At 50.3% G+C, this 57,671-nt stretch carries 41 protein-coding genes (1 of these 41 running past the window's edge); 27 read left to right on the top strand and 14 right to left on the bottom strand.

All coding sequences use genetic code 11. The annotated features are described in order from the left end of the window. The 19 genes from CHL74_RS06915 to CHL74_RS06825 all read left to right on the top strand — a co-directional run. Positions 1–1,017, top strand: the 3' portion of a protein-coding gene (locus CHL74_RS06915) for a DUF3868 domain-containing protein (protein ID WP_176452190.1). Its footprint begins 429 nt before the window's first position; 1,017 of the gene's 1,446 nt are visible here — the last part of the coding sequence; its start codon lies off the left edge, out of view; the stop codon is at positions 1,015–1,017. 125 nt (positions 1,018–1,142) lie between these two features. Beyond that, on the top strand, positions 1,143–2,849 hold the full coding sequence (locus CHL74_RS06910) for an Mfa1 family fimbria major subunit (protein WP_094880435.1): 1,707 nt from the start codon (positions 1,143–1,145) through the stop codon (positions 2,847–2,849). Between the two features lie 95 nt (positions 2,850–2,944). Then, entirely contained in the window at positions 2,945–4,012 is a 1,068-nt protein-coding gene (locus CHL74_RS06905) for a FimB/Mfa2 family fimbrial subunit (protein WP_094880434.1), read from the top strand. Between the two features lie 70 nt (positions 4,013–4,082). Then, a complete protein-coding gene (locus tag CHL74_RS06900; RefSeq protein ID WP_094880433.1) occupies positions 4,083–6,971 on the top strand; it encodes a hypothetical protein in 2,889 nt (962 codons plus the stop codon). 18 nt (positions 6,972–6,989) lie between these two features. Then, positions 6,990–9,389 (top strand): BACON domain-containing protein, encoded by a 2,400-nt coding sequence (locus CHL74_RS06895; RefSeq protein ID WP_094880432.1) that lies wholly within the window; start codon positions 6,990–6,992, stop codon positions 9,387–9,389. Positions 9,390–9,612: 223 nt separating this feature from the next. Then, positions 9,613–10,362 (top strand): tRNA threonylcarbamoyladenosine dehydratase, encoded by a 750-nt coding sequence (locus CHL74_RS06890; protein ID WP_094880431.1) that lies wholly within the window; start codon positions 9,613–9,615, stop codon positions 10,360–10,362. A gap of 112 nt (positions 10,363–10,474) precedes the next feature. Beyond that, entirely contained in the window at positions 10,475–13,090 is a 2,616-nt protein-coding gene (locus CHL74_RS06885) for an SLBB domain-containing protein (protein WP_094880430.1), read from the top strand. Positions 13,091–13,125: 35 nt separating this feature from the next. Further along, positions 13,126–14,184, top strand: coding sequence for a hypothetical protein (locus CHL74_RS06880; protein WP_094880429.1), 1,059 nt, complete (start codon positions 13,126–13,128; stop codon positions 14,182–14,184). A gap of 59 nt (positions 14,185–14,243) precedes the next feature. Beyond that, positions 14,244–15,479 carry an O-antigen ligase family protein gene (locus tag CHL74_RS06875; protein WP_094880428.1) on the top strand — a complete coding sequence of 412 codons (1,236 nt, stop codon included), beginning with the start codon at positions 14,244–14,246 and terminating at the stop codon, positions 15,477–15,479. A 21-nt stretch (positions 15,480–15,500) separates the two neighbouring features. Continuing rightward, the gene (locus tag CHL74_RS06870) at positions 15,501–17,009 is read left to right on the top strand and encodes a hypothetical protein (protein WP_094880427.1); all 1,509 of its coding nucleotides are present in this window, start codon (positions 15,501–15,503) and stop codon (positions 17,007–17,009) included. Between the two features lie 105 nt (positions 17,010–17,114). After that, positions 17,115–18,167, top strand: a complete 1,053-nt coding sequence (locus tag CHL74_RS06865; protein WP_094880426.1) for a glycosyltransferase family A protein — start codon at positions 17,115–17,117, stop codon at positions 18,165–18,167. Positions 18,168–18,176: 9 nt separating this feature from the next. After that, positions 18,177–19,025 carry a glycosyltransferase family 2 protein gene (locus tag CHL74_RS06860; protein ID WP_094880425.1) on the top strand — a complete coding sequence of 283 codons (849 nt, stop codon included), beginning with the start codon at positions 18,177–18,179 and terminating at the stop codon, positions 19,023–19,025. A gap of 17 nt (positions 19,026–19,042) precedes the next feature. Beyond that, positions 19,043–20,083 (top strand): glycosyltransferase family 4 protein, encoded by a 1,041-nt coding sequence (locus CHL74_RS06855; RefSeq protein WP_094880424.1) that lies wholly within the window; start codon positions 19,043–19,045, stop codon positions 20,081–20,083. A 91-nt stretch (positions 20,084–20,174) separates the two neighbouring features. Further along, positions 20,175–21,440: a nucleotide sugar dehydrogenase gene (locus CHL74_RS06850; protein WP_094880423.1), complete on the top strand. Its 1,266-nt coding sequence runs from the start codon at positions 20,175–20,177 to the stop codon at positions 21,438–21,440. 5 nt (positions 21,441–21,445) lie between these two features. After that, positions 21,446–22,480, top strand: a complete 1,035-nt coding sequence (locus CHL74_RS06845; RefSeq protein ID WP_254923238.1) for a glycosyltransferase family 2 protein — start codon at positions 21,446–21,448, stop codon at positions 22,478–22,480. Between the two features lie 5 nt (positions 22,481–22,485). Then, positions 22,486–23,700, top strand: coding sequence for a DegT/DnrJ/EryC1/StrS family aminotransferase (locus CHL74_RS06840; protein ID WP_094880422.1), 1,215 nt, complete (start codon positions 22,486–22,488; stop codon positions 23,698–23,700). An 11-nt stretch (positions 23,701–23,711) separates the two neighbouring features. Further along, the gene (locus tag CHL74_RS06835; protein WP_094880444.1) at positions 23,712–24,299 is read left to right on the top strand and encodes a sugar transferase; all 588 of its coding nucleotides are present in this window, start codon (positions 23,712–23,714) and stop codon (positions 24,297–24,299) included. A 120-nt stretch (positions 24,300–24,419) separates the two neighbouring features. Then, positions 24,420–26,330 carry a polysaccharide biosynthesis protein gene (locus tag CHL74_RS06830; RefSeq protein ID WP_094880421.1) on the top strand — a complete coding sequence of 637 codons (1,911 nt, stop codon included), beginning with the start codon at positions 24,420–24,422 and terminating at the stop codon, positions 26,328–26,330. A gap of 626 nt (positions 26,331–26,956) precedes the next feature. Next, positions 26,957–28,108: a PDDEXK nuclease domain-containing protein gene (locus CHL74_RS06825; RefSeq protein WP_094880420.1), complete on the top strand. Its 1,152-nt coding sequence runs from the start codon at positions 26,957–26,959 to the stop codon at positions 28,106–28,108. 175 nt (positions 28,109–28,283) lie between these two features. On the opposite strand, the gene CHL74_RS06820 is transcribed toward CHL74_RS06825, so the two are convergent. Continuing rightward, positions 28,284–29,186, bottom strand: coding sequence for a hypothetical protein (locus CHL74_RS06820; protein WP_094880419.1), 903 nt, complete (start codon positions 29,184–29,186; stop codon positions 28,284–28,286). Between the two features lie 5 nt (positions 29,187–29,191). Continuing rightward, positions 29,192–30,292 (bottom strand): MBOAT family O-acyltransferase, encoded by a 1,101-nt coding sequence (locus CHL74_RS06815; protein ID WP_254923237.1) that lies wholly within the window; start codon positions 30,290–30,292, stop codon positions 29,192–29,194. A gap of 1,042 nt (positions 30,293–31,334) precedes the next feature. On the opposite strand from CHL74_RS06815, the gene CHL74_RS06810 reads away from it, so the two are divergent. Continuing rightward, complete coding sequence (locus CHL74_RS06810; RefSeq protein ID WP_094880417.1) at positions 31,335–32,201, top strand: Rpn family recombination-promoting nuclease/putative transposase; 867 nt, start codon at positions 31,335–31,337, stop codon at positions 32,199–32,201. Positions 32,202–32,293: 92 nt separating this feature from the next. On the opposite strand, the gene CHL74_RS06805 is transcribed toward CHL74_RS06810, so the two are convergent. Continuing rightward, positions 32,294–32,767 carry a lipocalin-like domain-containing protein gene (locus CHL74_RS06805; protein WP_094880416.1) on the bottom strand — a complete coding sequence of 158 codons (474 nt, stop codon included), beginning with the start codon at positions 32,765–32,767 and terminating at the stop codon, positions 32,294–32,296. Between the two features lie 9 nt (positions 32,768–32,776). Then, positions 32,777–34,375, bottom strand: a complete 1,599-nt coding sequence (locus CHL74_RS06800) for a capsule assembly Wzi family protein (RefSeq protein WP_176452189.1) — start codon at positions 34,373–34,375, stop codon at positions 32,777–32,779. Positions 34,376–34,594: 219 nt separating this feature from the next. Between CHL74_RS06800 and hflX the strand changes: the two genes are divergently transcribed. The 3 genes from hflX to CHL74_RS06785 are packed head-to-tail and all read left to right on the top strand — an operon-like array spanning position 34,595 to position 40,672. Beyond that, entirely contained in the window at positions 34,595–35,848 is a 1,254-nt protein-coding gene (gene hflX, locus CHL74_RS06795) for a GTPase HflX (RefSeq protein WP_094880414.1), read from the top strand. A 22-nt stretch (positions 35,849–35,870) separates the two neighbouring features. Continuing rightward, positions 35,871–37,724, top strand: coding sequence for a DUF4954 family protein (locus CHL74_RS06790; protein WP_094880413.1), 1,854 nt, complete (start codon positions 35,871–35,873; stop codon positions 37,722–37,724). 44 nt (positions 37,725–37,768) lie between these two features. Beyond that, positions 37,769–40,672 carry a M16 family metallopeptidase gene (locus CHL74_RS06785; protein WP_094880412.1) on the top strand — a complete coding sequence of 968 codons (2,904 nt, stop codon included), beginning with the start codon at positions 37,769–37,771 and terminating at the stop codon, positions 40,670–40,672. Positions 40,673–41,080: 408 nt separating this feature from the next. Here the strand turns inward: CHL74_RS06785 and porE are convergent, their stop codons facing one another. From porE to purT, 7 genes are all read right to left on the bottom strand, one after another. Continuing rightward, positions 41,081–43,222, bottom strand: coding sequence for a PorE family type IX secretion system protein (porE, locus tag CHL74_RS06780; protein WP_094880411.1), 2,142 nt, complete (start codon positions 43,220–43,222; stop codon positions 41,081–41,083). Between the two features lie 91 nt (positions 43,223–43,313). After that, positions 43,314–45,347 (bottom strand): DNA topoisomerase 3, encoded by a 2,034-nt coding sequence (locus CHL74_RS06775; protein WP_094880410.1) that lies wholly within the window; start codon positions 45,345–45,347, stop codon positions 43,314–43,316. A gap of 30 nt (positions 45,348–45,377) precedes the next feature. Beyond that, positions 45,378–46,334 (bottom strand): hypothetical protein, encoded by a 957-nt coding sequence (locus CHL74_RS06770; RefSeq protein WP_094880409.1) that lies wholly within the window; start codon positions 46,332–46,334, stop codon positions 45,378–45,380. A 40-nt stretch (positions 46,335–46,374) separates the two neighbouring features. Further along, the gene (locus CHL74_RS06765) at positions 46,375–47,478 is read right to left on the bottom strand and encodes a DegT/DnrJ/EryC1/StrS family aminotransferase (protein WP_094880408.1); all 1,104 of its coding nucleotides are present in this window, start codon (positions 47,476–47,478) and stop codon (positions 46,375–46,377) included. Next, positions 47,478–47,903, bottom strand: coding sequence for a sugar 3,4-ketoisomerase (locus tag CHL74_RS06760; protein ID WP_094880407.1), 426 nt, complete (start codon positions 47,901–47,903; stop codon positions 47,478–47,480). Before CHL74_RS06760 ends, CHL74_RS06765 begins: the two co-directional genes overlap by 1 nt. Before the next feature lie 34 nt (positions 47,904–47,937). Then, the gene (locus CHL74_RS06755) at positions 47,938–49,005 is read right to left on the bottom strand and encodes an acyltransferase family protein (protein WP_094880406.1); all 1,068 of its coding nucleotides are present in this window, start codon (positions 49,003–49,005) and stop codon (positions 47,938–47,940) included. 5 nt (positions 49,006–49,010) lie between these two features. Then, positions 49,011–50,192, bottom strand: a complete 1,182-nt coding sequence (gene purT / locus CHL74_RS06750) for a formate-dependent phosphoribosylglycinamide formyltransferase (protein WP_094880405.1) — start codon at positions 50,190–50,192, stop codon at positions 49,011–49,013. Between the two features lie 192 nt (positions 50,193–50,384). Here purT and ettA point away from each other — a divergent pair, with 192 nt between their 5' ends. Next, positions 50,385–52,082, top strand: a complete 1,698-nt coding sequence (gene ettA / locus CHL74_RS06745; protein ID WP_094880404.1) for an energy-dependent translational throttle protein EttA — start codon at positions 50,385–50,387, stop codon at positions 52,080–52,082. Positions 52,083–52,104: 22 nt separating this feature from the next. Here ettA and CHL74_RS06740 read toward each other — a convergent pair whose 3' ends face one another. The 3 genes from CHL74_RS06740 to CHL74_RS06730 form a co-directional block, all read right to left on the bottom strand. Further along, positions 52,105–52,536, bottom strand: a complete 432-nt coding sequence (locus CHL74_RS06740; protein ID WP_094880403.1) for a DUF5056 domain-containing protein — start codon at positions 52,534–52,536, stop codon at positions 52,105–52,107. Positions 52,537–52,538: 2 nt separating this feature from the next. Beyond that, entirely contained in the window at positions 52,539–53,075 is a 537-nt protein-coding gene (locus tag CHL74_RS06735; RefSeq protein ID WP_094880402.1) for an RNA polymerase sigma factor, read from the bottom strand. Between the two features lie 67 nt (positions 53,076–53,142). Then, entirely contained in the window at positions 53,143–53,943 is an 801-nt protein-coding gene (locus tag CHL74_RS06730) for a DUF6249 domain-containing protein (protein ID WP_141241260.1), read from the bottom strand. Between the two features lie 178 nt (positions 53,944–54,121). On the opposite strand from CHL74_RS06730, the gene CHL74_RS06725 reads away from it, so the two are divergent. From CHL74_RS06725 to CHL74_RS06715, 3 genes are read left to right on the top strand one after another with little or no spacing between them, the layout of a single operon-like run. Then, on the top strand, positions 54,122–55,549 hold the full coding sequence (locus CHL74_RS06725) for a methyltransferase RsmF C-terminal domain-like protein (RefSeq protein ID WP_094880400.1): 1,428 nt from the start codon (positions 54,122–54,124) through the stop codon (positions 55,547–55,549). A 32-nt stretch (positions 55,550–55,581) separates the two neighbouring features. Further along, entirely contained in the window at positions 55,582–56,376 is a 795-nt protein-coding gene (locus CHL74_RS06720; RefSeq protein ID WP_094880399.1) for a thymidylate synthase, read from the top strand. Positions 56,377–56,407: 31 nt separating this feature from the next. After that, a complete protein-coding gene (locus CHL74_RS06715) occupies positions 56,408–56,890 on the top strand; it encodes a dihydrofolate reductase (RefSeq protein ID WP_094880398.1) in 483 nt (160 codons plus the stop codon). Positions 56,891–57,671 lie beyond the last annotated feature (781 nt).

The raw sequence follows: 57,671 nt of genomic DNA, 5'->3' as shown, positions 1-57,671 counted from the left end.
CTTACCACTCAGGACGTCTGCGGATGTGGCGACAGGGAGAATCTCGACAATCTCCACCTTGCCACCATTGACAATATCGGCGCATGGATGCCGGCTCTTACGTTTGTCAAGCCTTTCGCTGAGGCTCGCAAGCAACGTGCCGAGAAGGGCGAGGCTTATCTCAGCTTCCGTGTAAACAAGACGAACATCGTGGTAGACCTCTTCGAGAACGCACGCGAACTGGCTAAGATAACTAACACCATCGACCTTGTGCGCAATGACAAGAACGTGGAAATCAACGGCATCAACATTCACGGTTATGCTTCGCCTGAAGGTCCTTATGCCAACAACGAGCGTCTGGCACGTGAGCGTGCGGCGGCTCTGAAGAATTATGTGGCGCAGCTTTATCCGATTGACGCCAAGCTGTTCAGCTCAGACTATACGCCTGAGGATTGGGACGGTTTCCGCAGTAAGGTGCAGCAGTCGCAACTGGCCAATAAGGACGAAATCCTTAAGATTTCAGTCTCGAGCCTTGCTCCCGACGACAAGGACAAGCGCATCCGCCAGCTCTATCCGCAGGACTATGCCGTGATAATGAAGGACATCTATCCTCGCTTGCGCCATAGCGACTATACCGTTAGCTATACCGTGCGTCCCTTCTCCGTTGAGGAAGCCAAGCAGATACTCAGAACCCGTCCGCAGCAGCTTTCGTTGCTGGAGATGTATCTTGTGGCACAGACGATGGAGGCTGGTTCGCCGGAGTTCAACGAGGTGTTCGACATAGCCGTGCGTATGTTCCCTGCCGACCCGACAGCCAACCTCAATGCTGCATGTGCCGACTTGCAGAAAGGCGACATGGCATCGGCTGAGAAACATCTGGAGAAAGCCGGCAATTCTGCCGAGGCATTGAACGCTCGTGGCACTCTGGCTGTGCTGAAAAAGGACTATCAGTCAGCACGCCGGTTGTTCTTGGAGGCGGCTGCCGCAGGTTCGGAGGATGCCAAGGCAAATGCCGACCGCATCGCTAACACGAAATAAAGAAAAACTTAATAATAATTTTTCTCTCTTAATAGGGCAGGGTGCTGCGAAACACCCTTCCCAGCCTCCTTACGCTTTAAACTTAAACAAAAATAATTAATATTTATCAACTAAAATTTTTAACTATGAGAAACGTTAAGAATCTCTTCGGTATGGCTGTCATGGCTACAGCCTTGGTCGCTTGCTCAAGCAATGACGACCTCACTTCTAACGGCCATGAAGGCAACCAGACAGGTGAAGCCTATGCTTCGTTCAGAATCAATCTGCCGACAACAAGCGGTACTCGTGTGGCAGGTGATCCTACATTCGACGGAGGTGATAAGAACGAGTACGCAGTAAAGGACGCTGCTCTTCTTCTCTTCCAGAAAAACGCTTCTGGTGATTTCGTATTCAAGGAGTCTGTAGACCTTGGTAATATGGAGCCTTGGACATCAAGCGAGACAAATGGTATTACCACAACAGCCAAGTTGACAGCCAAAATTACAAAGGCTGAAGTTGGTGAAAATAAGGGTTATTATGCTCTTATTGTTCTCAACAACAATTCTGAAACGGCTGCGAAAATCACTTATCCTACTGAAGGCCAGACATATGCTGACTGGAGCCAGAATGAGGCTAACGCAACTGCCAACTACTTGAAGTATGACAACGGCTTCTTTATGGCAAATGCACCTAAGTATGTTGCTGGCGCTCCTGAAACTCTTGTTGAAATCAAGAACATTTACGCTTCTAAGCAGCAGGCTGAGAACTCTACAGCCACTACAGTATACGTAGAGCGTGGTCTTGCTAAGGTTTCTCTCGCTTCTTCTTCTGCTGAGCATGTTGATATTGCAGATGGCAACTTTGCTGGTGACAAGGTTGACATTACTGGTTGGACTCTTGATGTTACCAATACCAAGACATACCCTGTACATGTAACAGAAGGATTGTGGGCTGATACATGGAAAACAACAACTACTCCTGCTGCTACCAATGGTGCATCAATGGATCGTTTCCATGACACAAAGCTTACTTCAGAGTTCCCACGCGTATATTGGGGCTTGGATCCTAACTACAGCACAGATTTCGCTTCTGTAGCTGATTGCGAGCGTGAGTTTACAATGGCAACAAAGGGTAACTTTAAGACTGGTGCTGAAGCAAAGAAGGCTCAGTACTGTCTTGAGAATACCTTCGACATTGATCACATGGTGCAGGGTCAGACAACACGAGTTTTGTTCTCTGCCAAGTACACACCTGATAATTTTGCAGATGGAGAGACTTTCTATAAGTTTGGTAACAGTCCTAAGTTGTGGCATGCTGCTGATGTCGTAGCACAGATTAAGGCTAAGGCACAGGAGGTTCTTGGTGAGGCTAATGCTTCAAAGGTAACTGTAACACTTGATGCTGAAGGCAATGACATGACAAAGTCTGGTGTACGTCTTGTTGCTGCTGCTAATATTACTTATGGTACAACCGCTCTTAATGATGAACAGGTTGATCAGATTAATGCAAAGCTCGGCTTCAAGAAAGCTACATCAACAGACGCAGCAGTTGGTTTGTCTACGTATGAGAGTGGCGTTTCTTACTATGTCGCACGTGTAATGCACTTCAACGGGCTTACTCCTTGGAATCCCGGTGATAAGACATACGAAGGAAACAATGCTAACTGGCTTGGTCGCTACGGTGTTCTACGTAACAACTGGTACGAGCTTTCTGTAAGTAGCGTTAGTGGTCCTGGTTATCCTGACGTTCCTAAGGTTAATCCTACAGATCCTGACGACGTTAACGATCAGTACATCAATGTGGAGGTTAAGATTCTTGACTGGGCTAAGCGCAGCCAGAGCATCGACCTCTAAACTGTAAAGCATAAAAGTGGCGGAGGTCTCCGGCCTCCGCTACTATCCAAACATCAACATCTAAATCAATCTTAATTAATTTAACGGCAAACATTATGTTTCACGGACTGGTTAAATCTTTATGCTCATTACTCGCCTTTGCACCCTTGCTGGCTTCTTGCTCGCTGATGCACGACGACCTTGAGCCATGCGACAATGGCGTTTACCTGCACTTCCGCTACGACTATAACACGCAGCGCGCCGACCTTTTCAACGACCATGTTGGAGGCGTTGTTGTCATGGTGTACGATAAGGACGGCAAGTATCTGTTCCGTCAGGACGCTTTCAATACCGACACCGACGCTCCCATCCGCCGCCATGACTTTGCCGTACATCTCAATTTGCAGCCTGGCGAATATCAGTTTCTCGCCATTGCCAAGCAGAAGCGTTATGAGGACGCGCTTGCCACCAAGGGCGCCAAGTTTCGCATTCATGCTCCCGCCGACGGCGAGGACATGACAAAGTTCTGTGCCGTGCTCGACCGCAATGGTGCGGGCGAAACGGCTGACGTCGACTGTTCGGCTCCACTCGACACGCTGTGGATAGGCCGCTCGCAGCACCTTACAGCCGTGCGCGACATGGAAGCCACCCACGACACCATCTCTTTGGTGCGCGACACCAAGCAGCTCACCATCTCGCTGCATCAGATTGACGCACCTGACAAAATCTCTGCCGACGACTTCGGCTACGAGGTGATAGCCGACAACGGCCACATCAATTACGACAACTCTTTAGCTCGCGACACCAAGCTTCGCTATACGCCTTTCCGTACATGGACTACTGAGTTCCGCGATGCTTCGGGCTACGTGAAGGAACGTACGGCTCATGCCGGACTGATGCTCTCGCGACTGGTGTATTATTCTCCTGGGGAGAACGATCGCAACGCCATGCTACATATATATAATAAGGTGTCGGGCAAGACCGTCGCTCTTATCAACCTGCCCGACATCCTCCAGCAGGGACGCGATGCCTATGCCGCCCAGAACTACGGCATCCAGGAATATCTCGACCGCGAGTATGACTATCGCCTCGACTTCTTCCTCATCGGAACCGAGTGGCAGTACCTGAACCTTTCTGTTGGTGTGCTCGATTGGGCAAAGCGCATACAACACATAAGCTTGTAGTTTTCTCCCCCTTCAACTATCAGCGACTTCTTAACTAAAATACATAGAAACCTAATAACAACATAAATAAATGAAACGACTTGCAGACATACTCCTTTCTGTTGCTGCCCTGTTGTTGCTGGCAGCATGCACAGATGATGCCGACGTATACAACACACCAGCACCGTCTGAGGGCAATCTGTGTGTCTATGTACCGGTAACCCGTGAAGGCGATGAGGTTACGAGCAGTCTCGACCCAAGCAACCCTACATACAATGCCTCTGTAGAGGAGTGCAACATCAACGACCTGCATCTTTATGCCTTCCCCGTTGACGGCAACGGAACATTCCTTTCGCAGGAACTTCCATCGCCTGAGGCAAGCAACATGCTCAATGAGAAAGTTGCTTCTTATAAGTTGCAGATCAAGCCCGGCACCTATCGTGTGTACGTAGTGGCAAACATGAAGGATGTGCTCGATGTCAATAGCATAACAACTGAAGGCGATTTGAAGAAAGTGGTGTTGGGTTACACTCCGGTGTCAAAGCCAGGCATGCCCGTAGCCAATAACATCCCTATGATATACGAGCCTGACACAAAGGCAGCCGACGGCACAACTACTGACGGAACAATTACCATAAAGAATACGGACACGACTCCTAAGACCGTGATGGCTAATCTGCGATTCACCTGTGTAAAGGTGTGTCTTAACCTTATATACAATCCCGAAGACGCAGACATGGATGCAGCGTTGAAGTCTAACGGATTGCAGATAACCGACATTATGGGCAAGCGACTCTCGCCACAGACCAGTCTGTTGTGGGACGGCAAGTTCACTAACCCCAATGTAAGCGACGACTATGCCAAGGGCATCGAGCCGAAATTGTACGACGCTACGGCATCTACGAGTAATGGCTCTTACTATACTTCGTGGACAGAAACCCCAGCCAATGCCAATGTCAACAACGAGGACATCATAACAGTTGAAGGAGAGGGTGTAGCTAAACCAGCAGACAGCAAACAGAAGTGGCTCTTCCGTGCCACATATTATCTGCCCGAGCGCTATGTGGCACAGGCTTCGCAGCAGTCGGCATTGAAGGTAGATGGTGCTGTAGGTGGTTCTGCCATCGCTAACAGCTACAACATCAACCTTGGACATCGTAAGGACGAGACCTCAACAACTGAAGTTCCAACTTTCCCACGCGGCACTTACTACGAGATTGTAGGACGCATAAAGAGTCTGGGCAACATCGATCTCGACTGTGTTGTGGGTGTAGAGAAGTGGCAGATGGCAACTATAGATGCAGACTTCAACCATACTACGCTTTGGGTATCAAGCACAAAGGCAGAGGTAGAATCGCAAAAAGTTGCATTTATCGACTATCTGACAAATGTAACGAATGGCGACATTAAGTTCGGATGTGATACGGAGATTGAAAAGATTTCAGCAGGAAAGTTGCCCGTTATTGTCGCAACTAATGATATTGCAACTCATCGTATAAGATTCAGTATAAATCCAGAACTCTCGGTAAAAGACTTTACAGAAGCTAATGCTCTTACAGGTACTGCCAAGGTATGGATAAAGGCTGGCAACATAAAGAAATATCTTGATGTATCGTACGATGTTACACCATACTTCAAGGTGGATCCTGTGGATATTGTAATACAGTATGATGCTGAAAATTCACCCGAATTGACAAAGGTGGTGAAGTTCACTACCAACCTTGGTGGCATTCAGTTCCCTGATGGCTGGACGGTTTCTGGTGGCGGACATGATGTTTCGTATGCTCAGTCGACAATAAACATCAAGTGCGAAAATACTCAATTGGCAGAAGGCACATTTACTATTACGGCAATAACCGACCCTCAGACAACAACCACACATACGTTTACTGTAAAGTCGATAGGTGAAGACGGTACAAAGAAACAGATTGAGCAGCAGATACGTGTAACGGTGCGTCCGCCAGTAGGTCCTTATCGTATCTATATGCGAGCCATAAACGACTTGGCGAAGACTAAAGACGCAAGTAACCTTGAGGAATTCGATCATTCTAATATGCTTGATGAAGAAGCCTACAATAATTCTGAAGAAAACAACAACTGGCGAGATGGATGGTGTGCTGACTGGAAGATAGACCGTAAGTCGTACAAGGACTCTCACAAGGTCTACATCTACACACAGATAGGTGAGACAAAGGCTGATGGTACAAAGGACGAGAATGTCGCAGAATGGTATTTCACCGGAGGGTGGCCTGGTGGCTCGATGGAGGCTGACAATAACAACCCTGGTTGGTACTATTATAGTATAGCGCATAATGCTGAGTCTTTAGGAAACAACAATAAGGGACAGGCACAGACTACTGCTAAAAAGATGATAAAGCCAGGACAGACCCTGCTGATTTTCAGCAATGGTACATACACCGGTACGGGCTACCAGCCGCATCGTTTCACCCATCACAACGACCCCGGCATCACACTCTTCAACTATGAGGATCGTGAAGGCTGGTATCTGTACGACCCATTGTCAGATCCTTACTACAGAGTATATGATGAGAAACCTACCGTTGTAGACGTAGAGTATACCATATATACTAAGGGCAGAAAAATAAATGGTTGGTATTGTCAATATGGAGTAAACAGTAGTGATGGTAAAGGTAAATTTACAATGTGGTGCAATACCTGCAAATTTTCTAACGAATTTGAGTGCACGGAATACGGAAAGGACAGCAATAACAAAACCTGGTACAAGACCATACTCCACCTCAAAGCCCCATTAGGAGAGTACGACAAGAATCTGAGAGTTAAGTTAGAAGGTTTAGATGGTGAAAGTAATTTTCCTATACTGTTCGACGGCGATAACTATCCAGTATCAGGAACGGTTATAAGAACGATTAACGGTCGCAACTGTGTACGCTATGTGATAGAAGGCAGTTACGATCCGGACACACAGACGTGGAAGAAGGGAGCCCCTTTTAAAAAGTAACAATTAAAAGACAACGATATGTATATCAAGAAATTGACAATTTGGCTCTTCATGCTCTTGTCTGTGGTGTTGGCTGCTTGCAGCGACATCAGAGACATTGTAGGTGGCGACACACCCGATGTGCCGTCGGAGGGAGTTGTGCTGACTCTTAAGTTGCCTAATTTCACCAAGAATACTGTGGCGACACGAGCAACCGAGCAGCAGCAAATCAACAGCCTCTGCGTATTGTGCTACGATGCTGACGACAAGTATCTCGGCATGAGCAAAATCACGAGTTCGGACATCAAGCCTAAGGGCGGCGACACTTATGATGTTAAGGTGAAGGCTGAGCCCGGAACAGTCACGCTACATATTGTAGCCAACACCGACATAACAGAGAGCGACGCCAAGGATGCTGATGGCAAGAACAACCTGTACAACGCAACACGCGAGGGCAACCCCAAACTCACCGCTCCCGTTTGTTGGGGAAGCGTAAAGGTGGAAGACCTGCTTAGTGGCAGTACCAAAGTGTGGTTGTTCCGACAGTTTGCCAAGGCGTCTGTTACAAAGGATAGTAAGCTGACCAACTTCGAGATTACTGGTTTCAGGCTCTTCAACACGGCAACAAAGGGCACAATAGCCACCACTGAGTTGGATAACGATGTGTCTCTGCCTTCGTCGGTAGCTTACGCGGATGAGGAAGACTATAGTATGGGCGAGCATCCTTTCTACGAGACACCAGCCGACAAGGCATACATGATAATCAAGGCAAAGTATAATAAAGGACCAGAGACTTATTATAAGGTGGCGTTCCAAATGGCTCTTCTTCGCAACCATCATTATCAGGTGAAGGTCACGGCTGTAAATCATGCGGGCTATTCGTCAGAAGCAGAAGCTAAAGCCAATCTGCCAGAGAACGGACTGTCTGTAGAAGTGGTGGACGACAATCCGCCTATTATGAAAATGATAGCATGTAAGGACTACGAACTTGGCGTGTGTGGCAAGCAGACTGTAAAGGGTAATGCCGTGGAGGCTACAATTACGTTTGTAACAACCAAGCCAAAAGATAGTGAGTATAATGATTTTAGCGTTGTCTCGAACGATTCTTGGATTACAGTTCCCACTGATTATAAATCAGAAGCATCGTATATTGATTTGCCATCATCTGCTGTCGATGGACACCACTCGTCAACAGGCAGATTGTACACCATTAAGCTTACTCTATCCAAGAACTATGAATCGGATGCGCATACAGGTATTGTGACAATAACATCAGGCGACTTGTCGCTCAATGTAGCGATTACACAGTTGGGCTACGACTTCCGTACTGATCCAAATAGAATTGTGCAGATACGAGGACTTGACGGACTTTCGTCCAAAGAGCAAGGCAACTACTTCAAATGGATGGACGATTCGCTTAAGGGCATAACACCGGCGGAAAACCAAGGCGGAGTGCGCAACGACGGACTCCACTTCTTTGTGGGCAACAATACGGTTTACTATCTCATTCCGAAGCTTCAGGGCGACGAACTTACGTGTAATGACACACGAGTTAAGGTGGACAAGGAAAGCGTCAGTGGATTCTACAAGGTGACGCTGGCCGACAATTCGCCTAATAATTATAATAGGTGGATTAGCGATGAGGCATTTACCATTATAACCATCACCAACGCGAGAACCAAGATTAAGGTAACCTACCCGGTTTATCATGTCGGACTGTTCGCACATCTGACCGGAAAGGCAGCAACCGACTATCAGCTTGGCAAGAGCAAGGCTTCGGGATGGTACTATTATGAGATGGTTGACGTAGTGGCTCATGTTACTAAAAAAGACGGAACTACCGAGTACAAGGTCTACTACATGCTCGACCGCAACCTTGGTGCCACAAACAACGGCTACTATTCTCCTTCCACAACCGCCCTTAAAGACAACATAGGAGCAATAGGCGGCTACTTTAAGATTTCGGAGGCTACCAACTCTACAGATGCAAAGAATAAGAATGATGTGGTAGATGCTCTGGCAATAGGCAACTTCAAGGTGTGCGACAACATGTGTCTGCAAGGTCTTATAGACAATAACAATAACTTGGCGATAGAAGAGGAGACGACTCATTATGGCGAGAAGTACAACTGTCTGAGAATTACTACGCGAAACAGGGATATTCCCGAGATATTTATCCCTATGAGCGGATATTATGAGGGCAAGAACGACGAGGACGCGGTTTACAAGGACAGCTATCATGCCAACCTATGGACAAGCTCACGCCTGTCTGACTATCAGGGATTCTCGTCATCCAGTCCTGAATACGGCTTCTGGTACTTGTACCTTGACGCTTTCGGTAAGAGCCTTAACTTGTCAAACTACCGATTTGTGTCGGGTTCGTCTGGAATGAATAAGGGACGATACCGTGCCATGCCCGTAAGACTTGTGGCAGAGTAATGTCCTGATATATGTGTCGTTAGGCTATTGGAAAAACAACAAGCTGACTTCGAATAAATCAATAATGGCTGTTTGCCGGTCTGTTGACGGCAAACAGCCATTATGCTATCTACTAAAATGATTCTGTCTTCCTTGTCCGATGAAAATAAAAGTGGAATAGTAAGTGATTGGGATTTTTTTGTGTAACTTTGCAGCTTGTAACAATGTGAATATTATTAGGAATATGGGAATAGAGAATGGCATTTTCAAGCGTGCCGAACTGCTTCTTGGTGAGGATGTAATGGGGGAGATAGCTTCCAAGCGCGTCATCGTATTCGGTGTCGGCGGCGTTGGAAGCTGGTGCGTGGAGTGTCTTGTGCGCTCGGGCATCCGCCGTATCACCATCGTGGACAGCGACTGCGTGTGTCTGTCTAACGTCAACCGTCAGCTTATGGCTACGACAAAGACTGTGGGCCGTCCGAAGGTGGAGGCGCTGAAGGAGCGTCTGCTGGAGATCAATCCTGAGTGTGAGGTTACTGCCATTCAGAAGATCTTTACGGAGGAGAACGCTTCGGAGTTCTGCCTGGACGAGTATGACTATATTGTGGACGCCATCGACTCGTTGAAGGACAAGGCGGCGCTCATACTGCTGGCATGCCAGACGCGGGCTGTGCTGTTCTCGTCAATGGGAGCTGCGCTCAAGATGGACCCGACGCGCATTCGTGTGGCTGAATTCTGGAAGGTGCGCGGCTGTCCGCTCGGCGCTGCCTTGAGGAAGCGCATGAAGCGTGCCAAAACCATTCCTGCTCATAAGTTCCAGTGCGTCTACAGCGAAGAACTGCTCGAAAACCGCGGCACGGACACGGGCGACGATCCCTGCTCGTTCCAGAAAGCTCAGATAAACGGATCGATGTCGCACATCACGGCTATTTTCGGCTTTACCATTGCCGGACTGGTGCTTGACGATATATATGAGAAAGCGCTTAATAAGTAAAAGCTTTTAATTAATATGGCTTTCGGTACAACAAAATGTATTATTTTGAGTTAATATATAATAGTAATAAGAAAAAAGTAACCATACTAATACACACACATATCTACAAGTTATGAAGAAATACTTGATTTATTTAATCTTCATGTTGATCATGCCTATGGCTGTCTCGGCACAGTCGTCCATGACCGACACGCAGGTTATGCAGTACGTCATGAAGGCGAAGGAGCAGGGTAAGTCGCAGTCGCAGATTGTCACTGACCTCATGCAGCGTGGCGTTGACATTTCGCAGATTCGCCGTGTGCGCAATAAATATGAGCGCCAGTTGAAGCAGGGCGGTCTTGGCAATGTTAGCGACGACACTTCAGCGAAGACGGATACACGTCTGCGCACCAACAACGGCAAGACGCGCGACCAGTACACCCGCAGCGACTACGGACGTGAGGCTGACAGCTATGCGCAGAACTACTCGAATATGCGTGTGAAGTCGGAGCGCGACCGTAACTATAAGCATACGTACGACGAAACCGACGAGGAGTTTATGGACTATCAGAAGGAGATGTTCGAGATGGTGCCCGATACGGCGCAGATGCTGGAGCAGCTTCTTGCCGAGCGTGAAGCCAGAAAGAAGAAGGTGTTCGGACGCGATATCTTTAACAATGAGGAGCTTACCTTCGAGCCGAACATGAACATCGCCACTCCGCAGAACTATCGTCTCGGTCCTGGTGATGCCGTATTCGTGGACGTGTATGGAGCGTCGCAGAAGTCGGAACAGTGTACGGTGTCGCCTGACGGTACCATTACCATCGAGGGCTTCGGTCCAGTGCAGGTAAGCGGTCTGACCGTCGGGCAGGCCAACGCTCGTCTGCGCTCCACACTCGGCAGTCGCTACAGCAGCAGCAAGATTCGTCTGACCGTGGGACAGACCCGCACCATCATGGTGAACGTGATGGGCGAGGTGAAGACTCCGGGTACGTATACGCTCTCTGCCTTCGCCACTGTCTTCCATGCCCTTTACATGGCTGGCGGCACGAACGAGATAGGTACGTTGCGTAACATCAAGGTTTATCGCAACAACCGCCTTGTTACGGTAGTAGATATCTATGACTATATCCTCAACGGCAAGCTTACTGGCAATGTCCGCCTTGCCGACAACGACGTCATCGTAGTGGGACCGTACGACTGCCTCGTGAACATCACGGGTAAGGTGAAGCGTCCTATGTATTATGAGATGAAAGCCAATGAGTCGATAGCTTCGCTCCTTAAGTATTCAGGCGGATTCACGGGCGACGCTTACCGCAAGGCTGTCAGCGTCAACCGCAAGAGCGGCATCGACCATTCTGCATATAACGTGGAGGAGTTCGACTTCTCTAACTTCCGCATTGCCGACGGCGACTCTGTAAGCGTAGACTCCGTTATGGCTCGTTACTCCAACACCGTGGAGATAAAGGGAGCCGTGTTCCGTCCCGGCAAGTATAATCTGAACGGACAGGTGAACAGCGTGCGCTCGCTCATCGAGCATGCTGACGGCGTGACAGAAGAGGCCATCACATCGCGTGCCGTGATGCACCGCATGAAGCCGGACCGCACACTGGAGGTTATCAGCGTGGACGTGGAAGGCATCATGAGCGGCAAGGTGGCTGACATTCCGCTGATGGAGAACGACGTGCTCTTCGTAGCCACGAAGACGGAGCGCATGACGGAGCGCACCATCACCATACGCGGCGAGGTGCAGTTCCCCGGTGTGTATAAGTATGCCGACAACGAGACCGTCGAAGACTTTATCATACAGGCTGGCGGACTGACCGACAAGGCTTCGCTTTCCAACGTAAGCATCAGCCGCCGTGTGAGCGATGCGAAGGCAGTACGTCCTGACAGCGTCATCGCACGTACGTTCAATATGGCGCTTAAGGAGAACTTCGCTGTGGACGGCGACCGCAGCTTCACGCTTATGCCCTTCGATGAGGTCTACGTGATGCGTTCGCCGGGCTACACCGAGCAGCAGAACGTCACTGTGGAAGGCGAGGTGCTTTACGCCGGAACATACGCTCTTGAGCGCAACAACACACGCCTCAGTGACCTCTTCCGCATGTCAGGCGGATCAAACGGACTCGCCTACATCAAGGGTGCGCGTCTGATGCGTAAGGCCAACGAGGCAGAGAAGGCTCGTATGGAGGCTGTGCTGAAGATGCAGCAGGAGGAGCAGCAGAAGAACCTTCTGACGCTTGCCGCTTCGTCCAATAACGCCAGCGCCGTGCAGTCAACTGCTCAGGGAGCTGCCAACGCCAACATCAAGAAGTTCCAGGTGCCTGACGAATATCCCGTTGGTGTGGACCTTGAGGAGGCTATGAAGAGGCCGGGATCGGATGCCGACGTGGTGCTTCGTGACGGCGACCGCCTTATCGTGCCGCAGTATAACGGTACGGTGAAGATCAACGGTGCGGTGATGTACTCCAACACCGTGGCTTACGAGAAGGGCAAGCGTGCCGGTTATTACATCGACCAGGCTGGTGGTTACGCCGCCGATGCCGTCAAGCGCCGTGCATACATTATATATATGAACGGCAAGGTGGCTAAGGTCGGTCATGGCGCCAAGGTGCAGCCGGGTTGCGAGATTGTCGTTCCTGCCAAGCTGAGACGTAAGATGTCGACGGCAGAGATGATGAGCATGGGATCAAGCATGTCGTCAATCGCAGCGATGATTGCCACCATCTCTAATATAATGAAGTAATCCAGAAACTTAATCACGGATATATTCTTACAACAATGAACGAACAAAAGAAAGACGTTATAGACCTCACGGAAGTGTGGAAATTGCTGAAGACGAAGAAGAAGGTGTTCTTCATCGTGCTGCCGATAGTGTTTGTGCTGTCGTGCCTGTATATCTTCCCGCAGCCACGCTACTATCGCTGCAGCGTAAAGCTCGCTCCGGAGGCAACGAGCGAGAACATGGCAGGCGGACTCTCGTCCTTGGCATCGCAGTTCGGCGTTAACCTTGGCGGTGCCACGCAGGACGCCATCTATCCGCTTCTCTATCCGGATGTGGTCAGCTCCAACGAGTTTGCCATCGGGCTGCTCGGCATCAATGTGAAGTCAGTGGACGGTCTTGTCAATACCGACTACTATAACTACATGTCGAAGCTTCAGAAGAAGAACCCCATTACGGCGCCGGTAAAGAAGATGATGCGTTCGGTGACAAAGCTTTTCGCCTCGAAAGACCAGCCCGGTCCTCCCAGCAAGGGAACAGGCATGAGCGCTTTCCGCATGTCGAAGAAGGACAGCGAGCTGCTCGACCAGATTAAGTCGAACATTAGTTGCGACGTCGATAAGAAGACGGAGGTGATAACCATAAAGGTGGAAGATCAGGATCCGCTTATCTGTGCCACAATGGCTGACTCGGTGCGCAATCATCTGCAGACCTTCATCACCAAGTATCGCACCAATAAGGCACGCGTGGACGTGGAGCATTACGAGAAGCTCGCCAAGCAGTCGAAGCGTGAGTATGAGTATTGCGTGCGTGAATACAGCGCTTACTGCGATGCCAACCAGGATGTAATGCTCCAGTCGTTCATATCGAAGCGTGACGAGCTGGAGAACGAGATGCAGCTGAAGTTTAACGCTTACAGCGCCATGCGCACCCAGCTGGAGGCGATGCGTGCCAAGCTTCAGGAGAAGACTCCGGCGTTCACCACCATCGAGAGTGCCACGGTGCCCGTGAAGCCCGCCGGTCCGAAGCGCATCATCTTTATCTTCGGTATGTGCTTTCTTGCCACTTTCGTCACTGCCTTGTGGCTTGCGCGCAAGCAGCTCTTTACAAAAGCATAATCAAAAATAGGGGAGGCGTCACTGCCTTCCCATTTATTTATTAAAAAGGAGACCCATAAATGTCGCTGTTCACTTTCAAGCGAATACCACTGTATTTTGACAAAATATCCACTCGCGTCAGTCTGCATGACATGACGCTGCTGCCGTTTGTGATGATATTCTTCGTTGTGTTGAATGTCACCATATCGCTGTCTGAGCTCAAGATGCCCGTGCTTTCGTATGGTGTGTTGGCTGTCAATATTGTCAGCTTTCTGTTTATGCTGGCTTTGGTGGCGCGTGAGAAGGAGATGTCGCGATACGGCTTTCTTAATTTCCTCTACTTCTTTATCCTCATAGGCTTGACGGTCGTAAATGTCAACGACATCCGCAATGCCATTTACAACAGCATCTTCATCTGGTTTATGTTGCTCACCATGCGTTATTATCGTCATCGCATGGAGATGGTGCTGAAGTGCTTCACCATAGCTTTCACCGTCTGTGTGTGGATCAACTTCGTACACCTCGTGACGCATCCGTTGCTTTGGCTTGTGGACGACTATAAGGGTGCGACCGGCTATCTGTTCGGCAATAACTACAATCAGATGGGATGTCGAATGATGGCTGCGTTGGCAAGCAATCTGCTGTGTCTGCGTTATTCACGCATCTGGCTCGTCAACATGATAGTGCTTGCCATTGTCATTGTGGCGTCGTTGGCGATGGTAGGTTCGATGACATCACTCTCGATGATTCTCGTTTTCCTTGTCTGCTGTCTGCTGCCGACGTCCAAGTTGCGACTGACTGCCATTTGCGGACTGTTCGCAGTCTTTCTGCTCTTTCAGATATTCGTGGTGTTCAACGGACGTGGTCTTGAGAACAACGAGCTGGCAGTATACATCGTGGAAGACGTACTGAAGAAGGACCTCACCTTCACTTACCGTACACACATGTGGGAAAGCGCTCTGAAGATAATAGAGGAGTCGCCAATCTGGGGCTGGGGATTCGCCGATGCCGACTGGTTCAAAGCCAATATGACAGCCTTCGCCATCGGTCCTCACAACTTCATTCTCTCCATCCTTATACATGGCGGCGTGATATTGCTGAGCATATATATAATGGTATGCAGCAAGGTGTTCAAGACCATTCACCCGTATCTGAAGATAAAGAACATGCAGCTGCTGCTCCTTGCTGTGGCATGTCTTTGGGTTATGTCTCTCTTCGAGATGTATCCGTACACTATTATGTTTTACGTCCTCGCCTTGCTCTATTATTCGCATTACGTATACGATGCAGACAAGCGTAATCTGACGACAGAATAAAAAAATAAGAACTACTTGAAGATGCAGGAAAATACAAACAAATCAATAGCGGTAAACTCGCTCATCCTTTACATCCGACTCGCCATCATATCCATAAGCGGACTGCTCTATACACGCTTCAGTCTGCAAGCTTTGGGTATCAGCGACTACGGACTCTATTCGGTTATAGCCTGCATCATCACCTTCATAAGCATCATCAACACCATCATGGTTACCACGTCCAACCGTTTCATTGCCATAGCCATTGGCAAGAACGACGAGGAGGAGGTGTGCCGTCAGTTTAATGTCAATCTTGTCATACATGTGCTAATTGCCTTGCTGACCGTGGCGATAGCCTTGCCCGCCGGACATTGGTATATCATGCACCATGTCAGCTATGACGGCGACATGCAGACTGTGCTGCGTGTCTTTGATGTCTCCATCGTGGCAGCAGCCATGTCGTTCGTCGGCGTGCCCTATAACGGACTGCTCATAGCCCGTGAGCGCTTCTTCGTGTTCTGCTCCACGGACGTGGCGATGAGCCTTTTCAAGCTGTTCTTCACTTATCTGCTCATCGACCATTTCGAGCACAAGCTGATTATCTATACCTACGTGATGGCATTCATGACCGCCTTCCCCACGTTGGTGTTCTTCGCCTATTGCCGTAGGCAGTTTGCTGCCATCACCCGCTTTGTGTTTGTGCGTGAGTGGCGCAAGTATTATGACGTGCTCAATTTCTCCATCGGTATAGGCATCGGTGCCATTGCCACGATAGGCAAGGCGCAGGGCGGTGCGCTCATCATCAACATGTTCTTCAGCACCACGATGAACGCAGGACTTGCCGTCGCCAATTCCGTCGGTTCCATCCTTCAGACATTTGCCAACAATGCGCAGAAACCCATCTCGCCTCAGATAGTGAAGAACTATGCTGCGGGCAATCTGGACCGCTGCACGTCCTTGGTGTGCCTGGCTTCCAAAGCCACTTACCTCTCGATGTTCTTCGTCTCCATTCCCTTCATCCTTGCGCCGGAAGTGATATTCGGTCTGTGGCTGAAGGAAGTGCCGCCGTATGCCATCACGTTCACCCATCTGCTCATCGTGGACATCCTGATATTCTCCATCAACGCCGGCGTCAACGACTTCGTGTTCGCCACGGGAAAGATAAAGCTCTATCAGATGATTGTCAACACCTTGCTTGTAAGTTCGATTGTCGTGGGATACTTGGCTATGCGACGTGGCATGCCGCCGGAATATCTGTTCTATGTCTACATAGCCTTCTCGTTCCTGGTTTTCCTTGTGCGTCCGTTCATCATCATCCGCATCACGAAGTTCGATGTATGGGCTCTTGTGCGCGGGTCGTACGTGCCGGTGCTGTTGATAACGCTTCTCTTCGCCCCGACGCTCTATCTGAAACAGGTGGCGGGACCGATACAGAGCGTGGTGGTGGCTTATGCTTACTTTGTTCTGCTGCTTTACTTCATAGGACTGCGTAAGAACGAACGCCAATACGTAAACTCCCTTATACGAAACAAATTGCTTCGTAAACACTGATTCAAACCGAATAAAATGTTATTATTACAGCGCCCGATACAATATTGTACTGTGTCGGGCGTTTATATATTATAATATATAATTTGCAATAATTAAAAGTCTATAATGGAACCGCTCAGAATACCTCTCACCATAATAATGCCCGTATTCAATCATCGTGACGAAGTAAGAACGATGATTGACAGCATCCGTGCCAATGATTTCTGTGGCTGGGAGCTGCTTGCCATTGACGATGGCTCGGAGGAAGAGACGCTGCAGCTGCTTTATCATTATGCTGAGGAGGACTGTCGCATACGAGTGGTAAGGCGTGACCGCCAGCCGAAGGGTGCGCAGACTTGCCGCAACATCGGACTGGAGATGGCGAGTGGCGAGTTTGTCATCGTGTTCGATTCGGACGACTACATAGCCCCATACTGTCTGCGTCAGCGAGTGGAGATGCTCAGCAAGCGCCCCGACCTCGACTTCATGGTCTTCCCGTCAGGCGTTTATGTGGACAATCGGTTCGTCACCGCGCCGCATCCTTACGACTTCGGATACCGTGTGGCAGAGGATGACGTCAAGATGTTCGCAAGTCGTAGGCTTCCGTTCATAGTCTGGAACAACATCTATCGCACCGATTCGCTGCGCCGCAACCGTCTCACGTGGGACGACAGACTCCTTTCTTTGCAGGACGCCGACTTCAACATCTCAGCCATAGCAGCCGGACTGCGCTATGATTATGCTGACGGAGCCTTGCAGGACTACGGTTATCGCATCATCACTACATCGTCAATATCGAAGAAGATAAACTCACAGGCACACGTCGACAGTCATGTCCTTGCCAACAGCAAGATGTATGATGCGGTCCGACGTATAGCCGGACACAAGTGGGACAGCGCCCTTTATGACGGCATGCTCCGCATTTACAATCAGGGCATGACAGGTAAGGGCATCAACCGCTCGCTGGCAGACGCCCTTGCTGAGAGCGTACGTGAGCGAAACTCTCGCCACTCGCGTCTGCTCAGGATGCAGATACGCCTCACGACGCTGCTCCAGAAGATTCTTCCGGCACGCCTGGCGCGACAGCTGCCCGTAGCTTTCTATCTCATCAGAGAGTCGCGTTGGCGTAAGAAGAAGACGGCGATGATCAGCACCATCCAGGAGAAACACAAACAATAACGAAACAAAATGGAATTAGCAATATTACTCTCTACATACAACGGCATGAACTATCTGGAGGAGCAGGTCAGTTCTCTGCTTGCCCAGACTTACACCGACTGGAGGCTATACATCCGTGATGATGCCTCTACTGACAACACCTTAGCCCTTATACATGAGCTGGCTGAGCGCGATAGTCGCATCATCGTCATGCCAAGCAGCAGAAATCTCGGAGCTAAAGAGGGATTTATGTGGATGCTGCGCAATGTGGAAGCCGACTATTACATGTTTTGCGACCATGACGACGTGTGGCTTCCGCGCAAGGTGGAGCTGACGTTGAAGCGCATGCAGGAAGGCGAGGCAGAGCATGAGGGCTGTCCTGTCATAGCCTGCACCAATCTGAAGCTGGTGGATGCGAAGCTCAACGTCTTCGCCGAATCGTACTGGAAGTTCCGCCATTATCCGATGTCCGTGTTCAATGACAAGTATTATCATCTTTTCTATAACAATATGCCGGGCTGTACGATGATGCTCAATCAGAAGGCAAAGGACGTCTGCTTCCCTTATTCAGAAAAGATAGTGATGCACGATGCGTGGTTTGCCATCGCCGTGTTGTGGAACAAGGGCGTGGTCGTAGCCGAACCTGAGCCGCTTATGCTCTATCGTCAGCATGCCCACAATGCTGTCGGAGCAAAGAAAACTCGCAGTCTGCTGAAGCAGATGGGCATGATAAGCGAGCTGATGAGCAAGACCCGGGAGCAGCATCTCTCTACAGTCTCATTGACACACATGTCATTTCCGCGCTTCGTAGCGATGAAGGTATACTATCTTTTGCGCGAACATCTGTCGAATTTCCTTGGAAAAAAAAATACCAACTAACCTAAAAACAATCTGATATGAGAAAGATAAGCATCATTGGCAATTTTGATATGAATAACAACAGCTACAACGGACAGACCATCAAGACACGCATCGTGGCCGACGAACTTGAGTCGTTGTACGGGGCGTCTGAAATAAAGCGGGTGGACACAGCCGGCGGCAAGAGTGTTGTTCTGCGTCTTCTTTTTCAGTTGTTCGGTTGCGTGGCACGCAGCCGTAACGTCATCATCCTTCCCGCCCAGAACGGCATAAAGGTGATTCTGCCCCTTGTAGTGATTTACAATCTTCTTTTCTCACGCCGTATCCATTATGTAGTGATAGGAGGATGGCTTGCCGAACTCCTCGGACGTAACCGCTGGCTTCTGTGTTTCGCCAAGCGTCTGCACATGATTTATCCCGAAACGAAGAACATGAAAGACTCGCTTGCCGGGTTGGGGCTGCATCGTGTCGTGGTGATGCCCAACTGCAAGCCCCTGCGTATTCTCACCTCTGACGAGCTTTCCGGATATAATCTCCGTCCGATGCGCTTCTGCATCTTCTCACGTATCACCCCCACGAAAGGCATAGAAGATGCCATAAAGGCTGTGAGCCTTGCCAACGAAAAGGCAGGCAAGACCATTGCCACACTCGACATGTACGGCAATGTGGAGGCTTGTGACCGTTCTTGGTTTGATGCCGTAAAGGCTTCGATGCCCGAAACTGTGGCTTATTGGGGCAGGGTGGAGTTCGATAAGAGCGTCTTCAAGCTGAAAGAATACACTGCCTTGCTCTTCCCTACATACTATCCGGGTGAGGGTTTGGCTGGCACGGTTATAGACGCATTCGCTGCTGGTCTGCCTATTATTGCGAGCGACTGGCACGACAATGCCAACATCATAACTGACAACAAGAACGGTTTCATCTTCCCCACGCGCGACGTCAACCGCCTTGCAGAGATAATCCTCGACATCTATAAATGTCAGGACCGCCTTGTCCCGATGAAACTCAACTGCATACAGTCGGCACAGGCCTATCTTCCGCCGGTGGTAATCCGTACAATAGCCGAGGAAATTGCTTAGTGGCGTCTGCCGTAATTGTTATTCAAGCAAATGGCGTCACGTTTCAAATAAATATATTAACTTTGTATGTATTTTTAAATATATAATGTAAATGGAAATAAAAATTGCTGTTATCGGACTTGGATATGTGGGATTGCCATTGGCGCGTCTTTTCTCAACAAAGTATCCGACTGTTGGTTTCGATATGAACCAGCATCGTGTAGACGAACTTATGCAAGGTCATGATTCCACACTGGAAGTGTCTGATGAATTGCTTGGCGACGCTATACATAACCATAACTTTGTCTGTAGCACCAACCTCGACGATATACGCGACTGCAACTTCTACGTTGTAGCCGTACCTACACCCGTTGACAATAACAACCATCCTGACCTCAAGCCGCTTTGGGGTGCCAGCGAGACAGTGGGTAAGGTGATAAAGAAGGGCGATATCGTCGTGTATGAGTCGACCGTCTATCCCGGTGTTACTGAGGAAGAGTGTCTGCCCGTAGTGGAGCGTGTGAGCGGACTGAAGTATAACGAGGACTTCTTCGCAGGCTACAGCCCCGAGCGCATCAATCCGGGCGACAAGCTTCACACCGTGGAGAAGATAAAGAAGGTTACCTCTGGTTCTACACCCGAGGTGGCTGACATCGTGGACGGTGTCTACAACTCCGTTCTTGTCAATGGCACACACAAGGCACCGAGCATCCGTGTGGCTGAGGCTTCGAAGATAATAGAGAATTCGCAGCGTGACGTCAACATCGCTTTCATGAACGAGCTGGCAAAGATATTCAACGCTATGGGCATCGACACCAACGACGTCATTGAGGCAGCGGCTTCCAAATGGAACTTCATCAAGCTAAAGCCGGGTCTGGTAGGCGGACATTGCATCAGCGTCGACCCTTACTATCTCATCCAGAAAGCACAGGTGTATGGCGTTCTTCCGCGTGTGATGTTTGCAGCACGTCGACTGAATGACGGCATGGGCGACTATGTTGCCAATCAGGTGGTGAAGTGTATGAACAAGAAAGGCATCCTCGTCAAGGACGCCAAGATTCTCATTCTCGGCATCACGTTCAAAGAGAACTGTCCCGATATCCGCAACACTAAGGTGGTGGACATCTATCACACCCTTAGCGAATACACCCATAACATCGACGTATACGATCCGTGGGCTAACGCCGAAAGAGTTGAGCATGAGTATGGCATCAGCATCAAGACGCAGCTTCCGGACGAGAAGTATGACGCCGTAATCCTCGCCGTAGCCCACAACGAGTTCCGCGACATTGACTTCTCTGCCGTTCGTGCCGCGAACAGCGTGGTTTATGACGTTAAGGGCGTATTGTCGCGCGATATCATAGACGCACGTCTTTAATCATAATGACAGACAGAATGAACAATCCTAAGATAACAGTAGTTTGTCCCATCTATCAGGAACGTCGCTTCATAGAAGGACTCCTTGAGAGTATCACTCTACAAGACTATCCCAAGGACCGTATGGAGGTGTTTCTGATTGACGGTATGAGCAAGGACGGCACACGTGAGTTTATCACAGAGTATGCCAAGACACATCCCTTCTTCAAGCTCATTGATAATCCTCAGCGAACCGTTCCTTACGCTCTCAACAACGGCATTGCCCAGGCTACGGGCGACGTGGTCATACGCATAGACGCGCATTGCAAGTACCCGGCGGACTATTTCTCACGCCTTGTCCGTTATCTTTACGAGCTAAAGGCTGACAATGTGGGCGGCGTGTGCAACACGCTTCCTGCCAACGACAGTACCAAGGCGCTTGCCATAGCCCTGTGTCTGTGTCATTCTTTCGGTGTCGGAGGTTCTGATTTTCGTATCGGCGCCAGCAAGATAAAGCAGGTCGACACCGTGCCTTTCGGCTGTTTCCATCGCGACTTGTTCGACAGGATTGGCATGTTCGATCCCGAATTGACGCGAAATCAGGACGACGAATTCAACGGACGCATAATCAAGAACGGCGGAAAGATATTCCTTATCCCCGACATCGTCATTGAGTATGCTGCGCGAGACACCATCGCAAAGACGCGTCGTATGTACTGGCAGTACGGACTGTTCAAGCCGTTGGTGAACCGCAAGCTCGGAACGCCAGCCACCGTGCGCCAGTTCTTCCCCCTGCTTTTCTGCATAGGCATAGTGCTGGGAGCGTTGCTTAGCTTTGTTTCGCCCATCATAGCCTACATTTATCTGGCTGTAATGGCGCTGTATTTCGCCCTTGGCTTCATGTTCGGCATCAAGACAGCGTTGCGCAAGAAGCGCTTTGCCTTGGCTTTTTACATGCCATACATCTTCCTCAACCTCCACTTGAGTTATGGCTTCGGCTATATAAAAGGCTTGTATAAGGTGTTGACAAACAAGAAAATGACAGTAAACGTAAATAGATAATAATTATGAAAATACCGTTCTCACCCCCATATATTGATGATGATGTAATAAACGAAGTGACCGACTCGCTGCGTTCGGGCTGGATAACCACCGGTCCGAAGGTGAAGGCTCTCGAAGAAGAAGTATGCAAGCTTTCGGGCGCACGCCGTGCTCTTGGTGTCAACTCGTGGACGTCGGGCGCCATTCTGGTGCTCCGTTGGCTCGGACTGCAGCCCGGTGACGAGGTCATCGTGCCGGCTTACACCTATTCTGCCACAGCGCTTGCCGTGCTTTGGGCTGGCGGAAAGCCGGTAATGGTAGACTCCGGTGAGGACTTCAACATCTCTGTGGAAGCCATCCGCCGTGCCATCACGCCGCGCACTAAGGCCATTCTTCCCGTTGATATAGCCGGTTTCCCCTGTGACTATGATGCCATCATGTCGCTCGTGTCAGAACCGGAGGTGAAGGCGATGTTCTCTCCTACGTCCGACGTACAGCGTCAGTTGGGCAGAATAATTGTGGTAAGCGACTCTGCCCATTCCATCGGCGCACACTACAACGGCAAGCGTTCAGGCTCAGAGACCGACATTGCCATCTTCTCTCTCCACGCCGTCAAGAACGTCACGACGGCTGAGGGCGGCATCATCTGCCTTAACATGCCCGAACCCTTCGACAATGACAAGCTCTATGCCGACATGCGCCTCTTCTCTCTCAACTGCCAGACGAAGGACGCCTTCACGAAGTCGAAGGCAGGAGGATGGCGTTACGACATCATCGGTCAGGGTATGAAGTGTAATCTTGCCGACGTAAATGCCGCCATCGGACTGGCACAGATACGCAAGTATGAGGATCTTCTCAAGGAGCGCAAGCGTGTCTTCACACGTTATAACGACACACTGAAGCAGTATGACTGGGCGCTCACTCCTCCTGCGATCACTCCCGGCAAGGAAAGCTCTTACCACGTCTACGCCCTTCGCATAAAGGACGTGACGGAGCAGCAGCGCGACGAAATCATTCAGGAGATAGCAAAGTCAGAAGTGGCAGTAAACGTACACTTCGTGCCGATGCCTATGCTTACGCTTTTCCGTGAGATGGGCTATGACATCAAGGACTACCCGCAGGCTTACCGCAACTACGCACACGAAATTTCGCTGCCTATCTATCCGCAGCTCACAGACGAGCAGGCTGACTTCGTCATCCGTACCGTAGTGGAAGCACACAATAAGGTAATGGGCAAGTAAAGATCATGGGTATGACCAGATTCTTCGATATCCTGTTTTCGTTTCTGGGCTTGATAGCGCTTTCGCCACTGTTCATAGTGCTTTATGTTCTGATACGCCTCGAGAGCAAGGGCGGCGGCTTTTATTCGCAGGAGCGTGTGGGTCGCAATGGCGTGCCCTTCCGTCTGTATAAGTTCCGCTCCATGCGAGTGGGGTCGGACCGCAAGGGACTCATCACCGTCGGCGAACGCGACAACCGCATCACCCGCACAGGACTGTTCATACGCAAGTATAAGCTCGACGAACTCCCGCAGCTCTGGAACGTGCTGAAGGGTGATATGAGTCTTGTGGGTCCGCGTCCTGAGGTGGAGAAGTATACACGCCTCTACACCCCGGAGCAGCGTCGTGTGCTCAGCGTCCGTCCCGGAGTGACAGACTGGGCGTCCATCGAGTATGTTGACGAAAACCGCATTCTCGGTGCCGCAGCAGACCCTGACCGTGCCTACGTGGAGGAGATTATGCCCGCCAAGATAGCCCTCAATATGAGGTATATCTCACATCCCACCGTCGGCGAATACTTCCGCATTATCTTTGCCACGTTCAGCGGAATAGCAAGGTAATGACATTATAGATAAAAGAAAGAAACGCCGCTATTTGGACATAAACCCCAAATAGTGGCGTTTCTTATGCAATATATATGTTAAAACTACGTTTAAGATATATAAGAAAAATGAAACAAAATGCACTTTACGAATAGACTCATAAATTGGTATTTCAGTAAGAACTCATTGCCTTATTGGTGTATCTTCACGATGGACTGCCTGATAGTGTTCCTCTCTTACATGTTTGTCTATACGAAGATGAACAGTGGAGTGGAGGCTCTGAACGTCTTATGGCAGCTGGTTACCTTCAACAGCATCTTCGTGTTGTTCCACGCCATCGGCTTCAAGATCTTTCATACCTATGACGGCATCCTCCGCTATTCCTCTTTCGTCGATCTGCAGCGGGTAGGATATGCTGTCCTTACCGGTGCTGTGTTGTCATACGTGGCTCATTTCGGAATGATGCAGATACCGTATTTCCGCTCCGTATACGTCGGAGGAGCCGACATAATGCTCGCCTCCCTGCTGTCCACGCTTCTGCTGTGGGCTGTGCGTGTGCTGGTGAAGACGGTGTATGACGTGTCCATTGACAAGCTCAATGCCCGTGCCACGCTGATTTACGGCGTGACGAAGGGCGGCATGGGACTTGCCAAGCAGGTGCGTAACGACAAGACGCTAAAGATGTCGCTAGCCGGATTTGTGAGCGATGAGGAGCATGTGAAGCATCGTGTGCTGATGGGACTGAGCGTCTATCCGCTCGACTCCAATCTGAAGAACGTCATACGTAAGCATCACGTGGAGTGTCTGCTCGTGGCGCAGGGAGCGCTCGACTCGTTCCGAAACAACAAGGAACTGCAGGACGACCTGCTGTCGGCTGGCGTACATATATACATCCCGAAGGCAAACGAATGGAATCCGGCGCAGCCGCAGACACAGCAGCTTAAGGAGGTGAGCATCGAAGACCTTCTTCCGCGCGACGAGATAAAGATCGACTTGGAGAGCGTGGCAGACACGCTCCGTGGCAAGTGCGTCCTTGTGACAGGCTCGGCTGGCAGCATCGGCAGCGAGATAGTGAAGCAGATATGCAAGTTCGGTCCGCGCGAGATGGTGCTCATCGACAGCGCCGAGACGCCGCAGCACGACATCCGCCTCATGATGGCGAAGAACTTCCCCGAGATAAAGGCTGAGACAATAGTCACCTCCGTAAGCGGAATAATACGCATGGAGGACATCTTCAGCCGTTATCGTCCTGACTACGTGTTCCATGCCGCCGCATACAAGCACGTGCCGATGATGGAGAACAATCCGAGCGAGAGCATTGAGAACAACGTCTACGGCACGAAGATTCTTGCCGACATGGCGGTGAAGTATGGCGTAAAGAAGTTTGTGATGATATCCACGGACAAGGCTGTCAATCCCACTAACGTGATGGGATGCTCAAAGCGCATCTGCGAGATTTACGTACAGAGCCTCGACCATGCCATCAAGACGGGCAAGATAAAAGGCGTCACGCAGTTTGTCACCACCCGCTTCGGCAATGTGCTCGGTTCCAACGGTTCGGTCATCCCTCTCTTCAAGCGTCAGATAAAGGCTGGCGGCCCCGTTACGGTCACCGACCCCAACATCATTCGCTTCTTCATGCTCATCCCCGAGGCTTGCAAGCTGGTGCTTGAGGCTGGCACGAAGGGCAACGGCGGCGAGATATTTGTCTTCGACATGGGCAACCCTGTCAAGATTGCCGACCTTGCGAAGCGCATGATAAAGCTGAGTGGAGCTACGGGTGTGGAGATTAAGTACACTGGTCTGCGTGCCGGAGAGAAACTCTATGAAGAGGTGCTCAACAAGGAGGAGACCACCATGCCGTCCTTCCACGACAAAATCCGCATCGCCAAGGTGCGCCAGTACGACTACGACACCGTGGAGCGCGACATCGAAGACCTCGTCGAGATAAGCAAGCATTACGACGACATGGCGACCGTAAAGAAGATGAAGGAAATCGTGCCGGAATTCAAGAGCAACAACTCCGTGTACGAAGTGCTTGACAAGTAAGCCGACACAATATTTGCATTCCTAACGCTCAATACTCCTCGCTCAGCGCACAACAAAATCTTTGGTGCGAAATTCTTGAGTTTTGAGCGTGCAAGGATAAACGGTTTATACACAGTGAATTAGAAAGTTTGTGAGGAGAGTGTGCAAAAAAAAGAAGCAGCAAGAAGCCTGTTTTTGCTGCAATAGCGCCACTTTTACACTACAATAGTGCCACTTTTATCATGCAATAGCGCCACTTTTACACTCTAATAGTGGCACTATTGTAGTGTAAAAGTGCGCTATTGTTAAGTTCGGGTGCTGTTTGCACAGCAAAACACCGTAAAAACAGCAAACCGGAACTCTAGAATCAATTTTTTCTTTTGTAACAGCTTTTTACCGTTTGTACGATATTTGCATAGCGGACAAGAAGACATGTTTTATTGACAAGAAGCCATGTTTTTTTGACAAGAGAGGATGGATGTTGTCGGATATAAGCTGCAGCCATTGTGAGTTATTTAAAACGGCAGAACAGATGATCATCGCAATAATACTACTGATTTTACGTTTTTTTCAAAGAAAGGGTTTGTGCAATAGTGACTTAAAAGCTAAAAGCACTACCTTTGTAAATAACATCAAAATGAGCTATAATGAAAGAAAACAATATAACAGTAGATAAAGCTGTCCAAACCATAAAAGGGGCTATTTTGCGAGCTCAAGCACAAGCGAGTCAGTCAAGTAATGCCATACAATTGTCTTTATATTATGGTATAGGACGTTTTGTGTCTATCAATTTACAGCAAGCGCATTGGGGCACAAAAGCTCTTGATAATATTAGTGACAGGCTGCAACGTGAATTGCCAGGATTAAGAGGTTTTTCTTCTGGTAACTTGAAGAAAATGCGTATCTTCTATGAGGAATGGCAATGCCTTTCAATTGGTTCGCCATTGGCGAACCAATTACAACAGCTTGAAAATAAGATAGAAGAAGGTGTTGAAATAGGAGAAAGGACACTCCTTTGTATTAACAGGCCTATAGAGTCAGCAGACTTACGTATAGAAGATTTCGTGGGCATCAGTTTTACTCATCATATGGAAATTTTGCATAAAACTACCACTTTAGATGAGCGCATCTACTATATACATCAAGTGAACCTGCATCATTGGAACAAGTACGTATTACGGAAATACTTATCAGATGACCTATATCACCATCAAGGCAATATGCCTAACAATTTTCCGAAAGCGATACCGGACATCAAGCAATCAATGAAAACAATATCAATGTTTAAGGATGAATATTTGCTTGATTTCATCAATACTGAAAATTTGGGACAGGAGGTTGAGGACATTGACGAACGTGTAGTTGAGCAAGAAATTGTAAGAAACATGCGCGATTTCATTCTTCAATTCGGAAAGGATTTCATATTTATGGGTAACCAGTATCGTGTTGTACTTGAAGGAGAAGAAATGTTCATAGACCTTTTGTTCTTTAGTCGAGAACTTGCAGCAATGGTAGCCGTGGAACTAAAATACGGTAAGTTCAAACCTTCATATTTGGGACAATTATGTACATATCTACAGGCATTAGACCTTACTGTTAAAAAGCCACATGAAAATCCTTCTATTGGTATTGTGTTATGCAAAGAAATGAACAAGGCTTTTGTTGACATTGTTGTAAGGAACTACGACAGCCCAATGGGAGTAGCAACATATAAAACCAAACAGGATATGCCTGAAGAATTACAGAAGGCTTTGCCTGATCTGGATAAGATGAAAGATTTGTTTTGCAAATCATTGTAAATGTATATTCACATTATATAAAATGCCCCGCACCCACGTTCAGACAAAGAGTGCAACATATTGTCTTGACAAGAAGCCATGAGGTAAAGGGAAGAAGACAAACTTAGGAGGTAACGAGATTCTCGTCATTGCCTCCTACTCTAAGTTTGTCTTCTTGTTTCTACCAACTGATATGTTACTTGGTATTTCGAATTGTCCTCAATTCTCCTACAAGCAACTTTGTGTATTTTGTAGCTCCCGTCCTGTTCATATGCACAGAATCGTAGAAATAATCCGAGTTGTCCACAAAGTCCTTGTCGCAATAGTGATTGAGAAGCGGAACTTGGTATCTGCTGCAAATCTCCTTCAAAGGCTTATACACATCGTCGTTATGTGAGGCGTATTGAGGTGAAATAGCAAATACCAGCTGTGTGCCTTTGGCCTTACATTCCTTAACCAACCGCTCCAAGTAATACAACTTTAGAGAATCGTATTTGTACTCCTCCTTTAGCAACGTCTTCTTTGGCTTGTAAGTCATTGTCTTATCCATAGGTTTGTATCCTTTGTCATTACTTTGTAGAGGATGGATGTTGTCGGATATAAGCTGCAGCCATTGTGAGTTATAGCGATAACAATTAGACATCATCTTAAAGCGCTCTGTCTTGTCTACATTCCAGAATATAGAGTCAATGCCTTGACAGTCATAATAATATCTCAGTCCACCCAAATATTTATGGTTGTCGCCTTCTAAAAGGTCGAACGAAGTCTGCACATCATAGATAAGCATCTTTGGAGTGTATCTCGCACTCAGCATCTTATATCGTCCATACATAAGTATTATGCCATTACCGTCAAGCGAACAGTTCCAGCAACTCATGTCCAGACTGTCGGTAATGATGTTAGGGTCATAATGGTGCATACCACGTGAAGAGCCAAAGATGATGCACTCTTCCTCCATCTGATTACAGATATAATTGTTAAGCCCCGTGTCTCCTCCTTTGGCATGTCCGACCAAGTAACGCGCACCGGTGCCTACAAGCTGGTCGAGGATCACAAGACCTATCAAAAACAGTATTACCTTACTAATAAACTTCTTCATATCGCTTAAAAACTAACATAAATAAACTGGCTGGAGTCAAAGACTCCGCTTAATAACACAAGAAGCAGTAATGCCCAATATACGCACCATCTGATGGCGGTTGGAGCTTGCGTGAATTGATAGAATCGTTTGGGCATGAACTCTCTTGTCAAGTCTACACACGCGACTATACCAATGGACAACAGGGAGAATACCACGTCTTTGTTGGATGGCTTGAACAGAGCACCATGGTCCGTCACGATTCTTTCTATAACTCCGAAGGCATCACCGATGGTTGGCTGACGGAAGAATATCCATGCTATGGTGACAAGAGTGAATGTAAGGAATATCCTACCAATACGCACTGGCAGATTTGTCGTGTTGACTTTCTGCCAACCAAACATTTTCTCAATGATTTGGAATACGCCATGGAGAATACCCCAGAATACAAAAGTCCAATTTGCGCCATGCCAAATACCACTTACCAAGAATGTCATGAAGATGTTCCAGTAATTTCTCGCCTTGGAGCATCTGCTTCCACCTAAAGGAATATAAACATAATCTTTCAGCCATGTAGAGAGTGAGATGTGCCATCTACGCCAAAAGTCAGTTATGGAAGTGGAGAGATATGGTCTTTGGAAGTTGTTGATAAGATTGAATCCCATCAACTTTCCAACGCCAAGTGCCATGAATGAGTAACCGGCAAAGTCGCCATATATCTGGAAAGAGTAATATATTGTAGCAAGAAGACAAGACGTACCTGAATTGAACATATAATTGTCCAACACCTTGTCAACGTACATTCCAAGTCGGTCTGCCATCATCACCTTAAGGAACAATCCCCAAACAAACCATTTCAGACCTTGAGAAGCCATAGTTTCATCAAAGTGCCTGTAGCTCTTGATTTGAGGCAACAGGTCTTTAGCCTTGCTGATAGGGCCAGACATGATTTGCGGGAAGAAGGAGACGAAGAGCATGTAGTCCCACCAATTTCGTTCAGCTTTTATGCGCTGATAATACACATCCATTAGGTAGCCCACCGCTTGAAATGTGAAGAATGATATTCCAATAGGAACTGCCCAGTTTAATCCTGGCAAGACCGTAGCGCAATGGATCTTTTCAAGCAATTCGTTGCTTGATGTAATGATAAAGTTGTAATACTTGAACACTAGCAATGGAAGCAATGCTAACAGGCTTCCGCAAGCTATCAACAATTTCTTGGGTCTGTCGTTTTCGCTCCTCTCTATAAGCAGAGCGAAAAAGTAAGTAACAAAGGTAACACCCAGTAATATGAGCGTGTAAGCAGCATTGGTTTGGGCGTACAATCCATAAGAAACAATCAGCAACAAAGCGTTGCTCGTTTTTCGTTGTCGTTCAGGGAGATTCTTACCTAATAGACACGACAAGAGATAGTACCCAATAAATATTATTGGGAACAACCAGACAAACTGGAATGAATTAAAAATCATAAAAACGCAAAGATTGTGCGATACTGCAAAAGGAAAAATGAAGGGCGTTTCGCTATGGCCAAGTACAAAAGAAGCGTGGACAAACTTATCCACGTCTTGGGTACTTGGCCTTGACCCTTCAAATACAGACAAGTTTCGCCCACGCTAAGCGCAGGCGTTTACAAACTTATTCGTGTATTTGAGCTATCTTGTTACGGCCAAGTTTCAAGACGTTCCGAATAACAGCAAACGCTATTTAACAATATGTTATAATAAAATGTTTATTCTATAATTTCATTTTTTCGTTACCGCAAATTCTTCTTGTTCAGCAGATACGTTGCGGCGACATACCTGCCAATTCCTTATGAACTGCAAAGGTACAAACAAATTCGCAGAAAATACAACCGAACGATTAGAAAGTAAATCTAATTATTACTTGTCTTCATTGTCAAGTAAAAGAACATGTCTTCCTTGTCTGTCACGTGGGTGCGTGGCTACGGCGGGACGCCTTCTACAATTATTACTTTTTAATTAGTAGTTATCTTCATCGCGCACCCTAACATCCTGTCTTCCTGTCTTCCTGTCAAAAAGAGCCTGTCTTCTTGTCTGAAGAGTCTTCCTGTCAAAAAAAGATTTTCGGCTTATCAGACTGCATATCTCGATTATTATTTGTAAATTTGCTACATATTAATATTGTCAAACCGTTAACACAATTCCACTCATGAGATATCTTGACCCCAAAGCCGACCTTACATTCAAGAAGATATTCGGTGAGCATAAGGACTTGCTCATCAGCTTGCTTAATGCCCTGCTGCCATTGGCTGACGATGAGCAGATAGAGAGCGTGGAGTATCTGTCGCCCGAACTGGTGCCCGATACTTACGTGGGCAAGAACAGCATTGTGGATGTGAGGTGTCGTGACGTGAAGAACAGACAGTTTATTGTGGAGATGCAGATGCTGTGGACTGAAGCATTCAAGCAGCGCGTGCTCTTTAATGCTTCCAAGGCTTTCGTGCGCCAGTTAGACAAGAAGCGCAAGTATGAGTTTTTGCAACCTGTCTACTCGCTCAACCTTGTCAACGAGACTTTCATGAAGGAATATCCCGATGAGTTTATACATAACTATAATGTTGTGCATGAGCTGCATAGCGACGAGATTATAAACGGACTGCACTTCACATTCGTGGAGTTGCCAAAGTTTCAGGCACACTCCGTCATGGAAAAGAAGATGGCTGTGCTTTGGCTCAGATTCCTGACGGAGATAGATGAGCATACAAAGGAAGTGCCGCAAGAACTGCTTGACAATCCAGAGACCTCCAAAGCCCTAAAGGCTGTGGAAGAATCAGCTATGACAAAAGACGAACTCCTTGCATACGATGACTTTTGGGACAAGCTTGGTGCCGAACGTCTGCTGTTTGTCGACTCCAACAAAAGAAGCATGGAGGAAGGCAGGGCGGAAGGCCGTAAAGAAGGTATGGCAGAAGGACGTAAAGAGGTGGCACGCAACTTGTTGCGTATGGGAATGTCTATAGAAGACATATCGAAAGCCACGGGTATTGCCAAGGAGGAAATTGAGGAATACTCTTAATAAGAGCATGATAAGATATTAAAGAAAAAAGGGGACTTGCTGACAATCAATCTGATTAGTCAGCAAGTCCCCTTTTTCGTTGGAACATAATTTCAGAATCTCTTGAAGTAAAGTCTTAGGGTCTTTGACCTTAGCACCATTGAGCTGCCGTTGAGTCGTTCCTTGAGGAAGGGTTCTTCCAGGTTGTTGATGCCGTATGGGGCGAGCAGGGCAGGGTCGACGATGGGAAGGTCGCCGCCGTCTTCACCCTTGTCCTGGTGCCAGTTGTCTTTATAGGGTGTGTGGGTGATGATGCAGTCCGCGGTCTGTCGGAAGCGGAGATAATAGCCGTGGTTCTGGTCCTTGTCGATGTCGCGTGCGCTGATGAGCTTCGCCTGCACTCCCCAGAAGATGCGCTTCTGCTGCAGGTTGAGGTTGCCTCCGGTGGCGAGCGTGTCTACGCGTTCGAGATGCCAGAAGCCGTCGAACTTTCCGTTGTCGCTTGTCTCCAGTTCGCACGAAGCAAGGGTCAGGGCTGTTGTCAGTATGGCGGCGATGGCTGCCAGTTTGTTATTTCGTATTGTCATCACTAAAAATTAATATCTTTTCTTTTGCTTTGTAAGGATTCCTGTCTTTCTTACCGTTATCTGTCCTCCTGCGTTATGTCCGAGCATCAGGTTGGATCCGAAGTCCATGGCGTATGCTGCTCGTACGTCCCATCCGTTGTTGAGGTGGTATGTGGCTTCGGTGAGGAAGCTGACATTATGATGAGGCTTTGTGAAGGGATTTTCGTACGTGCCCAGTCCTGACTGGTATGTGGCGAGGACGCGGTAGGCGAGACGTTCTGTCGGTGCTCCGTCCACTCCGAGATGGAACGCCACGAAGCGGTTGTTCTCCACGCGTATCAGTCCGTCGGTGTTGTAGATGGGGGAGCGGTAGAGCGGATTGCCGATCACCTGTCCCCAGTGTTGCCAACCGGTATACGTGGAGTGATTGTAATAGTCGTCAATGCCAGCTATATGGTCGCTGATGTTCTGCGTGCGGTCGTGATTGTACGGACCGCTTTGGTATTTTGTGTAGAGATATTCGAAGACGATGTTCCTCAGCCACGTACCGTACTTGATGTTCACCTCCGCTCCGAGCATGATGTCCTTCATGTCGTAAAGGAAGTAGCGGTTGTGCTTCCAGCTGTTCCAGTCCTTGCCCTCGCCATATCCGTTATAGTCGAGGAAGAACATCTGGCTGTGGTCTTCGAAGAAGTGGTCGGCATACACCGATGCACGCCATTCCTCCGTATCGTAGTTGACGCGCATAAGCCACGAGCCGAGCTGGTTGCCCTCCTTGTTGGTGTAGAGTCCGTCCGTCTCGTCCGAGCCACCTGGAATAAGCACGTTGAAGAAGTCTTTCAGAGATGATCCGGTATTGATGCGCTTCATCTCGCCGTCCCACTTTGTGTATGGCTGTCCGCCGAACTGAGCTGCCATCTCCAGTCCCATCTCTATGCTGATGGGGAAGAACGAGTATTCGTTTCCGATTTTGAGGTATCCCGCCTTCGAGTGGTATAGCACGTTGTCGGCATAGCTCGACTGTCGGTTGGTGAACTGATGCTGCCATGAGTTGTCCGTCATGATGCCGTAGGCGATGTGTCCTTTGAGGTGTAGCCAGCCGCGTGTGAGCGGCACGGTCCAGTATTCTGGCAGCGCCAGCCTTACCTGCGGCACGGGGCGTGCGTTTATTCCGAATGTCTGCGAACCGCTGCTCAGCGTCTGGTTCTTAAGCTCCATGGGACGTTCCTTGGCTCCGACGCTGAGCATGCCGTGCAGCCATCTCACCTCAGCGTAAGCCTGTTGCACGATGAAGTGGCTGGTGTAGTTCGCCGGCACCACTATGTCGGCACCATATCCCACTGCCCATCGTCTTATTGAGTCGGCTCCGACGGAGCGCTGTATGCTTGCCCTCATATATCCGTTGGCTTCCTCCAGCGAGCTGAGTCCGTGCTTGTTGGCGTTGAGCCACAGCGGAGTCTTGCCCTTCGATGCGGATCCCTGCGCCTCTACGCTGTAAGTGATGTCGCTGCCGAAGTGTGGCTTTGACGCCTCACGTTCTTCCTCCTGCCATGCGTATTGTGCGCTGGCAAGTGACGGCATCAGAGTGAGGGTGCATAACAACAATGTGGGCTTAATGTGTAATGTCATATATGTACGTTGGATACGATAATCAAAGTCTAAGTGAAACTGAGGACAAAATTACAACTTTTCAACGAAACTCACTCTTTTTTTTACATTCTTTGTAATTTTTGTGTGCGTTTACAAAGCGTTATATATATGTAAAGAGAAAAAGACCTACCTAAAACAATATTCTTAACTCAAAAATGTGTAAATTTGTAATCTGAATAAAAGTATTTGATTTTTTTGATGAAAGAATTTGTAATATCAGAAGTAAAGGCGGAGACCGCCATTCTCGTCGGACTCATCACGAAGGAGCAGGACGAGGAAAAGACGAAGGAATATCTGGACGAGCTGGAGTTTCTCGCTGATACGGCGGGAGCGGTGACGGTCAAGAGATTCACGCAACGCGTCGGAGGCCCGAGCCAGGTTACATACGTAGGTTCAGGAAAGCTGGAGGAAATTCGTCAGTACATCGCTGACGAGGAAGACGCCGAACGCCCCGTGGGTATGGTTATCTTCGATGACGAGCTTTCTGCCAAGCAGATACGAAACATTGAGAAGGTGCTGGGCGTGAAGATATTGGACCGCACCTCGCTCATCCTCGACATCTTCGCCATGCGTGCCCAGACAGCGGCAGCCAAAACGCAGGTGGAGCTGGCGCAATATCGCTATATGCTGCCCCGACTGCAGCGTCTCTGGACTCACCTCGAGCGTCAGGGCGGTGGCTCCGGTTCGGGTGGCGGAAAGGGTAGTGTGGGTCTGCGCGGACCTGGTGAGACCCAGCTCGAGATGGACCGCCGTATCATCCTCAACCGCATCACGCTGCTCAAGCAGCGCCTCCTTGAGATTGACAAGCAGAAGACCACGCAGCGCAAGAACCGCGGTCGCCTCATTCGTGTGGCTCTCGTGGGATACACCAACGTGGGCAAGTCTACCATCATGAACCTCCTCTCGAAGAGTGAGGTGTTCGCCGAGAACAAGCTCTTCGCCACGCTGGACACCACGGTCAGAAAGGTGGTGGTGGAGAACCTGCCGTTCCTCCTTGCCGACACCGTAGGCTTCATCCGCAAGTTGCCCACAGACCTGGTGGACTCGTTTAAGTCTACGCTGGACGAGGTGCGCGAGGCAGACCTCCTGCTCCACGTCGTCGACATATCGCACCCCGACTTCGAGGAACAGATAAACGTGGTGGAAAACACTCTCAAGGACCTCGGATGTGCCGACAAGCCGTCCATGATAGTCTTCAACAAGATAGACAACTATACGTGGACAGAGAAGGAGGAGGACGACCTCACTCCTGCAACCAAGGAAAACATCACCCTCGACGAGCTGCGCCGCACGTGGATGGCCAAGCTGCACGACGAGTGTCTCTTCATCTCTGCGAAGGAGAAGCAGAACATCGACGAGTTCCGTGAGGTGATCTACAGGAAAGTGCGCGAGCTGCACGTACAGAAATATCCCTACAACGACTTCCTTTACGATGTAGGGGAAGACGAGTAAGACGAACCAAAATCGTTTATATATGGCATACAGAAACTTAACCGACCCCGAAATCACAGCCCTTCAAACCAACGGATGTTGGGCAGAAGACTGGATGCGCATAGAAGTGAGTGAAGACTTCATGCCCGACTTCTTCCATCGTGTGATGTTCTATGGCGACATACGCCTCGGAACGTTCACGAACAACGTGGAGGTGAGCCGCGGATTCATGAAACACTCAGGCATCAACAACGCCACGCTGCGAAATGTGACCATCGGCAACAACTGCCTTATAGAGAACATTTCGGGATTTATAAATAATTATGTCATCGGTGACGACTGCATCATCACCAATGTATGTACCATGGAAACCACAGACGGCGCCACGTACGGAGAGGGCAACCTCATCTCTGTCCTCAACGAGGTGGGCGACGGCAATCTGATTCTCTTCCGGGGCCTGACCAGTCAGGTGGCAGCCCTTATGGTGAAGCACTTCCAGAACCGTCCGCTCAAGGACGCCATACGCCGACTCGTGCGTGAGGAGATTGAGCGCACGTCGCCGGAGACAGCCACCATCGGCAATCGTGTGAAGATTGTCAATACGAAGGAGATAACCAATACGGTGATATATGACGACTGCGAGATTGCGGGAGCGGCGCGTCTGAGCGACTGCACGCTGATGAGCAACCGTGACGCCTCGGTGTATATAGGCACGGGTGTCATCTGCGAGAACTCGATCATCAGCGACGGATCGTCCATCATCAACAGCGTGAAGATGCAGGACTGCTACGTGGGTGAGGCTTGCCAGCTGAGCAACGGCTTCACGGCGGCAAGCAGCGTGTTCTTCGCCAATTCGTATATGTCGAACGGTGAGGCATGTGCCGCTTTCTGCGGTCCGTTCACGGCGTCCCATCACAAGAGCTCGCTGCTTATCGGCGGACAGTTCTCGTTCTACAATGCGGGTTCTGCCACCAACTTCTCCAACCACGCCTACAAGATGGGACCGATGCACTACGGTACGCTTGAGCGAGGATCGAAGACGGCCAGCGGTGCCTACATACTCATGCCGGCGCACATCGGCGCGTTCTCGGTTTGCTTCGGCAAGCTGATGTATCATCCCGACACGCGCTCCCTGCCGTTCTCATACCTCATCGCCTACAACGACGTGATGTATCTGGTGCCGGGCCGCAACCTCACCACCGTGGGACTCTATCGCGACATTCGCAAGTGGCCCAAGCGTGACAAGCGTCTGGCTGGAGCACGCAAGAGCGTGGTCAACTTCGACTGGCTGTCACCGTTCACCGTGGGCGAGATTCTGCGCGGAAAGAAGATTCTGGAAGACCTGCGCGAGGCATCCGGCGAGGACGTCTCCACATACAATTATCATGAGTATGTCATCAAGAACTCGTCGCTAAGGAAGGGCATCAAGTATTACGACATCGCCCTACGCATCTATATGGGAGCCGTGCTCAAACGCCACGCCCCCGTTGAGCCAACCACCACCGTTGGCACAGGTCCGTGGACCGACATCTCCGGACTGCTCCTGCCCGTGTCGGAAGAGCAGCGCATCATTGACGACATCATCTCCGGTGAAATAGAAACCACGCACGACCTCATCGAACGATTCGAGGAGATAAACGCCAATTACTCCGAATATCGTTGGGCATGGTCGTATTGCATGATTCTGGACTATTACGGATTCACGTCGCTTACAGAGGAGAACGTGGAACGCGTCAAGAGCGACTACATCACGGCACGCCGCGCATGGATAGCCGAAATAAAGAAGGACGCTGCCAAGGAATATCGACTGGGCGACGTGGAAGAAGAGGTATTCCGAAACTTCAACGACCAGCTGGACAAGGAAGTGGACTTCGAGAACCAGAAACTGTATATGTAATATATAAAGATGTAATAAAAAGTCTATTAAATAACATTTAAAAGATGAAATTCAAATCTATTATTCTTGCCTCAATCCTATCCTTAGGATTCTGTGGTCAGGCTTCTGCCTACGACTACGAGACCGTGAAGGGCGACCCGATGCAGACACGCATCTATACCCTGCCGAACGGACTGAAGATCTATCTGTCTGTCAACAAGGAGCAGCCACGTATCCAGACTTACATCGCCGTGCGCACCGGCTCGCGCAACGACCCTGCCGAGACAACGGGTCTTGCACATTACCTTGAGCACCTGATGTTTAAGGGAACGAATATTTTCGGTACGACGGACGCAGCCAAGGAGAAGCCTTACCTTGATGACATAGAGCGCCGTTACGAGCATTATCGCACCGTGACAGACCCGACAGAGCGCAAGCGCCTCTATCATGAGATTGACTCGGTGTCGCAGATTGCGGCACAGTACTTCATCCCCAACGAGTATGACAAGCTGATGTCGAGCATCGGAGCCAACGGCACCAACGCCTACACCAGCAACGACGTTACGTGCTACGTGGAGGACATCCCCGCCAACGAGGTGGACAACTGGGCACGCATCCAGGCTGACCGCTTCCAGAATATGGTTATCCGCGGTTTCCATACTGAGCTTGAGGCAGTGTATGAGGAGTATAACATCCACCTCTCTAGCGACGGCGACAAGGTGTGGAACGCTCTCGGAACGAAGCTCTTCCCCACACACCCGTACGGCACACAGACCACCATCGGCACACAGGAGCATCTTAAGAATCCGTCAATCACGAACATAAAGAACTACTTCCGCCAGTACTACGTGCCCAACAACGTGGCTATCTGTATGGCGGGCGACTTCGACCCTGAGCAGGTGGTAGCCACCATCGACCGCTACTTCGGCGCTTGGCGTCCGAGCCGCAAGGTCACATATCCTGAGTTTGCACCGGTTCGCACGCTGACAGCTCCTACGGACACCACGGTTGTGGGCAAGGAGGCTGAGCAGGTGATGTTAGGATGGAAGATGGACGGCGCTGCTTCATTGCAGAACGACACGCTCAACGTCATCACTTATATGCTCAACAACGGTACAGCCGGTCTGCTCGACCTTGACGTCAATCAGCCTATGCTCTGCCTCGGAGCAGGTGCAGGATGCATTGACATGCGCGACTATTCGCAGTTTGTGATGGTGGGTCAGCCCAATGAGGGTCAGACTCTTGAGGCTGTGAAGGACATCCTCCTCGCAGAAATCAACAAGCTTAAGCGTGGCGACTTCAGCGAAAAGCTCCTCAGCTCGGTGAAGAACAACCTCAAGCTCAACTTCCTCCGTTCGCTTGACAGCAACAGCAGCCGTGCCAACGCCTTCGTCCAGACATTCGTCAACGGACGTCCGTGGCAGACAGAGGTGGAGAAGTTCGACCGCATCAACGCCATGACCAAGCAGCAGATTGTCGACTTTATGAACAAGCACTTCACGGACGGTTATGCTATCGTTTACAAGCGCATGGGTGAGGACACGACGCAGAAGAAGATTGATAAGCCGCAGATTACCCCAATTCCCTCTAACCGCAACCTCCAGAGCGCATTCGTGAAGGAGATAACCGAGTCGGAGGTTACGCCTATACAGCCGCGCTTCCTCGACTACGACAAGGACTTCCAGCGTGCACAGACCAAGCGTAAGCTGCCGGTTTACTATATCCAGAACAAGCAGAACGAACTGTTCGATCTCTATTATCGCTTCGAGTTCGGTGAGGAAAGCAACAAGTGGTTGCCTTACGCACAGGATTATTTCGACCTGCTCGGCACAGACAAGATGTCTGCCAAGGAGGTGAAGGAGCGCTTCTATGAGTTGGGCTGCAACTACGGCATCTCTGTAAGCAACTCCAAGATGTATATCTTACTCAGCGGTCTGGGCGAGAACATGAAGGAGGCAATGGCTCTCATGGAGAACGTCATCAACCACGCCAAGGCTGACCGTGAGGCTTACGACCGCTTCGTGAGCACAACGCTGAAGTCGCGCAAGGACAACAAGCTCGACCAGAAGACCAACTTCCAGGCTCTTCAGACCTACGGTATGTACGGACCGTACAACGCTTTCCGCAACGTGCCCAGCAGCACAGAGCTGGAGCAGAAGGATCCGCAGCAGCTTGTAGACCTCATCGCTTCTCTGAAGAACTATAAGCACAGCGTCATCTATTATGGTCCGATGGAGCTGAAGCAGCTTATCGCCACTATCGACAAGGGTCATGCTGTGGCTAAGAAACTGCAGGACGCACCTGCCGCCAAGTATTACACCAAGCAGCAGACTCCTCAGACAGAGGTGCTTCTGGCTCCGTATGACGCCAAGAACATCTATATGATGCAGTATAGCAATGACGGTAAGAAATGGAATCCGGCTGAACAGCCCGTCATCACAGTCTTCAACGAGTACTTCGGTGGTGGCATGAACGGTGTGGTATTCCAGGAGCTTCGCGAGAGCCGCGGACTGGCATACAGCGCTTATGCTGACTATTCTACACCGAATCGCCAGCGCGACACCGACTACGCCATGACTTACATCATCTCTCAGAACGACAAGATGAGCGACTGCATCCGCGTGTTCAACGACATCATTGATACTCTCCCGCAGTCTGAGCAGGCTTTCGAGTTGGCTAAGCAGGCCACCAGCAAGCGCATCGCTTCTGAGCGAATCACCAAGACTGACATCATCTTCTCTTACCTCAGTAACAAGGAGCGCGGCATCAATTATGACATCCGTCGCAACATCTACGATGCACTGCCCAACCTCACTTTGAAGGATGTGGTGAACTTCGAGAAGAACAACTTCGCCGGCAAGACTTGGCGCTACATCATCCTCGGTGATGAGAAGAATCTCGACATGAAGGCTCTCGAGAAACTCGGAACCATCAAGCGAGTATCAACAGAAGAAATCTTCGGCTATTAAGCCGAGAGGACGTATTCCTTAGTTAGGGATAAATAAAATAACAGGAGTTACGAGCAAGGCGCAATGCCAAACTCGTAGCTCCTGTTTTGTTTTTAGGCGTAAACGAAATAGGGATTTTCCTATCAACCATTAGGAAATCATACCATTACGTTTTCATTCCATCTTGCTAATTTTGCATCAAGAAAAAACATAAAACCATAGAAGTTATGAAAACGAATGAATGGATGGCACTTATTGCTACAAGTTTTTTAATGTTTGCCTTATGTCTCTCGGCAACTGTATAAACTAATAAAAAAACGGAACATAAAAAAACAAGGACATACTCTGCATCAATGCAGAACATGTCCTTGTGTATAGATATATGCCTTCAGCAGCGATAAAGTGAAGGCTGAAGAATAATGAAATACTCTACTCGATAAAGAAATCGAAGTCTTCCTTTTCTTCCTTCTTGCTGTCATCGAAGTCGTCGAAGCCGTCATCATTCTTCTTGGTCGCTGACTTCGGTTTCTCCTTCAGCTTTCCGTCCTTGTCGAACATTCCGTAGGTGGTTCGGAGGACGATAAACTCGGTGCGGCGGTTCAGCTGATTGCATACCTCCTGCTTGTCCTTGTCGAGCTTAAGGATAAATTCCTCCGACAGCACGTCGTTCTCCTTCAACCAAGGATATTTCTCGGTTAGCTTCTTCTTTATGGTCTTCGGCTTCTCCTTACCGTAGCCGACAGGCGAGAGGCGGTCGCGCGAAATGCCCTTTGCCGTGAGATATTCCACCACCGCTTCGGCACGACGCTGTGAGAGCAGCTTGTTGTATTCAGCAGATCCCTTATAGTCGCAGTGTGCCGACAGCTCTATGGTAACGTTGGGATTCTCGTTCAGCAGTTTCACCAGCTCGTCCAAAGCCACAGTGGATTCGGGACGGAGCGTAGCCTTATCGAAGTCGTAGAAGATGTTGTCGATGAGCACAGGAGCTGTTATCGAGGCAAGCGGGAACTGCAGTACGTGTTCTTCCGACTTGTCCGACTTCTCCACTCTTATCTCCTCCTTATGGTTGAGGAATCCCTTGCAGGTTCCGAGCAGAATATAGTCGACGCCCGGTGTCAGCACATAGTCGAACGAACCGTCACCCTTTACGCTTATTTTCTTGTTTGTGCCGTCAGATCCGACAACATAAACGAGAGCTGCGGGCAATTCGTAGCCGTCCTGCTCATACACCCATCCCTTCACGCTCTGTATTATTTCCGGGTTCTCAAAGCTGTAGATATGGTCCCATCCACGTCCGTCGTTACGGTTAGAAGAGAAGAAGCCACGGTTGTGAACCCCCTCGAACGTCATGCCGAAGTCGTCGCCTTGCGAATTGAGCGGATATCCTGGATGCTCCACGTGGTACTTGCCGTCCTTGCCTACGGAGGCGATGAAGATGTCGAGTCCTCCCATGCCGGGATGGCCGTCACTTGAGAAATAGAGGTCGCCATTGGGACGGAATGTCGGGAACATCTCGTTGCCCGGCGTGTTGATGGGCGCACCAAGATTCTCCACACCACCCAGTCCTGCCGGTGTGATGCGTGCTCTCCAGATGTCAAGCCCTCCCATGCCCCCCGGCATGTCCGACGTAAAGTAGAGCCATAGTCCGTCGGGCGAAACGGCAGGGTGGGCGTAGCTTGAGAGCGTATCGCCCGTAACCTTCAGTTCGTTGGCTTTTCCCCATGCTGCGTCCGATCGCGATGATGTCACAATCTGCGCATAACGGGGATAAGTGGGATCGGTGGCACATTGCGTAAGATACATAGTACGTTGGTCGGGCGACATGGCGCAAGCTCCTTCGTCATAGTCAGTGTTTACGCCTCCCGTTACAGCCTCCGGCTTCTGCCAGCGTCCCTTCTCGTCCTTTTCAGACACGAAGATGTCGGCAGGCTTAGCTCCGGTTATGCCGCTAAGTTCGTTGCCCTGCGCGTCATTACGGGTGGAGGTGAAGTAGAGCTGGTCATACTGGTCGCCTGCAAGCACAGGTGAGTAGTCGGCTCGGCGCGAATTGAATATGTCCATGCGCTTGACCGTATAGCGCGAACCTTCCTTCTTCCATGTCGGTGCGTTCTGCGCCGAAACCAGACCGTTGCGTGCCAGCGTCATGGCAGCGTCATGCGACAATGCTGCGGGCAAAGCAGCCGACGAGCGTCCGAGTGTCTTCTTCTCGGTCTGCAGGTCTGCACCTGCCGAAAGCGAATCCACCACTTCCTTGAACATCGTCTCAGCCTGCTTGTACGATCCGTTCCTAAGCAGCTGGCGTGCGTAGGCGAGGCGGTCCATTGTGGACGCCTGCTTGTAGCGGATGGCGTTGCTGTATGCAGCCATAGCCTTCTGCGAGGCATTGATGCGCTCGTTGCAGTAGGCAATCTTGAGCGCAATCTGTCCACGGCGCTCGCGTTCCTTAGGCGAAGTCCTTGAGTAGGCTTGCTTAAACTGTGTTGCAGCGTCGTAATACTCGCCGATGGCAAGATATTTCTCGCCCTTCTTGAGGTTCTTGTCTGCTCCGCATCCCGTCAAGGTCATAGCCATTATGACGAGAAGGCTGAGAGCGGTGAATGGAATGTATGGTCTTTTCACGTCTTGGATGTTTTGCTTGTTTTGTTGTGTGCCGGCGGTTGGGCTATTTATCGAAGTCAACGCGGTATGTGCATCCGTTGCGCCAGTTGCTGCAGCCATAAGCCGTCTTTCCCTTTATTATCGTTCCCTTGCCGCAGACCGGGCACGTCGTTCCGATAATGGAATCGTCTGTCTTCTTGTTGTCCGCCTTGGCTGTCGTTGTCTTCTTCTTTGTGGTCTTCTTTTTCTTCTTCAGATCCTCGTCGGTCAGCACTGTTACTCTTCGGTTGGTATTGTCGCGCAGCACGTCGTTCACAATCTCGGTGACCTGCTGCTTCAGTCCGTTGATGAAGTCGGCAGCGTCGTCTTTCTTGTGCTCGATGTCGCGCAGACGCTTCTCCCAAATGCCCGTAAGCTCACAGCTCTTTAGAAGTTCCTCATGGATGATGTCAATGAGTTCTATTCCCGTTGCCGTAGCCACCAGATTCTTGCGTTCGCGGCGTATATAGTGTCTCTTGAAGAGGGTCTCTATGATTCCTGCTCTTGATGACGGGCGTCCGATGCCGTTCTCCTTCAGTGCGGCACGCAGTGTCTCGTCCTCCACAAACTTACCTGCTGTCTCCATCGCACGGAGTAGAGTTGCTTCGGTGTAATACTTCGGTGGAGTGGTCCACTTCTCTGAAAGCGTCGGCGTATGCGGTCCGCTTTCTCCCTTGACGAACGTGGGCAGCGTGCGTTCCTCGTCGCCCTTGTTATGGTCGTCGTCCTCAGAAGTGGCGTTAGGCGTTGGCGTTGCAGCTTGGCTTGTGGGCTGTGCGTAAACGGCTCGCCATCCAGGAGAGAGGATCTCCTTTCCGTTAACCTTAAACTCGATGTCCTCCACGTTTCCTAATACTGTCGTAGTGGAGAACTTGCAGTCAGGATAGAACACGGCAATGAAGCGGCGGGCTATCAGGTCGTAGACGTTTCGCTCAAGGTCGGTAAGGCTTGTGGCAGGCACGCCGGTCGGGATGATGGCGTGGTGGTCGGTCACTTTCGACGTGTCGAAGACGCGCTTCGACTTCGTCAGCTTCTTTCCCATAAGCGGCTGCATGAGCGGTCCGTACTGCTTGCTGATGCCGGAGAGGATGGACGGACACTTGGGATAGATGTCGTCGCTGAGGTATTGCGTGTCCACACGGGGGTAAGTGGTGAGCTTGCGCTCGTAAAGACCCTGTATTATCTTAAGCGTTGTCTCAGCGCTGTATGAGAACTTACGGTTGCATTCCACCTGCAGCGACGTAAGGTCGAAGAGTCGTGGTGGTGCTTCCGTACCGTTCTTCTTCTGCACAGCAGTGACCGTGAACGGCTTGTCGGCTATGGTTGAGAACGCTGCCTCTCCTTCTTCTTTTGTCGTAAACTTGCCCTTTGTGGCTGTAAAGGTGGTGTCGCGATATACGGTGGCAAGCACCCAGTAAGGCTCCGGCTCGAACGAATCAATCTCCTTCTGACGGTTTACGATAAGTGCAAGCGTCGGCGTCTGCACACGACCGATGGACAGCACCTGACGGTTCTGTCCGTACTTCAGCGTGTAGAGGCGGGTGGCGTTCATGCCGAGCAGCCAGTCACCGATGGCACGGCTCAGTCCGGCAATGTAAAGCGGCTGGTATTCGCTCTGGTCTTTCAGCTGGCTGAATCCCTCCCTTATCGCCTCGTCCGTCATTGACGAAATCCAGAGGCGCTTTACGGGGCACTTCGCTCCAGCCTTCTGCATCACCCAACGCTGTATGAGTTCACCCTCCTGGCCGGCGTCTCCGCAGTTGACGATGCTGTCAGCCGACTGCATTAGTTTTTCTATTACGGCAAACTGGCGCTTGATGCCGTCATCATCAATGAGTTTTATTCCGAATCGTGGCGGTATCATAGGCAGAGCGGAGAGGCTCCAGTGCTTCCATAAGTCGGTATAGTCGTTTGGCTCCTTCAGCGTGCAGAGATGACCGAAGGTCCACGTCACCTGGTATCCGTTGCCCTCCATATATCCGTTGTGGGCGCTTGTGGCACCAAGTATGCGTGCTATGTCCTTTGCCACGCTTGGTTTCTCGGCGATGCAGACTATCATATAATGTATCCTTTTTGTTTCTTCTTGTTGTTAATTATCTTCTTCTTGTTTCTCTTCTCCCTTTATCATGAAGGCAAATTTAGGGGTTATCTCGCATCCTATGGCTGTCTTGAAGTCGCACAGACCATAGTTAGGCGTGCCGTCCATGGTGGACGGACCGATGTCGAGGATGCGTAGTCCTTCGCGCTGGTAGTGCATGAAGAGTCGGTAGGCGAAATAGTTCATCGGGCGAAGATGAGAATAGGCACGCAGGTCGCCCCAGTAAATCACCTGCGCAATGCCCTCTGCCACGTGGAATATCTGCGCTGCCGCCACGTCCTTTCCTTCATATTGCAGAAGGAAGAAGTCGGCAGGAACCGTGCGCACCGTCTTTTCCACGTCATCCAGCGTCATGCTCAACCTATAGTCATGCTCCTCACGGTTTGCCTTTATCACGCTGTACGCCCGGCGGAGTCCTTCTGTGTCGTCACGTTGGATGGCTATGAACTCGAATCCGGCACTCATTCCTCTCTTCAGATTCTTTCGTGCGCTCTTCTCAAGTCCCTCCTCATACCCCTTAAACTTGTCAAGCGGGAAGAAGAAGTTGAGGTCAATGTATTCCAGTTTGGCGTGGCGTGATAGAATGTTCACGCAGGAATTGATGAGCGTCGGAGCGTAGAATGCGGGCGGAAGGACAATGTATACGGGCTTGCCGACGCTTTTAGCGTATTCAGCAAGAGCCTTTACAGCCTCCTCAATGGTGTCGAGCCTTTGCTGCTTGTTGGCGGACAATCCGCCGAAAGGCGCCGAGAAAGGCGAGAGCAACTTTCCGTTGCATTCGCCAAGCACCATCCCGAACCTCGTCTTTCCGCCGTCAGCAAAGAGCAGATACCTTACTGCGTCAGCCTTATGTCGGTTTATTTCGCTGAAGGCAGCGGTGTTGAAGATGTGCGGGTGATGCTCAATGGCATTCTTATATTCCTGTGCCGATACTTCCTGAATGGTCATTTCTTAATATTCCAGTTGGTTTTGCTTTACAATATTGTTGCTATATCCTGAAGTCGTTAATCAGTTTAGCCACGCATTCCCTCTCCTCTTCAGTCACCACTTGCGAAACCGGAATGCTCAGTTCTTCCAAGTGTATGGCCTCCGTAATGGGCAGATGGAGGGAGCGCAGCTCCTCGTAAGCCCGCTGATGGTGCGGCGGAATGGGGTAGTGGACGTCGGTCTGCACCCCGTTGGCTTTCAGATATTCCTGCAGCTTGTCCCTCTGTTTGCACATAAGCGGAAAGATATGGAACACGCTGTTCTGCCAAAAGTCGTCGGTAGGCAGGCTGACCAGTCGGTTCTTTATATTGTCAATGTAGAAGCGGGCGTTGCTGCAGCGCCTCTCGTTCTCCTCGTCAAGGAATGGCAGCTTAGCCAACAGCACCGCAGCCTGCAGCTCGTCCATGCGCGAGTTTACTCCCTTGTGCGAGAAGACATACTTGCGTTCCGAACCATAGTTGCCCAATGCCCTTACCATATCAGCCAGTTCGGTGTCGTCCGTCGTAACGGCTCCACCGTCGCCGAGTGCTCCGAGGTTCTTCGTTGGATAGAAGCTGTGTCCGGCGGCATCGCCCAAAGCTCCCGTCTTCTTATCGCCGAAGCGACAACCATGAGCCTGGGCGTTGTCCTCAATGAGCAGCAGATTATGGCGTCGGCAGATGTCGCCTATGCGGTCAGTGAATGCGCATCTGCCGTACATGTGTACAATCATTACGGCACGGGTGTGCTTTGTGATGGCATCCTCGATGAGGCTGTCGTCAATCTGCAGCGTTTCACGTCTCGGTTCCACCAGTACCGGCTTCAACCTGCATCTCGAAACGGCTATGATGGAGGCGATGTATGTGTTGGCAGGCACAATCACTTCGTCGCCCTCCTTCAGTCTGCCCATCTCTATGTAGGCACGCATGATGAGCGTAAGCGCGTCCAGACCGTTGCCGCAAGCCACGCAATGACGGGTGCCTGTATAGTCGGCATATTCCTGCTCGAAGCGTTTGGTGGCGTTTCCCTTCAGAAACCATCCGCTGTCCGCCACGTCAGTGAGTGCCTGCCTGATGCTTTCGGCATGCAAGGCGGTGATGCGCTTAAGATTGACGAGTTCTATCATTATTTCTTTTCTTCTTCCTTGTTTTGTATATATCTTACAAAGTCGTCGTACTCTCTGATGTAGTCAGCTTCGAGAAACTCCTCGCTTGCGAGAACGAGGCACACCGAACCCGATGAGAAATCTTCGAGCGTACGCCATATTCCGGTCTCTACAAGCAGTCCCTGCCAAGGGTGATTGAGATGGAAGGTCTCCTTCTCGTGTCCGTTGTCGAGTGTCACGCTGAACGATCCGCTCACGGCAATGATAAATTCGCGGCATTCTTTGTGTGCATGACCGCCGCGACTTTCGCCCGCAGGAATGTCGTATGTCCAGTATACGCGCTTAATGTTGAAAGGCACATGGTGCAGACTTTCCGCCACGGTAAGGTTGCCGCGGATGTCGAATATTTTCGGTAGGTCGATGAGGGTGCGTTCTGATGTTTCCATTGTGGATATATAGTTGTGTGTGATGTATATATATTTAACGTAATAAACGGTTATTTATTACATCCGTAAGAGGTTTAACGAACCATCTCCTTAGGGCTTCAGCCACGAGAATGGTGCTTATGATGGACACGGCAAGATTGATGGCAGCCAGTTTCTCCGACCCGTCATAACCGACGATGTGCTGTACGATGCGGATGACAAGGAGGTGAGCGATGAAAATCTCGAAGCTTACAGATCCGAGCCAGCTCATCGGCTTCGACTGTAGAAGCCTTGTTGCCCAACCTTCCGAAGCGTCAGCCGTCGTCAGTCTCACCACTATCAATGGCATTACGGGCCAGAACAGCATGGAGCATCTTATCTGCGGGCACATTATCTGATACAGGGCGTACACAGCCAGAAGCAGAGCCACGTCCACGTAAGGGAACAGTCTCGGCTGCTTCCTTACGCTTGGGCAGGTCTTGTAAAAGCGGTAGGCGATGATACCCAACGAGAAGTCGATGGCGCGGAGCAGCGGATTGGAGTAGAGCGTGCAGTTGGTCATCTTGTCCGGCACCTGCAATGCCAGGCAGGCGTACACGGCGGCAAGCACTGTCATGCCTATTGCGAGGCGGCTCGTCCTTATGCTTGTGAGCCATTTATAGAGCCATGCGAACACGATGTAGCAGAAGAGCGTATCGCAGAGAAACCACGACACGCCGTTAGCCACGAACAGCGTATGGTCAGACGGTATCCATGTCTGGACGAGCAGAAGGCTTGTCGCTATCTGCAATGCGTCGTAGCTGACGCCAAGCCTATAGTCCAATGCCACTGTGGCTGAGAAGAGCAGCAGGTGGAGCGGATAGAGATGCCAGAAATGCTTCCAGAAGAAGCGCTTTCCGTCGAACTCGCCTCTGCTTACTCTCGGACCGTAGCCGTATGAGAGGACAAAACCGCTGAGCACAAAGAAGAACGCCACGCCGCCTTCCCCTCCGAAATCAAAGGGCGAGTGGGCGAGCGGTTCCACGCTATGGCTCAGATATATAAGAAGAATAAACAGGAAACGCGCCGCCTGAAGCGTGCGAATCCTGTTCGTATTGTCTTGTCGTAATGTCGTTTCCTGCATGCTTTTTACTTCTCCATGTACGGATCGGTGCCCAGTACTGTGGCAGCCAGACGCTTAGCCTTGTCGCGCAGAGTGGTGGTGTCAGCGTCAGGTTCGCCGTAGCAGAGCGTCACGCCCATTCGTCTGCCGACGTGTGCCTCGGGCTTTCCGAAGATGCGGATGCGTGTATGGTCTTCCTTAAGAGCCTCCACGAGGTTGTAAGGCAGCGGATCGTTCGATTCCACCGGTGAGAGAATAACGGCGCTTGCTCCTGCATGCTCGAGGTGGATGCCGGCGATGGGCAGTCCCATAACGGCACGGAAGTGAAGCTCAAACTCTGAAAGGTTGGTGGTATGACCCAGTGTCACCATGCCTGTGTCGTGCGGACGCGGTGAAAGTTCGGAGAAGATCACCTCGCCCTGCTTCGTGAGGAAGAACTCCACACCCCACAGACCGGCTCCGGTAAGAGCGCGTGTCACCTTCTCTGCCATGTCCTGCGCCTTGAGCAGTTCGTCCTCAGGAATGCTGAACGGCTGCCAGCTCTCGCGATAGTCGCCGCCTTTCTGTACGTGTCCGATGGGCGGGCAGAAGAGTGTGGGTCCGTCTTTCTGTGTAACGGTAAGGAGAGTAAACTCCGAATCGAAGTGGATGAATTCCTCGATGATAATCTCCTTCACGTCGCCGCGGCTACCTTCCATGGCGTCATTGAAAGCCTTTTCCAGCTCAGAAGCTTCGCGGACGATGCTCTGTCCGTGACCTGAAGACGACATAAGGGGCTTTATCACGCACGGGAAACCAATCTCCTTCGAGTGCTCGAGGAGCTGTTCCAGGGTGGTGGCATAGAAATACTTGGCTGTGCGCAGACCCAGCTCCTTGGCTGCGAGGTCGCGGATGGCCTTGCGGTTCATGGTGAAGTTGACGGCGCGTGCGCTTGGAACCACCTGAATGCCCATCTTCTCAAAGTCGAAGAGTCGTTCGGTTCGGATGGCTTCAATCTCCGGTACGATAACGTCCGGCTTGTGACGCTCCACCACAGCGGCAAGTGCGTCGCCGTCCAGCATGCTGAAAACCTCATGTTCGTCGGCAACCTGCATTGCCGGTGCGTTCTCATACTTGTCGCATGCAATGACATACTGTCCTGCACGCTTGGCGGCGATGACAAATTCCTTGCCCAGTTCGCCCGAACCTAACAATAATATTTTCTTCATCTTATAGTGTAGTAATTTTATGTACATTATGGTTTCAAGATGCTAATGTACGATTAATTTTGCAGTCTACAAAGTTTTTTGAACGAATTTTATCAAATGGTCGGTAAGTCAGAAAATTGTTGTATCTTTGCAAAGATAGTACAAACTAATAAAAACAACAATAACTCTATAGAATAAACAACATTTTCGACAATGGCAACAGTAGACGACAAGAAGGTTATCTTCTCCATGGTGGGAGTGTCAAAGATTATCCCCCAAAACCGCAAACAGATTTTGAAGGACATCTATCTGTCCTTCTTCTATGGCGCCAAGATTGGCATCATCGGACTTAACGGAGCCGGTAAGTCCACTCTTATGAAGATTATCGCAGGCCTCGAGCAGCCCACAAGCGGCGAGGTGGTCTGGAGTCCGGGCTATACTGTCGGCTACCTGCCGCAGGATCCGCCGCTCGACGAGACGAAGACTGTGAAAGAGAATGTCATGGAAGGCGTTAAGCAGGCTTATGACGCATTGAAGGAATACGAGGAAATCAATGCCAAGTTCGGCCTTGAGGAGTATTATGGCGACCCGGACAAGATGGACCGTCTCATGCAGCGTCAGGCTGAGGTGCAGGACATCATCGACGCTACAGACGCATGGAACATGGACTCTAAGCTCGACCGTGCTATGGCTGCATTGCGCTGTCCGAAGGGCGAACTCCCCGTTACGCACCTCTCTGGCGGTGAGCGCCGCCGTGTGGCATTGTGCCGTCTGCTCCTTCAGAAGCCCGACGTGCTCCTCCTCGACGAGCCTACCAACCACCTTGACGCTGAGAGCATCGACTGGTTGGAGCAGCACTTGCAGCAGTACGAGGGAACGGTAATCGCCGTTACGCACGACCGTTACTTCCTTGACGATGTAAGCGAGTGGATTCTTGAGCTCGACCGCGGTGAGGGAATACCTTGGCATGGCAACTATTCGTCATGGCTCGACCAGAAGACCAAGCGCATGATGCAGGAGGAGAAGCAGGCTTCCAAGCGCCGCAAGGCTCTCGAACGCGAGCTTGAGTGGGCACACATGGCTCCGAAGGCGCGTCAGGCAAAGGGTAAGGCACGTCTTAACGCATACGAGCAGATGCTCGGTGAGGAGCAGAAGGAGCGTGAGGAGAAGCTCGAGATATTCATCCCGAACGGTCCTCGTCTCGGCAATAAGGTGATTGAGGCGCAGCACGTGCAGAAGGCTTTCGGCGACAAGGTGCTCTTCAACGACCTCAACTTCATGCTTCCGCCTAACGGCATTGTTGGCGTCATCGGTCCTAACGGTGCCGGTAAGACCACTCTCTTCCGCCTTATCATGGGACTGGAGAAGGTTGACGGTGGTACGTTTGAGGTGGGCGAGACTGTTAAGCTTGCCTACGTTGACCAGCAGCATAAGGACATCGATCCGAAGAAATCAGTGTATGAGACCATATCGCAGGGCAACGAGACAATGCGCCTTGGCGGTCGCGACGTCAACGCCCGTGCCTATATCTCACGCTTCAACTTTGCCGGAACAGACCAAAGCAAGTTGTGTGAGAACCTTTCAGGTGGTGAGCGCAACCGCTTGCAGTTGGCTCTCGCTCTGAAGCAGGAAGGCAACGTGCTTCTCCTCGACGAGCCCACCAACGACATCGACGTCAACACGCTGCGTGCGCTTGAGGAAGGTCTTGAGAGCTTCGCCGGTTGTGCAGTGGTTATCAGCCACGACCGTTGGTTCCTCGACCGTATCTGTACGCACATCCTTGCCTTCGAGGGCAACGGAGAGGTGTTCTTCTTCGAGGGCAGCTATTCTGACTACGAAATCAACAAGGCACGTCGTCTTGGCAATGAGGACATCAAGAAGGGACGTTACCGCAAGTTGATGGACGACTAAACGTAGTCTTTAATAAGAAATGTTAAGCTGATTCTTTCAAGTCACGAAGAATCATGCTTCCTATAATTATGAGCGCAAGTGTTACCACTAACGGAGTGTAAGGGGTGATGCTTGCGCTCATTGTCGTTGGTAGGGATATGTGTGAGAGGGTGTTGTGTATGCTGTCCGACATGGAGGAGAGCATACTTGCCGTCATGCTGACGATGCGAGTCTTGAGAATGTCGAAGCCGTCGACGAGGAAGAACACCACTACGCATGCGGCTGCCATGACAGCCGTCCACAGATTATACATTCTGTAGCAGCGCGCGTCAACCTCCTCCGGCAACTTCTGCATCACACGGTCTGCGAATCCGTTGTCGTCTATACGCATACGCACACTGTCGGCAAAGAACTTGTTGAGGAGTTCTTCGTCGACAGCACCATTATTACTTATTATGTTCTTTTTTTCAGTCATAGTTAATATCCATTTTGTTTTAGGAACATTGTCAGCTTCTGCTTGCCTCTGAATATGTGCGACTTGACGGTGCCGACCGCCATTCCCGTTATCTCAGCTATGCGTTCTATGGGATAGCCGTCGACGAGTTGCAGCGTCACACAGGTGCGTTCCTTGTCGGCAAGTCTGGCGAGCGCTCCGTAGACGTCCATCTTCATGCCCTGTTCGCTGTTGGCGGCGCATCGGTTAGCCACAGCCGGACAGTCCGTATCGGTAGTGGGACGCTGTCGGCGGTGATGGTCGTAGAGCACGTTGTAGGCTATACGATACAGCCAAGTGGAGAACGCCGCCGTACCCTTAAACTGGTGTATGTTGGTGTAAGCCTTAATGAAGGTGTCCTGCGCGAGGTCGTCGCTCAGCTGCTCGTCTCCCAAAGTCTGGTGGAGGAAGAATCGTCTTATAGGCGACTGATACTTCCTGACAAGCTCATTGAAAGCCGCTTTGTCATGAAGCTCAGCCACCTGTGAGATTAGAGAGAGATCGTCGTTTGTTACCTTCATTGTTTTTATAATATGATTTCTGAAGTGGCGGAGGCCGGAGACCTCCGCTACTATTAATCTTCGTTTCTTAACGATTCGTTTCGTTGGGATTATTTCTTTCTTCTCCGTTTTCCTCGTTATTCTCCGTCGTATCAGCGATGTCCGAATAGAGCGGTTCTTCGTAGGTTTCCTCGTTCTTGCGTTTCCACGTCAACTTGCTGTCATAGTTGTATTTCACCATAAACATCTGTCCTAAGCCGATGCAAGCCACGAGTCCACCTATGCCTACAAGAGGATTGGCGCCTAAGCACCAGAAGAAAATCATCAGACCCACACCCGTCGACGTGTTTCTCACGCCGCGTCTCCACATATATTGTGCTCTGCTGTTGAGGAGCGGTGCCTGCTCTTCCGTAAGCGGTACGCCTTTCTCCATTGCCATCTCAGCCAGACGGACGCGGTCCTTGTGGCGGCGTACGAAATAGCGGATGATGAGCAGCACTATTATCAGCGGCATGAAGAGGAAGAGAAGGAACACTAAGACGATGATGGTGCCCAAAAAGCCGCCGAACGCTGTCGTGAACATGTGGCTGAGCCATGAGAACGGATCGCCGAAGCGCGAAGGGTCTAAATCATTGGTGTCGTCCACCACATGCGATTTCCATCCTGGCATACTTGTGACCGAAACGCTGTCATTGTCCGTTGACGTTGTGTCCGAGTAAGCCTCTATGCCTTCGTCTTCCTGCGAGGCGGCATTGGCGGCGTCAGCCTTCGTGTCCTTCTGCTTGTCCACCATCTGCGTGCGTGGAGTGTGGCGGTGTTTCTGTGCCAAGGCAGGAACTGTGGCGCTCAATGTGAGGAGCATTGCCATTGAAAGGATTGTCTTTTTCATATCTGTATGTATGTTTTTTTATTGTTTTCTGTATGTTTGACTATTTATGCAAGCGATAAGTTGCAAAGCTACGAAAAAAAAATGGCGACTTGCTTACTTGGATAAAAATATGTAACTTTGCAACACATATATATAATATAAGTATATCCCCACGCTTTTAACAAGTAAGGACAATCCTATGAATCTTCCTTCAGATTTCGAAATTTATACGCGCAATCTTCTCGGCGACGCCCTTTACAGCCGTCTCCGCGAAGGACTGGCAGAAGCGCCGTCGCCCACAAGCATACGTCTCAATCCGTTCAAGGCCGCCTCGCGTGAGGTGAACGGACAGCTTATGGAGAGCGTCGTGCCTTGGTGTCCCGCCACAGGACGCTACCTTAACGAACGTCCCAACTTCACCTTCGATCCGCTCTTCCATGCAGGAGCTTATTACGTACAGGAGGCAGGCTCAATGCTTGTCGACCTTGCCGTACGCCATCTCATCACACAACCCGTACGCATGCTCGACCTCTGTGCTGCTCCCGGTGGCAAGTCAACAGCCCTGCGAGCCGCTCTGCCCGAGGGAAGCCTTCTCTTCACCAACGAGCCGATGCGCACACGTGTGCAGATTCTGAGCGAGAACATACAGAAGTTCGGTCATGAAGACGTCGTCGTAACCAACAATTATCCACGCGATTACCGCAAGGCACGCATCATGTTTGATGCCATCCTTGCCGACGTGCCCTGCTCCGGCGAGGGAATGTTCCGCAAGGACGAGGGAGCCATAGCGGAATGGAGCCGTCAGAACGTCGTCAACTGCTGGCGACTGCAACGCGAGATAGTAAGCGACATCTGGTCGTGTCTGCGTCCCGGTGGACTGCTCATCTATTCCACGTGTACGTTCAATGCGCACGAGGATGAGGAGAATGTGGAGTGGATAGCCTCTGAGCTTGGTGCTGACATCCTCAGTCTGCCCGTTGAGGCGGAGTGGGGCATAACGCCAGCCGTCGTAGGCGACATACCCGCTTATCGCTTCCTGCCGGGAGTGAGCCGTAGCGAAGGGCTCTTCCTTGCCGTGCTCCGCAAGCATGGCGACGCTGCTGAGGCTCCCGTGAAGGAGGACAACAGGAAAGCGCCGCGTCGAGGACGTGGCGAGAAGGCGGCTGCGATGAAGACGCCCGACGTGCAGCTGGTCTCTCCCTCCGACTATGCCGTACGCCAAGGCGCCTCCGACACGCTCCTTGCCGTACCGACGCGATGGGCTGACGTCTATGACAAGGCGGCAGCGTCGCTGAAGGTGATGCACGCCGGTGTGCAGCTCGGAACGGTGAAGGGCAAGGACGTGGTGCCAAGCCAGTCGCTCGCTCTCTCACGACAGCTCGACCGTTCAGCCTTCCCCACCGTTAATCTCGCCTACGCTGACGCCGTGGCTTATCTCCGTAAGGAGGCTGTGGCTCTGCCTGACGGTACGCCGCGCGGCTACGTGCTGCTGACGTACGACGGCATGCCGATAGGCTTCGAGAAGAACATCGGCAACCGCGCCAACAACCTCTACCCGCAGGAATGGCGCATAAAGAGCTCGCATGTCCCCGATGAGGCTCCCGCAGTTCTCACACAATCCGTATAACAAAACAAGAAAAACGTATACATAACAATATCATGCAACAATATCTTTCTCTCCTTAACCGCATCCTTACCGAGGGTGCCACAAAGACAGACCGCACGGGAACGGGCACGATGAGCGTGTTCGGCAATCAGATGCGCTTCAATCTTGCTGACGGCTTCCCCTTGCTCACCACCAAGAAGCTCCACCTCAAGTCTATCATCTACGAGCTGCTGTGGTTTCTGCGTGGCGACACCAACGTGCATTACCTTCAGGAGCATGGTGTGAGAATATGGAATGAGTGGGCGGACGAGAACGGCGACCTTGGTCCTGTCTACGGTCATCAGTGGCGCTCATGGCCCGACTATAACGGAGGCACTATCGACCAGATTCAGAACGTGCTCGACCTCATCCGCAATCATCCTGACTCGCGCCGCATGATTGTCTCTGCCTGGAATCCTGCCGAGGTGGAGCAGATGGCGCTGCCTCCCTGCCATTGCCTATTCCAGTTTTATGTGGCTGACGGCAAGCTGTCGCTCCAGCTCTATCAGCGTTCCGCCGACACCTTCCTCGGCGTTCCGTTCAACATCGCCTCCTACGCTCTCCTTCTTCAGATGATGGCGCAGGTGTCAGGACTGGAGCCGGGCGAGTTCATCCACACCACCGGCGACACCCACCTCTATCTTAACCACCTCGATCAGGCACGCCTCCAGCTCACGCGCACACCACGTCCGCTGCCCAAGATGCGCATCAATCCCGACGTGAAGAATCTCTTCGACTTCCACTACGAAGACTTCCAGCTTGAGGGCTACGACCCGTGGCCGCATATCTCAGCGCAAGTAAGCGTATAAGAAATCCTAACTCAAAACTCAAAATTCAAAAATGATATCAGTTATCGCTGCCGTTGCCGCCAATCGCGCCATCGGCCTTGAGAACAAGCTTCTCTATTGGTTGCCTAACGACCTCAAGCGTTTCAAGGCACTCACCACAGGTCATACCATCATAATGGGTCGCCGCACCTTCGAGTCGCTTCCCAAGGGCGCTCTGCCCAACCGTCGCAACATCGTCATAAGCCGTACGCAGACCTCGTTTCCTGGTTGCGACACCTACAGCTCGCTGGAAGAAGCCATCGCCCATTGCGCTGCTGACGAGGACGTATATATAATAGGTGGCGCAAGCGTCTACGAACAGTCGCTCCCCCTGGCTGACCGTCTCTGCCTCACGGAGGTTCACGACACGCCAGCCGACGCCGACGCCTTCTTCCCCGAGTACGAGGGATGGCGCGAAGTGAGTCGTGAGGAGCATCCCACGGACGAGAAGCACCACCAGACCTACGCCTTCGTTGACTATGTGAAGGCGAAGTGATAAGCTGCTGTGTAAAATGCTATTTAGGCAGGGCTTTGACAAAGAAAAACACAAGCAACAGAACAAACATAGGAGGCTATGGCGTCTCGCCGTAGCCACGCACCCACAAATGCAAGCAAATGGAATAATAGCCGATTGGGGTATGCTATGGGAGGCTGCGTGGCTACGGCGTCTCGCCGTAGCCACGCACCAACGAACAGTCAAGCATTAGCTGAGAGTAGCCATGCAAATATCGTACAAAGAGTAAAAACATGTTACAAAATAAAATTCAATTCTAGAGAATCGAAAAGCTGTTTTTATGGTTTTTTCCAGCATAAAAGCCACCCTCGATAACCTTCAAAAACACAAAGTGCCCTCAAAGTGCCACTTTTACAGTCTAAAAGCGGCGCTATTACAACGCAATAGTAGAGGTATTGGGTGGTAATAGCGGCACTATTACACCATAAAAGTGCCACTTTTACAACCCGTTTGTTTACGTACTTTTTCCGTAAATCGCATAACCGGCTGTGTATTAGCGATATAGGTCCAAATGCTCAAAACTCAAGATTTTCGCACCAAAGATTTTGTTGTGCGTTCAACTCATAGTATTGAGCATCAGAAATGCAAATATTGTGTCGGACGGCAAGGCGTCCGAATTAGGAATTAGGAATTTTGGGCTCATCCGATAAAGTCCGTGGCATCCCTACCCAAATATATCAACGATACATGATAGATTTTCCGTAAAGATGTTTACCTTTGCTGTATGAAAAATGATGTCAGCATTAATATGTACAAGGGACTT

The organism is Prevotella sp. 885 (genome assembly GCF_002265625.1).
GTDB lineage: Bacteria > Bacteroidota > Bacteroidia > Bacteroidales > Bacteroidaceae > Prevotella.
Note: the sequence above shows the minus strand (reverse complement) of the source record. Positions and strands in the feature narration are given on the sequence as shown.

What these genes read in the sequence shown, in the direction of transcription:
- CHL74_RS06715 (WP_094880398.1), top strand. Translation starts at nt 56,408, where the DNA reads ATGATATCAGTTATCGCTGCCGTTGCCGCCAATCGCGCCATCGGCCTT.
- CHL74_RS06900 (WP_094880433.1), top strand. Translation starts at nt 4,083, where the DNA reads ATGAAACGACTTGCAGACATACTCCTTTCTGTTGCTGCCCTGTTGTTG.
- CHL74_RS06790 (WP_094880413.1), top strand. Translation starts at nt 35,871, where the DNA reads ATGGCATACAGAAACTTAACCGACCCCGAAATCACAGCCCTTCAAACC.
- CHL74_RS06755 (WP_094880406.1), bottom strand. Translation starts at nt 49,005, where the DNA reads ATGCAGGAAACGACATTACGACAAGACAATACGAACAGGATTCGCACG.
- CHL74_RS06880 (WP_094880429.1), top strand. Translation starts at nt 13,126, where the DNA reads ATGAACGAACAAAAGAAAGACGTTATAGACCTCACGGAAGTGTGGAAA.
- CHL74_RS06855 (WP_094880424.1), top strand. Translation starts at nt 19,043, where the DNA reads ATGAGAAAGATAAGCATCATTGGCAATTTTGATATGAATAACAACAGC.
- CHL74_RS06740 (WP_094880403.1), bottom strand. Translation starts at nt 52,536, where the DNA reads ATGACTGAAAAAAAGAACATAATAAGTAATAATGGTGCTGTCGACGAA.
- CHL74_RS06805 (WP_094880416.1), bottom strand. Translation starts at nt 32,767, where the DNA reads ATGACAATACGAAATAACAAACTGGCAGCCATCGCCGCCATACTGACA.
- CHL74_RS06875 (WP_094880428.1), top strand. Translation starts at nt 14,244, where the DNA reads ATGTCGCTGTTCACTTTCAAGCGAATACCACTGTATTTTGACAAAATA.
- CHL74_RS06840 (WP_094880422.1), top strand. Translation starts at nt 22,486, where the DNA reads ATGAAAATACCGTTCTCACCCCCATATATTGATGATGATGTAATAAAC.
- CHL74_RS06860 (WP_094880425.1), top strand. Translation starts at nt 18,177, where the DNA reads ATGGAATTAGCAATATTACTCTCTACATACAACGGCATGAACTATCTG.
- CHL74_RS06725 (WP_094880400.1), top strand. Translation starts at nt 54,122, where the DNA reads ATGAATCTTCCTTCAGATTTCGAAATTTATACGCGCAATCTTCTCGGC.
- CHL74_RS06735 (WP_094880402.1), bottom strand. Translation starts at nt 53,075, where the DNA reads ATGAAGGTAACAAACGACGATCTCTCTCTAATCTCACAGGTGGCTGAG.
- CHL74_RS06845 (WP_254923238.1), top strand. Translation starts at nt 21,446, where the DNA reads ATGACAGACAGAATGAACAATCCTAAGATAACAGTAGTTTGTCCCATC.
- CHL74_RS06770 (WP_094880409.1), bottom strand. Translation starts at nt 46,334, where the DNA reads ATGACCATTCAGGAAGTATCGGCACAGGAATATAAGAATGCCATTGAG.
- purT (WP_094880405.1), bottom strand. Translation starts at nt 50,192, where the DNA reads ATGAAGAAAATATTATTGTTAGGTTCGGGCGAACTGGGCAAGGAATTT.
- CHL74_RS06820 (WP_094880419.1), bottom strand. Translation starts at nt 29,186, where the DNA reads ATGAAGAAGTTTATTAGTAAGGTAATACTGTTTTTGATAGGTCTTGTG.
- CHL74_RS06720 (WP_094880399.1), top strand. Translation starts at nt 55,582, where the DNA reads ATGCAACAATATCTTTCTCTCCTTAACCGCATCCTTACCGAGGGTGCC.
- CHL74_RS06825 (WP_094880420.1), top strand. Translation starts at nt 26,957, where the DNA reads ATGAAAGAAAACAATATAACAGTAGATAAAGCTGTCCAAACCATAAAA.
- hflX (WP_094880414.1), top strand. Translation starts at nt 34,595, where the DNA reads ATGAAAGAATTTGTAATATCAGAAGTAAAGGCGGAGACCGCCATTCTC.
- CHL74_RS06890 (WP_094880431.1), top strand. Translation starts at nt 9,613, where the DNA reads ATGGGAATAGAGAATGGCATTTTCAAGCGTGCCGAACTGCTTCTTGGT.
- CHL74_RS06885 (WP_094880430.1), top strand. Translation starts at nt 10,475, where the DNA reads ATGAAGAAATACTTGATTTATTTAATCTTCATGTTGATCATGCCTATG.
- CHL74_RS06785 (WP_094880412.1), top strand. Translation starts at nt 37,769, where the DNA reads ATGAAATTCAAATCTATTATTCTTGCCTCAATCCTATCCTTAGGATTC.
- CHL74_RS06730 (WP_141241260.1), bottom strand. Translation starts at nt 53,943, where the DNA reads ATGAAAAAGACAATCCTTTCAATGGCAATGCTCCTCACATTGAGCGCC.
- CHL74_RS06910 (WP_094880435.1), top strand. Translation starts at nt 1,143, where the DNA reads ATGAGAAACGTTAAGAATCTCTTCGGTATGGCTGTCATGGCTACAGCC.
- porE (WP_094880411.1), bottom strand. Translation starts at nt 43,222, where the DNA reads ATGGCTATGACCTTGACGGGATGCGGAGCAGACAAGAACCTCAAGAAG.
- CHL74_RS06870 (WP_094880427.1), top strand. Translation starts at nt 15,501, where the DNA reads ATGCAGGAAAATACAAACAAATCAATAGCGGTAAACTCGCTCATCCTT.
- ettA (WP_094880404.1), top strand. Translation starts at nt 50,385, where the DNA reads ATGGCAACAGTAGACGACAAGAAGGTTATCTTCTCCATGGTGGGAGTG.
- CHL74_RS06800 (WP_176452189.1), bottom strand. Translation starts at nt 34,375, where the DNA reads ATGACATTACACATTAAGCCCACATTGTTGTTATGCACCCTCACTCTG.
- CHL74_RS06760 (WP_094880407.1), bottom strand. Translation starts at nt 47,903, where the DNA reads ATGGAAACATCAGAACGCACCCTCATCGACCTACCGAAAATATTCGAC.
- CHL74_RS06775 (WP_094880410.1), bottom strand. Translation starts at nt 45,347, where the DNA reads ATGATAGTCTGCATCGCCGAGAAACCAAGCGTGGCAAAGGACATAGCA.
- CHL74_RS06895 (WP_094880432.1), top strand. Translation starts at nt 6,990, where the DNA reads ATGTATATCAAGAAATTGACAATTTGGCTCTTCATGCTCTTGTCTGTG.
- CHL74_RS06830 (WP_094880421.1), top strand. Translation starts at nt 24,420, where the DNA reads ATGCACTTTACGAATAGACTCATAAATTGGTATTTCAGTAAGAACTCA.
- CHL74_RS06850 (WP_094880423.1), top strand. Translation starts at nt 20,175, where the DNA reads ATGGAAATAAAAATTGCTGTTATCGGACTTGGATATGTGGGATTGCCA.
- CHL74_RS06835 (WP_094880444.1), top strand. Translation starts at nt 23,712, where the DNA reads ATGACCAGATTCTTCGATATCCTGTTTTCGTTTCTGGGCTTGATAGCG.
- CHL74_RS06810 (WP_094880417.1), top strand. Translation starts at nt 31,335, where the DNA reads ATGAGATATCTTGACCCCAAAGCCGACCTTACATTCAAGAAGATATTC.
- CHL74_RS06905 (WP_094880434.1), top strand. Translation starts at nt 2,945, where the DNA reads ATGTTTCACGGACTGGTTAAATCTTTATGCTCATTACTCGCCTTTGCA.
- CHL74_RS06865 (WP_094880426.1), top strand. Translation starts at nt 17,115, where the DNA reads ATGGAACCGCTCAGAATACCTCTCACCATAATAATGCCCGTATTCAAT.
- CHL74_RS06765 (WP_094880408.1), bottom strand. Translation starts at nt 47,478, where the DNA reads ATGATAGAACTCGTCAATCTTAAGCGCATCACCGCCTTGCATGCCGAA.